Annotated in this window: 47 protein-coding genes (2 of these 47 only partly in view); 30 read left to right on the forward strand and 17 right to left on the reverse strand. The window is 55.1% G+C overall.

Annotation, left to right across the window (positions count from 1 at the left end):
• From cmk to LC417_RS07715, 10 genes are all read left to right on the forward strand, one after another.
• Positions 1-194: the end of a (d)CMP kinase gene (cmk, locus tag LC417_RS07670; RefSeq protein ID WP_010254946.1), read on the forward strand. It extends 493 nt beyond the left edge of the window; the window shows 194 of its 687 coding nt (coding positions 494-687); its start codon lies beyond the left edge, outside the window; its stop codon occupies positions 192-194.
• Between the two features lie 108 nt (positions 195-302).
• The gene (gene rpsA / locus LC417_RS07675; RefSeq protein WP_003849352.1) at positions 303-1976 is read left to right on the forward strand and encodes a 30S ribosomal protein S1; all 1674 of its coding nucleotides are present in this window, start codon (positions 303-305) and stop codon (positions 1974-1976) included.
• Between the two features lie 82 nt (positions 1977-2058).
• Positions 2059-2343, forward strand: a complete 285-nt coding sequence (gene ihfB / locus LC417_RS07680; RefSeq protein WP_003849360.1) for an integration host factor subunit beta — start codon at positions 2059-2061, stop codon at positions 2341-2343.
• A gap of 204 nt (positions 2344-2547) precedes the next feature.
• A complete protein-coding gene (locus LC417_RS07685) occupies positions 2548-4803 on the forward strand; it encodes a DNA internalization-related competence protein ComEC/Rec2 (RefSeq protein ID WP_223565673.1) in 2256 nt (751 codons plus the stop codon).
• 34 nt (positions 4804-4837) lie between these two features.
• Entirely contained in the window at positions 4838-6586 is a 1749-nt protein-coding gene (gene msbA / locus LC417_RS07690; RefSeq protein WP_010669759.1) for a lipid A ABC transporter ATP-binding protein/permease MsbA, read from the forward strand.
• The gene (gene lpxK, locus LC417_RS07695; RefSeq protein ID WP_223565674.1) at positions 6583-7569 is read left to right on the forward strand and encodes a tetraacyldisaccharide 4'-kinase; all 987 of its coding nucleotides are present in this window, start codon (positions 6583-6585) and stop codon (positions 7567-7569) included. Before msbA ends, lpxK begins: the two co-directional genes overlap by 4 nt.
• 39 nt (positions 7570-7608) lie before the next feature.
• Positions 7609-8823, forward strand: a complete 1215-nt coding sequence (locus tag LC417_RS07700; RefSeq protein WP_191917171.1) for a winged helix-turn-helix domain-containing protein — start codon at positions 7609-7611, stop codon at positions 8821-8823.
• Between the two features lie 105 nt (positions 8824-8928).
• A complete protein-coding gene (locus LC417_RS07705) occupies positions 8929-9111 on the forward strand; it encodes a Trm112 family protein (RefSeq protein WP_003849374.1) in 183 nt (60 codons plus the stop codon).
• On the forward strand, positions 9108-9857 hold the full coding sequence (gene kdsB, locus LC417_RS07710; protein WP_010254955.1) for a 3-deoxy-manno-octulosonate cytidylyltransferase: 750 nt from the start codon (positions 9108-9110) through the stop codon (positions 9855-9857). Before LC417_RS07705 ends, kdsB begins: the two co-directional genes overlap by 4 nt.
• A 111-nt stretch (positions 9858-9968) precedes the next feature.
• Positions 9969-10862, forward strand: a complete 894-nt coding sequence (locus LC417_RS07715) for a fructosamine kinase family protein (RefSeq protein WP_033771276.1) — start codon at positions 9969-9971, stop codon at positions 10860-10862.
• Here LC417_RS07715 and elyC read toward each other — a convergent pair.
• Entirely contained in the window at positions 10842-11627 is a 786-nt protein-coding gene (elyC, locus tag LC417_RS07720) for an envelope biogenesis factor ElyC (RefSeq protein WP_223565675.1), read from the reverse strand. The genes LC417_RS07715 and elyC overlap by 21 nt on opposite strands.
• 125 nt (positions 11628-11752) lie before the next feature.
• On the opposite strand from elyC, the gene cmoM reads away from it, so the two are divergent.
• The 7 genes from cmoM (at position 11753) to LC417_RS07755 (ending at position 22409) form a co-directional block, all read left to right on the forward strand.
• Positions 11753-12538 (forward strand): tRNA uridine 5-oxyacetic acid(34) methyltransferase CmoM, encoded by a 786-nt coding sequence (cmoM, locus tag LC417_RS07725; protein WP_031594104.1) that lies wholly within the window; start codon positions 11753-11755, stop codon positions 12536-12538.
• On the forward strand, positions 12535-13857 hold the full coding sequence (gene mukF, locus LC417_RS07730) for a chromosome partition protein MukF (RefSeq protein ID WP_010254963.1): 1323 nt from the start codon (positions 12535-12537) through the stop codon (positions 13855-13857). The genes cmoM and mukF overlap by 4 nt, the downstream gene beginning before the upstream one ends.
• On the forward strand, positions 13838-14563 hold the full coding sequence (gene mukE, locus LC417_RS07735; RefSeq protein WP_010669765.1) for a chromosome partition protein MukE: 726 nt from the start codon (positions 13838-13840) through the stop codon (positions 14561-14563). The genes mukF and mukE overlap by 20 nt, the downstream gene beginning before the upstream one ends.
• Positions 14560-19047: a chromosome partition protein MukB gene (mukB, locus tag LC417_RS07740; RefSeq protein WP_223565676.1), complete on the forward strand. Its 4488-nt coding sequence runs from the start codon at positions 14560-14562 to the stop codon at positions 19045-19047. Before mukE ends, mukB begins: the two co-directional genes overlap by 4 nt.
• Before the next feature lie 147 nt (positions 19048-19194).
• Complete coding sequence (ldtD, locus tag LC417_RS07745) at positions 19195-21006, forward strand: L,D-transpeptidase (RefSeq protein WP_157351809.1); 1812 nt, start codon at positions 19195-19197, stop codon at positions 21004-21006.
• Positions 21007-21191: 185 nt separating this feature from the next.
• Positions 21192-21740 (forward strand): YcbK family protein, encoded by a 549-nt coding sequence (locus LC417_RS07750; protein WP_010254972.1) that lies wholly within the window; start codon positions 21192-21194, stop codon positions 21738-21740.
• A 39-nt stretch (positions 21741-21779) separates the two neighbouring features.
• A complete protein-coding gene (locus LC417_RS07755; protein ID WP_010254975.1) occupies positions 21780-22409 on the forward strand; it encodes an MBL fold metallo-hydrolase in 630 nt (209 codons plus the stop codon).
• A 42-nt stretch (positions 22410-22451) separates the two neighbouring features.
• Here LC417_RS07755 and LC417_RS07760 read toward each other — a convergent pair whose 3' ends face one another.
• The 4 genes from LC417_RS07760 to pncB form a co-directional block, all read right to left on the reverse strand.
• Positions 22452-23642 (reverse strand): amino acid aminotransferase, encoded by a 1191-nt coding sequence (locus LC417_RS07760; RefSeq protein WP_223565677.1) that lies wholly within the window; start codon positions 23640-23642, stop codon positions 22452-22454.
• Positions 23643-23875: 233 nt separating this feature from the next.
• Positions 23876-24997, reverse strand: a complete 1122-nt coding sequence (ompF, locus tag LC417_RS07765; protein ID WP_033785539.1) for a porin OmpF — start codon at positions 24995-24997, stop codon at positions 23876-23878.
• Positions 24998-25298: 301 nt separating this feature from the next.
• On the reverse strand, positions 25299-26699 hold the full coding sequence (asnS, locus tag LC417_RS07770; RefSeq protein ID WP_033766846.1) for an asparagine--tRNA ligase: 1401 nt from the start codon (positions 26697-26699) through the stop codon (positions 25299-25301).
• 157 nt (positions 26700-26856) lie between these two features.
• Complete coding sequence (gene pncB, locus LC417_RS07775; protein WP_010254983.1) at positions 26857-28062, reverse strand: nicotinate phosphoribosyltransferase; 1206 nt, start codon at positions 28060-28062, stop codon at positions 26857-26859.
• 243 nt (positions 28063-28305) lie between these two features.
• Here pncB and pepN point away from each other — a divergent pair, with 243 nt between their 5' ends.
• A complete protein-coding gene (gene pepN, locus LC417_RS07780; protein ID WP_182500398.1) occupies positions 28306-30921 on the forward strand; it encodes an aminopeptidase N in 2616 nt (871 codons plus the stop codon).
• A 37-nt stretch (positions 30922-30958) separates the two neighbouring features.
• On the opposite strand, the gene ssuB is transcribed toward pepN, so the two are convergent.
• From ssuB to ssuE, 5 genes are read right to left on the reverse strand one after another with little or no spacing between them, the layout of a single operon-like run.
• Complete coding sequence (gene ssuB, locus LC417_RS07785; RefSeq protein WP_010254985.1) at positions 30959-31747, reverse strand: aliphatic sulfonates ABC transporter ATP-binding protein; 789 nt, start codon at positions 31745-31747, stop codon at positions 30959-30961.
• Complete coding sequence (gene ssuC / locus LC417_RS07790; protein ID WP_010254987.1) at positions 31744-32535, reverse strand: aliphatic sulfonate ABC transporter permease SsuC; 792 nt, start codon at positions 32533-32535, stop codon at positions 31744-31746. The genes ssuB and ssuC overlap by 4 nt, the downstream gene beginning before the upstream one ends.
• A 10-nt stretch (positions 32536-32545) precedes the next feature.
• Complete coding sequence (ssuD, locus tag LC417_RS07795; RefSeq protein ID WP_109653155.1) at positions 32546-33694, reverse strand: FMNH2-dependent alkanesulfonate monooxygenase; 1149 nt, start codon at positions 33692-33694, stop codon at positions 32546-32548.
• Positions 33695-33703: 9 nt separating this feature from the next.
• A complete protein-coding gene (locus LC417_RS07800) occupies positions 33704-34657 on the reverse strand; it encodes a sulfonate ABC transporter substrate-binding protein (RefSeq protein WP_050679506.1) in 954 nt (317 codons plus the stop codon).
• Between the two features lie 11 nt (positions 34658-34668).
• Complete coding sequence (gene ssuE, locus LC417_RS07805; protein WP_010669775.1) at positions 34669-35220, reverse strand: NADPH-dependent FMN reductase; 552 nt, start codon at positions 35218-35220, stop codon at positions 34669-34671.
• 750 nt (positions 35221-35970) lie between these two features.
• Here ssuE and LC417_RS07810 point away from each other — a divergent pair.
• The 4 genes from LC417_RS07810 to LC417_RS07825 all read left to right on the forward strand — a co-directional run bounded on the left by LC417_RS07810 (position 35971) and on the right by LC417_RS07825 (position 40177).
• Positions 35971-36951, forward strand: a complete 981-nt coding sequence (locus tag LC417_RS07810) for a glycosyltransferase family A protein (protein WP_223565678.1) — start codon at positions 35971-35973, stop codon at positions 36949-36951.
• Positions 36952-37034: 83 nt separating this feature from the next.
• Entirely contained in the window at positions 37035-38336 is a 1302-nt protein-coding gene (locus LC417_RS07815; RefSeq protein WP_223565679.1) for a flippase, read from the forward strand.
• Positions 38337-38470: 134 nt separating this feature from the next.
• A complete protein-coding gene (pyrD, locus tag LC417_RS07820) occupies positions 38471-39481 on the forward strand; it encodes a quinone-dependent dihydroorotate dehydrogenase (protein ID WP_010255000.1) in 1011 nt (336 codons plus the stop codon).
• A 153-nt stretch (positions 39482-39634) separates the two neighbouring features.
• Positions 39635-40177, forward strand: coding sequence for a cell division protein ZapC (locus LC417_RS07825; protein WP_010255003.1), 543 nt, complete (start codon positions 39635-39637; stop codon positions 40175-40177).
• Here LC417_RS07825 and LC417_RS07830 read toward each other — a convergent pair whose 3' ends face one another.
• On the reverse strand, positions 40178-41287 hold the full coding sequence (locus LC417_RS07830) for a YcbX family protein (protein WP_223565680.1): 1110 nt from the start codon (positions 41285-41287) through the stop codon (positions 40178-40180).
• A 110-nt stretch (positions 41288-41397) separates the two neighbouring features.
• On the opposite strand from LC417_RS07830, the gene rlmKL reads away from it, so the two are divergent.
• From rlmKL to rmf, 6 genes are all read left to right on the forward strand, one after another.
• Entirely contained in the window at positions 41398-43512 is a 2115-nt protein-coding gene (rlmKL, locus tag LC417_RS07835) for a bifunctional 23S rRNA (guanine(2069)-N(7))-methyltransferase RlmK/23S rRNA (guanine(2445)-N(2))-methyltransferase RlmL (protein WP_033785545.1), read from the forward strand.
• A 6-nt stretch (positions 43513-43518) separates the two neighbouring features.
• Positions 43519-45435, forward strand: coding sequence for an ABC transporter ATP-binding protein (locus LC417_RS07840; RefSeq protein ID WP_031592840.1), 1917 nt, complete (start codon positions 43519-43521; stop codon positions 45433-45435).
• A gap of 14 nt (positions 45436-45449) precedes the next feature.
• Positions 45450-46718, forward strand: a complete 1269-nt coding sequence (gene pqiA, locus LC417_RS07845; protein ID WP_223565681.1) for a membrane integrity-associated transporter subunit PqiA — start codon at positions 45450-45452, stop codon at positions 46716-46718.
• Positions 46705-48348: an intermembrane transport protein PqiB gene (gene pqiB / locus LC417_RS07850; protein WP_223565682.1), complete on the forward strand. Its 1644-nt coding sequence runs from the start codon at positions 46705-46707 to the stop codon at positions 48346-48348. Before pqiA ends, pqiB begins: the two co-directional genes overlap by 14 nt.
• Entirely contained in the window at positions 48345-48914 is a 570-nt protein-coding gene (gene pqiC / locus LC417_RS07855) for a membrane integrity-associated transporter subunit PqiC (protein WP_022625928.1), read from the forward strand. Before pqiB ends, pqiC begins: the two co-directional genes overlap by 4 nt.
• A gap of 279 nt (positions 48915-49193) precedes the next feature.
• Entirely contained in the window at positions 49194-49361 is a 168-nt protein-coding gene (rmf, locus tag LC417_RS07860; protein WP_008925875.1) for a ribosome modulation factor, read from the forward strand.
• Between the two features lie 68 nt (positions 49362-49429).
• Here the strand turns inward: rmf and fabA are convergent, their stop codons facing one another.
• Together fabA and LC417_RS07870 are read right to left on the reverse strand one after the other, a co-directional pair.
• Positions 49430-49948, reverse strand: a complete 519-nt coding sequence (gene fabA / locus LC417_RS07865; protein ID WP_009091047.1) for a bifunctional 3-hydroxydecanoyl-ACP dehydratase/trans-2-decenoyl-ACP isomerase — start codon at positions 49946-49948, stop codon at positions 49430-49432.
• A 68-nt stretch (positions 49949-50016) separates the two neighbouring features.
• Positions 50017-51885 (reverse strand): Lon protease family protein, encoded by a 1869-nt coding sequence (locus LC417_RS07870; RefSeq protein ID WP_223565683.1) that lies wholly within the window; start codon positions 51883-51885, stop codon positions 50017-50019.
• Between the two features lie 53 nt (positions 51886-51938).
• On the opposite strand from LC417_RS07870, the gene matP reads away from it, so the two are divergent.
• The gene (matP, locus tag LC417_RS07875; protein ID WP_138919647.1) at positions 51939-52406 is read left to right on the forward strand and encodes a macrodomain Ter protein MatP; all 468 of its coding nucleotides are present in this window, start codon (positions 51939-51941) and stop codon (positions 52404-52406) included.
• Positions 52407-52501: 95 nt separating this feature from the next.
• Here the strand turns inward: matP and ompA are convergent, their stop codons facing one another.
• Both ompA and sulA read right to left on the reverse strand, forming a co-directional pair.
• The gene (gene ompA / locus LC417_RS07880) at positions 52502-53572 is read right to left on the reverse strand and encodes a porin OmpA (protein ID WP_010255028.1); all 1071 of its coding nucleotides are present in this window, start codon (positions 53570-53572) and stop codon (positions 52502-52504) included.
• A 350-nt stretch (positions 53573-53922) separates the two neighbouring features.
• On the reverse strand, positions 53923-54414 hold the full coding sequence (gene sulA, locus LC417_RS07885; RefSeq protein WP_031592832.1) for an SOS-induced cell division inhibitor SulA: 492 nt from the start codon (positions 54412-54414) through the stop codon (positions 53923-53925).
• Positions 54415-54624: 210 nt separating this feature from the next.
• On the opposite strand from sulA, the gene LC417_RS07890 reads away from it, so the two are divergent.
• Entirely contained in the window at positions 54625-55254 is a 630-nt protein-coding gene (locus LC417_RS07890) for a TfoX/Sxy family DNA transformation protein (protein WP_223565684.1), read from the forward strand.
• On the opposite strand, the gene yccS is transcribed toward LC417_RS07890, so the two are convergent.
• Together yccS and LC417_RS07900 are read right to left on the reverse strand one after the other, a co-directional pair.
• Positions 55251-57410, reverse strand: coding sequence for a YccS family putative transporter (yccS, locus tag LC417_RS07895; protein ID WP_223565685.1), 2160 nt, complete (start codon positions 57408-57410; stop codon positions 55251-55253). The genes LC417_RS07890 and yccS overlap by 4 nt on opposite strands.
• Positions 57394-57671 carry the 3' portion of a YccF domain-containing protein gene (locus LC417_RS07900; RefSeq protein ID WP_010255036.1) on the reverse strand. 163 nt of this gene lie beyond the right edge of the window, so 278 of the gene's 441 nt are visible here — the last part of the coding sequence; its start codon lies off the right edge, out of view — the gene reads right to left on this strand; its stop codon occupies positions 57394-57396. Before LC417_RS07900 ends, yccS begins: the two co-directional genes overlap by 17 nt.

Consider the following 57671-nt stretch of genomic DNA (forward strand, 5'->3'; position numbering starts at 1 on the left):
ATGGCTTTAATGTTAACTTTGACCGCCTTTTAGCCGAGATAAAAGAACGCGACGACCGCGATCGTAATCGCGCAATTGCGCCTTTAGTAGCCGCTGGCGATGCACTGGTTCTGGACTCTACCGAGATGTCTATCGACCAGGTCATTGAAAAAGCGCTACAATATGCCCGCGAGAAGCTGGGTATTACGGCTTAACTGAATCTACCACCCTGTACCATGGATCCGGTGCCGGGCATGTGAAACAACCCCATCCGACATGAAGTCAGATGGACGTTAAATTGAAGAATCCTGAAGATTATCAATATGACTGAATCTTTTGCTCAACTATTTGAAGAATCCTTAAAAACAATCGAAACCCGCCCGGGTTCTATCGTTCGTGGCATCGTCGTTTCTATCGACAAAGATGTCGTTCTGGTTGATGCGGGTCTGAAATCTGAATCTGCAATTCCTGCAGAGCAGTTCAAGAACGCAGCCGGCGAACTGGAAATCCAGGTAGGCGACGAAGTTGATGTTGCTCTGGATGCAGTGGAAGACGGCTTCGGTGAAACCCTGCTGTCCCGTGAGAAAGCTAAGCGCCATGAAGCATGGATCACGCTGGAGAAAGCTTACGAAGACGCTGAAACTGTTACCGGTGTTATCAACGGCAAAGTTAAAGGCGGCTTCACAGTTGAGCTCAACGGTATCCGTGCGTTCCTGCCAGGTTCACTGGTAGATGTGCGTCCGGTGCGCGATACGCTGCACCTGGAAGGCAAAGAGCTTGAATTCAAAGTGATCAAGCTGGATCAGAAACGCAACAACGTCGTGGTTTCACGTCGTGCGGTTATCGAATCCGAAAACAGCGCAGAGCGCGATCAGCTGCTGGAAAACCTGCAGGAAGGCATGGAAGTCAAAGGTATCGTTAAGAACCTGACTGACTACGGTGCATTCGTTGATCTGGGCGGCGTTGACGGCCTGCTGCACATCACTGACATGGCATGGAAACGCGTTAAGCATCCAAGCGAAATCGTCAACGTGGGCGACGAAATCACCGTTAAGGTGCTGAAGTTCGACCGCGAGCGTACCCGTGTTTCTCTGGGTCTGAAGCAGCTGGGCGAAGATCCATGGGTTGCTATCGCTAAACGCTATCCGGAAGGCACCCGCCTGACCGGTCGTGTTACCAACCTGACTGATTACGGCTGCTTCGTGGAAATCGAAGAAGGCGTTGAAGGTCTGGTACACGTGTCTGAAATGGACTGGACCAACAAAAACATCCATCCGTCTAAAGTTGTTAACGTAGGCGACGTGGTTGAAGTTATGGTTCTGGACATTGACGAAGAGCGTCGTCGTATCTCCCTGGGTCTGAAGCAGTGTAAATCTAACCCATGGCAGCTGTTCGCTGAGACGCACAACAAAGGCGATCGTGTTGAAGGTAAAATCAAGTCAATCACTGACTTCGGTATCTTCATCGGCCTGGATGGCGGCATCGACGGTCTGGTTCACCTGTCTGACATCTCCTGGAACGCGACTGGCGAAGAAGCCGTTCGTGAGTACAAAAAAGGCGACGAAATCGCTGCCGTTGTACTGCAGGTTGATGCAGAGCGCGAGCGTATCTCTCTGGGCGTTAAACAGCTGGCAGAAGATCCGTTCAACAACTACATCACTTTGAACAAGAAAGGTGCCATCGTCACCGGTAAAGTGACTGCAGTTGATGCTAAAGGTGCTACAGTTGAATTAGCAGACGGCGTTGAGGGTTACCTGCGCGCTTCTGAAGCTTCACTGGACCGCATTGAAGATGCAACTCTGGTTCTGAACGTTGGCGACGACGTTGAAGCTAAGTTCACCGGCGTTGATCGTAAAAACCGTGTCGTAAGCCTGTCTGTCCGTGCGAAAGACCAGGCTGATGAGAAAGAAGCTATCAATACTGTTAACACCAAACAGGAAGAAGGCAATTTCTCTAGCGCTATGGCTGAAGCGTTCAAAGCGGCTAAAGGCGAGTAATCGGCCTGAAGCACCGGGTGGGCAACCACCCGGTTTCGGTAAAAGCTGTCATACATTCCCATAGGGATAAACCGGAGGTTACATGACCAAGTCAGAACTGATCGAAAGACTGGCGGGACAGCATACTCATATACCGGCGAAAGTCGTTGAGGATGCAGTAAAAGAGATGCTTGAGCACATGGCCACTACGCTGGCACAGGGCGAACGCATCGAAATCCGGGGATTCGGCAGCTTTTCTTTGCACTATCGCGCTCCGCGTACTGGACGTAACCCGAAAACGGGTGACAAAGTGGATCTGGAAGGCAAATACGTTCCCCACTTTAAGCCAGGCAAAGAGCTGCGCGATCGCGCAAATATCTACGGCTAAGCCGATACCGAACCAGATAAACGACATCTCCGGATGTCGTTTTTTTTTGCCTGCGATTCAGGCTCAGATCTGACATCCGGATTGCTGTCATCAACACTGCAACACCGCACTCTCTTTGTGAGACCGCTCCAGCCTGCCTGATCATCCGCTGTTACTTTTACCTCCTTTGCCCAGAATAATCGAACTGAATCAATGGATACGATTATGCTGACATGGACCGTTCTGGCGCGACTGGCGATCGTTGCAACGTTACCGCTAATGCTGATGGCCCGGCTGCCTTCCGGTGAGGTGATGGGGGGCTTCCTCCTCACAGGACTGGCTCTGCTGCATTGCCCTTACCAACCCGTCCGTCTGGCCGGTATTACTCTGCTGTTGCTGGCATGGGCCTGTAACGACGCCCGTCTGATGGTGCGGGATATCGAAAAGTTCTCGGCGCGTCCTGCCACCTACACCCTTCAGATCAGTGAACTGCGGAAAGAGCGGAAGCAAATCCGGGTTCGTGTGCTGAAAGAGGAGGGCAGGATGATTTTTCCGCCTCGCTTTGCCTGGATCTGGTTTGATGCTGATCCGCAGATCTACTGTCCAGGACAACGCTGGACGATGCAACTGCGTCTGCGACCGGTACATGCCCGCCTTAATGAGGGTGATTTCGATGCGCAGCGTTTTGCACTGGCTAATAATACGCCGCTTCAGGGACGAATTCTTAAGCAGACTGCGGTAAGCGATCGCTGTGATAGCCGCTGGCGATTTATTTTATGGCATCGTGACAGGACCCGTGCAATGCCTGCACGTGCAACGCTGGAGGCACTGGCTTTTGGCATTCGGGATGAGATGAGCCAGCAGACGCGTCAGCTACTGCGGGATACCGGTACCGCGCATCTGATGGCGATATCGGGCATGCATATCGCCCTGGCCGCCAGCACCGGCTGGATGATTGCGCGTGGGGTGCAATTTATCTTGCCAGCCCGTTATATCAGCTATGTTTTTCCTCTCATCGTGAGCTGGCTGTTTGCTGCAATCTATACCTGGCTTTCCGGTGCACAGCCTCCCGCCGAGCGTTCACTGCTTGCCCTGACGCTATGGGCAATAACACGGTTTGCGGGAGTTCAGCTGAATAGCTGGCAGGTCTGGACGTTCTGTATTGCGTTGCTGCTGGTAACCGACCCGCTGACCGTGCTCTCTGACAGCTTCTGGCTCTCGGTACTGGCTGTGGGCATGCTGCTGGTCTGGTATCACTGGTTCCCGCTGCCTGCGGCGTTCCGTCAGCAACGGCGCTGGATTCCGGTACAGCTGCTGCATTTACAGGTGGGCATGATGATTTTAATGGTGCCGTTGCAGGTGGCGATTTTCAACGGCATCAGCCTGACTGCGCTGGCGGCGAATGTTGTCGCGATTCCGGTCGTCTCGTTTATTACCATGCCTCTGGTGACGCTCGCCCTGCTGCTGCCGGTGGCGAATTTATCTGGCTTCTTCTGGGGAGCGGCCGATCTCTCTTTACGTGCACTGTTTCATTGCCTGACGTTGCTGCCACCAGGCTGGTGGCCGCTGAGTGGCACAACCTGGTTTACGGTTATGGTATGGGGCGGCCTGATTCTCTGGCGTGCGCAGCTCTTCTTCTCTCTGCCACTAAGCAGCTGCGCCTTAGCGCTGGCGATGATACTGAGTCGCCAGCCAAATCAGGAGCAGGGCTGGCGCATCGATATGCTGGATATCGGGCACGGTCTGAGTCTGGTGATCAGCCAGGGCGACGAGGCGGTGATGTATGACACCGGCCCGCGCTGGCAGAACGATAATGCGGGGAGTCGGGTGATCATTCCGTGGCTGGAGCGCCGGCAGCTACGGTTAAAACAGGTCATCCTGAGTCATAAACATCTGGATCATACTGGCGGGCTGGCGGCGATTACTCAACGCTGGCCAGCGGTTGAAGTCAGAAGTGCGCTGGCTGATGAGGCACACTTACCCTGCGTACGGGGCACGCAGTGGCGCTGGCGGCAGCTCCACTTTCGGGTGGTCTGGCCGCTGACGGCCCCCCTGCCGGGCGGAAATAATGACTCCTGTGTGGTGATCGTCGATGATGGCCAGGTTCGTCTGATGTTAACCGGTGACATTGAAGCGAAAGCGGAACGCCAGCTGGTGGCGCTGGAGAAGCAGGGGCTGAAGGTCGATATTCTGCAGGTCCCGCACCACGGCAGCCGGACGTCGTCGACCTCATTGCTGCTGCGTAAAGCCGCAGGCCACACCGCTATCGCCTCGCTGGCACGCTACAATGCATGGCGTATGCCCGCGAAAAATGTGCTGGAAAACTATCGAACGGCCGGTTTTCACTGGCTGGATACGGGCCAGTCAGGACAAATCAGTATCAGAATAAATCAGGGCAGAGCGCAGGTTTCTACCCTGCGGGAACAATTAATGCCCCGTTGGTATCATCAGTGGTTTGGCGTCAAACGCGAATCCAGGTAGAATGGCCGGCTATTTCCAACAGCGTGAATAAATAATGCATCAAGATAAAGATCTCTCTACGTGGCAGACGTTTCGCCGACTCTGGCCGATGATCGCGCCTAATAAAGCGGGATTAATTGCGGCCTCAGTCGCCCTGATTATTAATGCTGCGGGCGACGCCTTAATGCTCTCACTGTTGAAACCGTTACTGGATGATGGTTTTGGTAAAGCTGACAGATCGGTGATGCTGTGGCTGCCGTTAGTGGTTATTGGCCTGATGCTGGTACGCGGAGTCACCAGTTATATCTCCAGCTACTGCATCTCCTGGGTCTCTGGCAACGTCGTGATGAACATCCGCCGTCGTCTGTTCAGCCATATGATGGGCATGCCGGTTTCGTTTTTCGACCAGCAGTCAACCGGCACCCTGTTGTCACGCATTACATACGATTCTGAGCAGGTCGCCTCCTCTTCTTCGGGCGCGCTGGTCACCGTAGTGCGTGAAGGGGCTTCCATTATTGGCCTGTTTATCATGATGTTCTACTACAGCTGGCAGCTGTCGCTGATCCTGATTGTACTGGCACCTATCGTCTCCTTTGCTATCCGCACCGTCTCTAAGCGCTTCCGCACCATCAGCAAAAGTATGCAGAACACTATGGGGCAGGTGACAACCAGCGCCGAACAGATGCTGAAAGGGCACAAAGAAGTGCTGATTTTTGGCGGACAGGACATTGAATCGGAGCGCTTTTCCCGCGTCAGTAACCGGATGCGTCAGCAGGGAATGAAACTGGTTTCAGCCTCCTCCATTTCCGATCCGATTATTCAGCTGATCGCGTCGCTGGCACTGGCTTTTGTGCTCTATGCCGCCAGCTTCCCCAGCGTCATGGATACCCTGACAGCCGGTACCATCACCGTGGTCTTCTCCTCGATGATTGCCCTGATGCGCCCGCTTAAGTCTCTGACCAACGTCAACGCCCAGTTCCAGCGTGGGATGGCGGCCTGTCAGACACTGTTCTCTATTCTGGATAGTGAGCAGGAAGTAGATAACGGTACGCGCGAAATCACCCGTGCTAAAGGGGATATTGAATTCCGTGATGTCACCTTTACCTACCCAGGCCGTGAAATTCCGGCACTGCGTAATATCAATCTGTCGCTGCCAGCAGGAAAAACGGTGGCGCTGGTGGGCCGTTCCGGTTCCGGTAAGTCTACGATGGCGAGCCTGCTGACCCGCTTTTATGATATCCAGCAGGGCGAAATCCTGCTGGACGGTCATGATCTGCGTGAGTACAGCCTGCGCTCATTGCGTAATCAGGTGGCGCTGGTGTCACAGAATGTGCACCTCTTCAACGACACGATTGCCAATAACATCGCGTATGCCCGCAGTGAGCAATACAGTCGTGAAGAGATCGAGCAGGCGGCCACCATGGCGCATGCCATGGACTTTATCAATAAAATGGATAAGGGCCTGGATACGATGATTGGCGAGAATGGCGTGCTGTTATCTGGCGGTCAGCGTCAGCGTATTGCCATTGCCCGTGCGTTATTACGTGATTGCCCGATCCTGATCCTCGATGAAGCCACCTCGGCGCTGGATACCGAGTCTGAACGCGCGATTCAGTCTGCACTGGATGAGTTGCAGAAGAACCGTACCTCGCTGGTGATTGCGCACCGACTCTCTACCATCGAGAAAGCGGATGAAATCGTGGTAATTGAAGATGGCCAGATTGTTGAACGCGGTACGCATCAGGTGCTGTTAGCAGAACGCGGTGCCTATGCACAGCTGCACAAGATGCAATTCGGCCAATGATTGAACGTATCTGGAGTGGTCGCTCACCGCTATGGCTGCTGCTATGGCCATTCAGCCTGCTGTATGGTGCGATCACGGCCCTGATACGCTTCAGTTACAGGCGCGGCTGGCGTAAAAGCTGGCGTGCGCCCCTGCCGGTCGTGGTGGTGGGTAACCTGACTGCCGGCGGGAATGGAAAGACGCCGGTGGTCATCTGGCTGGTCGAGGTATTACAGCAGCGCGGCCTGCGCGCTGGCGTGGTCTCCCGAGGATATGGCGGCAAGACGGACCACTATCCCTTGCTGGTCACGGCGCAGACCCCCACCGAACAGGCCGGGGATGAGCCGGTATTGATCGCCCAGCGCACCGGGGCGCCGGTCGCGGTCGCCCCTCAACGGCGACGGGCGATTGAGGCGTTACTGAAACAGGGTTCGCTGGATGTGATCATCACGGATGATGGCCTGCAGCATTACGCCCTGCAGCGCGATCGCGAGATCGTGGTGGTTGATGGGGTCCGTCGTTTTGGTAATGGCTGGTGGTTGCCTGCCGGTCCGATGCGTGAACGTGCCGATCGTCTGCAGCAGGTCGATGCCGTGATCATTAACGGCGGCGAAGCACAGCCCGACGAGATTGCCATGCAACTTCAGCCCGGGCTGGCCACCAATCTGCTGACCGGTGAAACCTGCCCGCCGGAGCAACTGGGTGCGGTAGTCGCCATGGCCGGTATTGGTCATCCCCCGCGTTTTTTCACCACGCTGAAACAGCAGGGTATAACGCCGGTCGCAGAGATCGCCTTTGCCGATCATCATGCCTACAGCAAAGATGAACTGACCCGATTACTCCAGGCGGGTCAGCAACTGCTGATGACCGAAAAAGACGCGGTGAAATGCCGTCACTTTGCCCAGCCTGACTGGTGGTATTTGCCGGTCGATGCCCATTTAACTGGTAATGCCGTGACGCCGTTACTGGATGACATTGAACAACTCTGCCGCCATATTTCCTGATACCCGCCCCCGTTCAGGTGAAGCCTGATAAGGAAGAGGATGAACAGTACGCATTCACTTTCGTTACAGCAAGCACGCCACCTTCATCTCGCCGCGCAGGGCCTGCTGCGAACTCCGGCAAAACGTGCTGTTTATCAGGATCTGATTGACTGCATTTCCCGCATGTCGCTGCTGCAAATCGATACCATTCATGTGGTGGCCCGTAGTCCGTATCTGGTGCTGTTCAGTCGCCTGGGGAACTATCCTCAGGCATGGCTGGAACAGGCTCTGGCACAGGGCGAACTCTTTGAGTACTGGGCGCACGAAGCCTGCTTTATTCCCCGTGCCGATTACCGACTTCTTCGTCATCGCATGCTGTCGCCGGAACGTCTGGGCTGGAAATACAATGCGCAATGGGTCGCTGAGCACCAGCAGGCTATTGCCGAATTACTGCAGCAGATCAGAGACAACGGCCCGGTACGCGCCGCCGATTTTACCCATGCCGATAACCCGAAGTCAGGCTGGTGGGCATGGAAACCGCACAAACGTCATCTGGAAAATCTGTTCAGTGCCGGTGAGCTGATGGTCACCGAACGCCGTAATTTTCAGCGCGTCTACGATCTGCGCAGCCGCGTGATGCCCGACTGGCAGGATGCGATACATGGCATCAGTGAAGCGGAGGCGACCCGTCAGATGCTGATGAACAGCGCCCGCAGCTTAGGGATTTTCCGCGCGGCCTGGCTGGCGGATTACTATCGTCTGAAGCGGGCACCCGTGAACGACTTTATCGCTGACGCCCAGGCTGCGGGCGATCTGGTCGCCGTCAATACAGAGGGACTGGGTGAGATGTGGCTGCATCGTGACTACGTGCCGTTGCTGGAGACACCGCTGCAGGCGACGCACAGCGCGCTGCTGTCGCCGTTTGATCCGGTGGTCTGGGATCGCAAGCGTGCGCGGGAACTGTTCAATTTTGACTACCGTATTGAGTGCTATACGCCGGAGGAAAAACGCAAATTTGGCTATTTTGTTTTGCCCATCCTCCATCGCGGCCAGATAAAAGGGCGGCTGGATGCCCGCATGCTGCGTCAGGCAAAACAGCTGGAGATTAAAAACATCTGGCTGGAGGAGAAGACCCGCGTTACGGCGCGATTTTTGCTGGATATCCGGCGTGCTATCGAACGCTTCGCGACGTGGCAGGGTGCTGAAAGCGTCGCTATCCTGCAGGCACCCGATGCGCTTAACGATCAGTGGCCAGCCCTGTGGACGCTGGATTAATCAATTTTGCGGCAGCCGCTGCGGGATGGCGTTTTACCCCATCCCGCACGCGCCGCGCTATGGTATGCTTGAATCCTTAAGCATTCGGTCCCTGATGGAGGACATATGGATCATCGTTTACTCGAAATCGTTGCCTGCCCGGTTTGCAATGGCAAACTCTACTTCAACAATGCTCAACAGGAGCTGATCTGCAAACCTGATGGCCTGGCCTTCCCGGTCCGGGACGGCATTCCGGTGCTGCTGGAAACAGAAGCCCGCACGCTGTCAGTTGAAGAGATTCATCCATGAGTTTCACCGCTATCATTCCTGCGCGTTATGCGTCAACCCGCTTACCCGGTAAGCCGCTGCTCGATATCCACGGTAAACCGATGGTCGTGCATGTAATGGAGCGGGCCCGTGAATCGGGTGCCAGCCGGGTCATTGTTGCCACCGATCATCCCGACGTGGCGCAGGCAGTGGAAGCGGCAGGCGGCGAAGTCTGCATGACGCGCGCCGATCACCAGTCTGGCACTGAGCGACTGGCGGAAGTGATCGAAAAATATCAGTTTGCCGATGATGAAATCATCGTAAACGTGCAGGGCGATGAGCCGATGATTCCGGCCGAGATTGTGCGTCAGGTGGCGACCAATCTGGCGGGGTCGGCGGCCGGGATGGCGACGCTGGCGGTGCCGATCACCGATGTGGAAGAAGCTTTTAATCCGAATGCGGTGAAAGTCGTCATGGATGTGAATGGCTACGCGCTCTATTTTTCACGGGCGACCATACCCTGGGATCGTGAACGGTACGCCGCATCGCGCGAGCAGATCGGTGATACGCTGCTGCGCCACATTGGCATCTACGCTTACCGTGCTGGTTTTATACGCCGCTATGTCGCCTGGGCGCCTTGTCCTCTGGAACAGATTGAGCTGCTCGAGCAACTGCGTGTTTTATGGTACGGCGAAAAAATTCATGTCGCCGTCGCGAAAACCATTCCCAGTGTGGGTGTGGATACGCCAGACGATTTGCAACGCGTTCGTGATGCCATGCAGGCCTGACAAATGGGGAGCCTGTCTCCCCGTTTCAGCGCAACGTTCTTGATCCGCCGCTAAACTTATCTCCAACACTTCCTTCAGGATATTGTGATACTCATCTGAGGAGGATGCCGCATGGAACAGCTTAAATCGGAACTCACGCTGGCGCTGGGTGAAACCATCAGCCGCCTCGAAATGATCAGTGAACATCCACCCACCCGGCTTTATGCGTTATACGATCGGGACGGGCGCCCCATGCCGGTGGTGGCGAAATATTTTCGTCATCAGGGCCGGGCGGCGATGGAAGCCAGAAAGCTGGCGCTGCTGGGCCAGGCCGGACTGATCGCCGTGCCAGCGGTCTATGGTCTGGTGATGAGCCAGCAGCCGCCGGTGCATGAAATGCTCCTGCTGGCGCGACTGAATGGCGTAACGGCGGAAGCGCCTGCGCGGGATGCTCAGCGCTGGCAACAGTTTTGCGAACAGGTGGTCGAGGGAGTGCTGGCCTGGCACCGGCTCGACAGCCATGGCCTGGTCGGTACGGTGGACAGCACGCAGCAGAACAGCTGGCCCGCCTGGTATGCACAACGGGTTGAGGTGCTATGGGCGACCCTGAGCTATCTGCGTCCTCCAGCCTTTACGCTGGAAGATCGTCAGATTCTGTTTCGCTGCCGGGCACGACTGGCGCATCTGTTTCGCGGCTTCGACGATCCCTGCGTGATGGTTCACGGCAACGTTCAGCTGCAGAGCATGCTGAAAGATAGCCGCAGTGACCAGTTAATCGCGATGACACAGCCGGGCACCATCCTCTGGGCACCCCGTGAATACGATCTTATCCATCTGGATACCTCGCCTGCAGAAACGGCGCTGCTGCACAGCTACCTGCAACGGGCGCCGGTTTCAGAGGGTTTTGTCTGGCGTCGGTGGGTTTATCAACTATGGGACTGCATTGAGCATCTGGTACAGACCGGCACGTTTAATCGTCCGCGTTTTGACCATGCACGCGCGCAATTACTTCCCTGGCTCGGCTGAGTCCGACTCCTCGCCTTTCAGCCGTTGCAATAGTGTGCCAAGCGTTTCGTAGACCGCACGTTCGCTGTGACTCAGCCAGATCGATGAGGGTATCGCCCGCTCCCATCCATTCAGCGGTGACGTAATCGCCAGCTGATTCGCGGGAGCGGCCATTGGCTTCAACCCGATCGCGTGGAAAAAGCGTATTGCGCGCGGCATATGATTCGCGGATGTGACCAGCAGAAACGGGCGATCGCCCACCACGGTTTTGACCGCCTGCGCTTCATCCGCGGTGTCGCGGGGCTGGTCGAGAATCTGAACATGTTCGCGGGGAACGCCCAGACTTTCCGCCACCTGTGCCGCTACCCAGGCGCTACTCTTTGGATTGGTGCCGCCCGCTGCGCCGGTAAAAATCAGGGTCGACTCAGGATTCCGCTGCCACTGACGAACGCCTTCTGCCACACGCGGCAGACTGTTATTCAGCAGGTTTGAGCTGGGCGCCCACGCCGCGTTAAAGGTATAGCCTCCGCCCAGCACCACAATGTAGTCCACCTTCTCTGATCCGTTCCAGGTCGGATAGCGGCTATCCAGCGGCAAAAGCAGACGATCGGCCAGCGGTTGCAGGCTCAGCAGCAGCAGTAATAGCCAGCTGATGGAGATCACGGTTTTGCCGCTTTTCTGCCAGCCAGTAAACCAAAGCAGTAAAATGCCAAGCGCCATCAGCAAAAGCAGAAACGGCAGGGGTAAAAGCAGCCCGCCGATAACTTTTTTAAGGGTAAATAACATCAAAAAAGAGTCCTGTTGTCCGAAAATAGAGCACCCGGAAGGGAAGATGGGGATGAAAGGTTCATTCTTCTGGTGCCTGTGACAAAATAGCACAAGTCTCACCGCAGCATACCGGAGCGCATGCCATGCAGGATCGTAACTTTGACGATCTCGCGGATAAATTTTCGCAAAATATTTACGGCACCACTAAAGGGAAGATACGCCAGGCCATCCTCTGGGATGAGCTGGAGAAGATAGTGCCCGGTCTGTCACCGCACCCGCTGTCGGTGCTGGATGCTGGCGGCGGTGTCGGCCAGGTCTCCAGCGGGCTTGCTGCGCAGGGCCATCAGGTTCTGCTGTGCGACCTTTCCAGCGAGATGCTGCGCCGGGCCGCGGAAAATGCAGCGGCACAGGGTGTGAGCCACAACATGCAATTCAGACAAATTAGCGCTCAGCAGGTGGGCGAACATTTGGATAAGCCGGTGGATCTGGTATTGTTCCACGCTGTGCTTGAGTGGGTCGCTGAACCGGAGAAGGTGCTGAAAGCGCTGTTCGATCTGCTGCGTCCGGGGGGCGTCATGTCGCTGATGTTTTACAATCTGCACGGCCTGACATTGCGCACCTTAACGCTGGGTAACTTCGGCTATCTGCGCACCAACCTGACCAAACGCAAAAAGCGAACGCTGTCGCCTGACTATCCGCGCGACCCCGAGCAGGTCTATCGCTGGCTGGAGGCGTGTGGCTTTGTGATTGAGCAGCGTGCCGGGATCCGGGTGTTCAGTGACTACATGAAGCCGCCGAAGGGCGAGCCAAAAAGCGACGACGAAATTATTGAGATGGAGCGGCGTTACTGCCGTCAGGAACCCTTTTTGAGCTTAGGGCGCTACATCCACGTGACCGCGCGTAAACCCGGGCAGAAGGACGAATTATGAGTGAATTTTCCCAGACGGTACCTGAACTGGTCTCCTGGGCGCGCAAAAATGACTTTTCCCTTGCGCTGCCAGTGGAACGTCTGGCCTTTTTGCTGGCTATCGCCACCCTCAACGGTGAGCGGATGGATGGCGAAATGAGCGAAGGCGATCTGATTGATGCTTTCCGTCACGTCAGCAAAGCTTTCGAACAAACCCATGAAACCGTATTGGTTCGTGCCAACAACGCCATCAACGACATGGTGCGACAGCGCCTGCTCAACCGTTTTACCAGCGAAATCACGGAAGGCAATGCCATCTATCGCCTGACGCCGCTGGCGATCGGCATCACCGACTATTACATCCGCCAGCGTGAGTTCTCGACTCTGCGCCTGTCGATGCAGCTGTCGATTGTGGCCAATGAGCTTAAGCGGGCAGCCGATGCCGCGCAGGAAAACGGTGATGAGTTTCACTGGCACCGCAATGTTTTCGCACCGCTGAAATATTCCGTGGCGGAGATCTTCGACAGCATCGATATGACCCAGCGTCTGATGGATGAACAGCAGCAGGCGGTTAAAAATGATATCGCCGAACTGCTGAACAAAGACTGGCGCGCGGCCATCTCCAGCTGTGAAATGCTGCTTTCTGAAACCTCAGGAACGCTGCGTGAACTGCAGGATACGCTGGAAGCCGCGGGCGACAAACTTCAGGAAAATCTGCTGCGCATTCAGGATGCCACGCTGGACAGTCCCGATCTGGGCTTCGTCGATAAGCTGGTGTTTGATCTGCAAAGCAAACTCGACCGTATTACCAGCTGGGGCCAGCAGGCGATTGACCTCTGGATCGGCTATGACCGCCACGTCCATAAATTTATTCGTACCGCCATCGACATGGATAAAAACCGCGTCTTTGCGCAGCGCCTGCGGGTATCGGTGCAGAATTACTTCGACGCGCCCTGGGCGCTGACCTATGCCAACGCCGACCGCCTGTATGACATGCGTGATGAGGCGCTGACGCTGCGTAACGACGAAGTGATGGGCGAACTGCCGCCGGAGATGGAGTACGAGGAGATCAACGAAATCCGCGAACAGCTGGCAGCGATGATTGAAGAAGCGCTGCAGGTCTACAAATCGCAACAAAAACCGCTCAACCTCGCGTCAGTGATGCGCGACTACCTGGCCCAGTATCCCCGAGCCCGCCATTTCGATCTGGCGCGTATTGTGGTGGATCAGGCGGTGCGCCTTGGCGTAGCGGAAGCTGATTTAGCCGGTTTGCCTGTGGAATGGCAAGCCATCAATGATTACGGAGCCAAGGTGCAGGCACATGTCATCGACAAATATTGAACAAGTGATGCCGGTTAAGCTGGCACAGGCACTGGCCAACCCGATTTTTCCCGCGCTGGACAGCCAGTTACGCGCCGGACGCCATATCGGTATCGAAGAGCTGGATAATCACGCTTTTCTGATGGACTACCAGTCGTTTCTCGAAGAGTTTTACAGCCGCTATAACGTTGAGTTAATCCGTGCGCCGGAAGGCTTTTTCTATCTGCGTCCGCGTTCAACCACGCTGATTCCGCGTTCCGTGCTCTCTGAGCTGGACATGATGGTCGGGAAGATTCTCTGCTATCTCTATCTCAGCCCGGAACGACTGGCCAATGAAGGTATCTTCACCCAGCAGGAGCTGTACGACGAACTGCTCTCTCTGGCCGATGAGAACCGCCTGCTGAAGCTGGTCAACCAGCGTTCAACCGGTTCGGATCTGGATCGCACCAAACTGCAGGAGAAAGTGCGCGCCTCTCTGAGCCGCCTGCGTCGCCTTGGCATGGTGTGGTTTTTCGGCAACGACAGCAGCAAGTTCCGCATCACGGAATCGGTGTTCCGCTTTGGTGCCGACGTGCGCGGCGGTGATGACGCCCGTGAAGCGCAGCTTCGTCTGATTCGTGATGGCGAAGCCATGCTACTGGAAAACGCGACAGCACCGGTCGACACCGATGACGGTGAAGGGCAGGAAGGCGACGCGAGTGAGAACGCAGAGGAAGAACAGGCATGATTGAGCGCGGAAAGTTTCGTTCGCTTACGCTGATCAACTGGAACGGCTTTTTTGCCCGCACCTTTGATCTCGATGAATTAGTGACCACGCTGTCAGGCGGTAACGGTGCGGGTAAGTCCACCACGATGGCGGCATTTGTTACCGCGCTGATCCCCGATTTAACGCTGCTGCACTTCCGTAACACCACCGAAGCGGGCGCGACATCAGGATCCCGTGACAAGGGTCTGCACGGTAAACTGCGGGCTGGCGTCTGCTACTCCATGCTGGATGTGGTGAACTCACGCCATCAGCGTGTCGTGGTCGGTGTCCGTCTGCAACAGGTCGCCGGACGCGATAAAAAGGTCGATATCAAGCCATTCAGTATCCATGGCCTGCCCACCGACACCAACCCAACCGATATGCTGACGGAAGTGCTCAACAGCCGTCAGGCTCGCGTATTGCCGCTGAACGAAGTCAAAGAGCGGGTTGAGGCGCAGGAAGGGGTACAGTTCCGCGCCTATAACTCAGTCACCGATTATCACGCCATGCTGTTTGATCTTGGCGTGGTGCCGCGTCGTCTGCGCTCTGCCAGCGATCGCAGCAAGTTTTATCGTCTGATTGAAGCCTCGCTGTATGGCGGTATCTCCAGCGCCATCACCCGCTCTCTGCGTGATTACCTGTTGCCAGAAAACAGTGGCGTGCGCAAAGCGTTCCAGGATATGGAAGCCGCGCTGCGCGAGAACCGCATGACGCTGGAGGCGATCCGCGTTACCCAGTCTGACCGCGATCTCTTCAAGCATCTGATCTCCGAGGCGACCAGCTACGTTTCGGCTGACTATATGCGCCACGCCAACGAGCGTCGGGGACACCTCGACAGCGCGTTACAGCTGCGCAACGAGCTGTTCAGCAGCCGCAAGCAGCTCGCCACCGAGCAGTATCGTCATGTTGAGATGGCGCGCGAACTGGCCGAGCACAGTGGTGCAGAAAACGATCTTGAAGTCGATTATCAGGCCGCCAGCGATCACCTGAACCTGGTACAGACGGCGATGCGTCAGCAGGAGAAGATTGAGCGCTACGATGCGGATATCGAAGATCTGACGCTGCGGCTGGAAGAGCAGACCGAAGTGGTCGCAGAAGCGCGTGAAATTCAGGAAGAGAATGAAGCGCGTGCCGAAGCGGCTGAACTGGAAGTGGATGAGCTGAAAAGTCAGCTGGCCGATTTCCAGCAGGCGCTCGACGTGCAGCAAACCCGCGCCATCCAGTATCAGCAGGCATTGCAGGCACTGGAACGCGCCCGCACGCTCTGCCAGTTGCCCGATCTGAGCATTGACAATGCGGCTGAATGGCAGGAAAGCTTCCAGGCCAAAGAGGAAGAGGCGACAGAACGGTTGCTGCGCCTGGAGCAGAAGCTGAGCGTAGCGGAAGCAGCGCACAGTCAGTTTGAACAGGCGCTGGCGCTGGTGACCAGCATTGCCGGTGACGTGACCCGTCAGGACGCCTGGCAAACCGGCCGCGAACTGCTGCGTGATGCCAGCAACCAGCGTCATCACGCCGAACAGCTCTCTTCGCTGCGTCTGCGTCTCAATGAGCTGGAACAGCGTCTGCGCGAACAGCATGAGGCGGAGCGCCTGCTGGCGGAATTCTGCAAGCGTCAGGGGCAGCATTATGAAGCGGATGCGCTGGCAGGCCTGCAGCAGGAGCTTGAAGCACAGATTGAACAGCTGAATAGCAGCGTCTCCGACGCCGGTGAGCAGCGCATGATGATGCGCCAGGAGCTGGAGCAGCTGCGCGAACGCATCACCAGCCTGACCGCCCGTGCGCCACACTGGCTGGCGGCGCAGGAGATCCTGACTCAGCTTAGCGAGCAGACCGGCCAGGCGCTGAACAGCAGCCAGGACGTGACCGAATATATGCAGCAGCTGCTGGAGCGTGAGCGTGAAACCACCGTCGAGCGCGACGAAGTGGCGGCGCGTAAACGCGATATCGAGCAGCAGATTGAGCGGCTCAGCCAGCCGGGCGGTGCCGAAGATGCGCGCCTGACCCAGCTGGCAGAACGGTTTGGCGGCGTGTTGCTGTCAGAGATTTACGATGATGTGACGCTGGATGATGCGCCGTACTTCTCGGCGCTCTACGGTCCGTCGCGTCATGCGATTGTGGTGCCGGATCTCTCCCGCGTTCGTGAGTTGCTGGATGGTCTGGAAGAGTGTCCGGAAGATCTCTACCTGATCGAGGGTGATCCGCAGTCGTTCGATGACAGCGTCTTCAGCGTCGATGAACTACAGAATGCGGTGGTGGTGAAGGTGGCAGAGCGTCAGTGGCGCTACTCCCGCTTCCCGAAAATACCGCTGTTTGGCCGCGCGGCGCGTGAGAATCAGCTGGAGCTGCTGCACCTTGAGCGTGATAAGCTGGCCGAACGCTACGCCACGCTGTCGTTCGACGTGCAGAAAACGCAGCGTCTGCATCAGTCATTCAGCCGCTTTATCGGCAGTCATCTGGCCGTCGCCTTTGACGCCGATCCGGAAGCGCAGATCCGTCAGCTCGGCGCACGCCGCGGTGAGCTGGAGCGCGCGCTGAATCAGCATGAGAGCAACAATCAGCAGCAGCGTCAGCAGTATGAGCTGGCCAAAGAGGGCGTATCACAGTTAAACCGGCTGCTGCCACGCGTCAATCTGCTGCTGGATGAGACGCTGGGCGATCGCTGCGAAGAGATCCGCGAGCAGGTCGATGCGGCACAGGAAGCGGCGCGCTTCCTGCATCAGCATGGCGCTAAGCTGGCGAAACTGGAACCGATCATCGCCGTGCTGCAGAGCGATCCTGAACAGCATGAGCAGTTACAGGCGGATTATCAGCAGGCGCAGCAGCAGCAGCGCAACGCCCGTCAGCAGGCCTTTGCCCTGACAGAGGTGGTGCAGCGTCGCGCTCACTTCAGCTACGACGACTCGGCCAGCATGCTCAATGGCAACAACGATCTCAGCGATAAGCTGCGTCAGCGTCTGGAGCAGGCTGAGGGCGAACGCAGCCGCAGTCGTGATCGCCTGCGTGAACATCAGGCGCAGCTGACGCAATACTCCCAGGTGCTGGCCTCGCTGAAAAGCGCCTATGATGCCAAGCGCGACATGCTGAAAGAGCTGCAGCAGGAGATGCAGGACATTGGCGTCCAGGCTGACAGCAGCGCGGAAGAACGCGCGCGCGTTCGCCGTGACGAGCTCTACACGGCACTGAGTCATAACCGCGCCCGCCGCAATCAGCTGGAGAAACAGCTTACCTTCTGCGAAGCGGAGATGGATAACCTGCAGAAGCGACTGCGTCAGCTGGAGCGTCAGTATCATCAGGTGCGTGAGCAGGTGGTCAGCGCCAAAGCGGGCTGGTGTACCGTACTGCGTCTGGTGAAAGAGAATGGCGTTGAGCGTCGTCTGCATCGCCGTGAACTGGCCTACCTGAGCGGCGATGAGCTGCGCTCTATGTCGGATAAAGCGCTGGGTGCGCTGCGTCTGGCGGTGGCGGACAACGAACATCTGCGCGACGTGCTGCGACTGTCGGAAGATCCAAAACGTCCGGAACGTAAAATTCAGTTCTTTATTGCGGTTTATCAGCATCTGCGCGAGCGTATTCGTCAGGATATTATTCGGACTGACGATCCGGTCGAAGCAATTGAGCAGATGGAAATCGAACTGAACCGTCTGACGGAAGAGCTGACGGCGCGTGAGCAGATGCTGGCAATCAGTTCGCGCAGTGCGGCCAACATCATCCGTAAAACGATCCAGCGTGAACAGAACCGTATCCGCCAGCTCAACCAGGGCCTGCAGACCGTCAGCTTTGGTCAGGTACGCAGCGTGCGGCTCAACGTGAACGTGCGTGAAACCCACGCCATGCTGCTGGATACGCTGTCGGAAGAGCACGAGCAGCATCAGGATCTCTTTAACAGCAATCGCCTGACCTTCTCGGAGGCGCTGGCGAAGCTCTACCAGCGTCTTAATCCGCATATCGACATGGGGCAGCGTACGCCGCAGACCATCGGTGAGGAGCTGCTGGACTACCGCAACTATCTGGAGATGGAAGTGGAAGTTAACCGTGGTTCCGATGGCTGGCTGCGCGCAGAGAGCGGGGCGCTCTCAACCGGTGAAGCGATCGGTACCGGGATGTCCATTCTGGTGATGGTGGTGCAGAGCTGGGAAGAAGAGTCCCGTCGTCTGCGCGGCAAAGATATTTCGCCATGCCGACTGCTGTTCCTTGATGAAGCGGCCCGTCTGGATGCCCGCTCCATCGCCACGCTGTTTGAACTCTGTGAGCGACTGGAGATGCAGCTGGTGATTGCAGCACCGGAGAATATCAGTCCGGAAAAAGGCACGACCTACAAACTGGTGCGTAAGGTGTTTAATAACACCGAGCATGTGCATGTGGTCGGTCTGCGTGGTTTTGCTGCCGATCCTTCGCCGGTGCGGGCGGGAAGCGACGCAGATGCGCTGCCTGATTTAACCGCTGAAAATTCGCAGGCGGAAACGTAGTCAAAAACTGAACCATTCGTTAATCTGGTTACGGCATTTGTCGCATGAGGCAAATGCCGTTTTTGTTTGTATACTCACATGATGAGTCACGGCGCGGTCGCAGTGGATACAGGGAACACTGCGAAGTTGAAAAACAAGGGGGCAGGGATGTTGCTGGTAAAAAAATTAAATCATCATCGCGTTCTATCATTGTTAGCGCTGGCGCTAACCGTTGTTCCATTTACGCTACCGCAGGCCGCTGTTATCGCCGCTTTGCCCGGGACAACGCAGGCGGTCACCTCCGTCTCCGAAAGTCAGCAACGCATCCGGCAGGCGTTTTCCAGCGCCGATCAGCCGTTTTATCTGGCACCGCTGGCGACGCTCTATGCATCCCGCCATATGCAACCGCTCTGGCAGGATCCCCAGGCGATACAAAAATTTCAGCAGCAGCTGGCTGAAGTGGCACTTTCTGGTGTTCAGCCACAGTTCACGCGCTGGATTGAGCGTCTGACAAACCCGGCGATCACCGGCTTTGCCCGGGATGTCGCGCTGTCCGATGCGATGCTGGGCTATCTGCAATTTGTTTCGAATGTGCCGACGCAGGGTGAAACCTGGCTTTACAGCAATGTTCCCTACCGGCTGACACAGCCGTCGGTGGCGGTCGTGAATCAGTGGCAGAATGCGGTCAATGCAGGTTCAGGCAACACGTTTATTGCGTCACTGCAGCCGCAGCACCCGCAGTATCAGCCGATGCACGCCGCGCTGAAAACCCTGCTAGGTGATAAGCAGCCCTGGCCGCAACTGAAGAGCAGTGAAACGCTGCGTCCGGGACAGGTCAGTGACGATGTGCCGGCGCTGCGTGAAATCCTGCAGCGCAGCGGCATGTTAACGGCGCAGGTTAATGCACCTGCACCGGATGACGATGCGGTGCCGGTGGCCGCCTCACCAGTGACCCACAGCGACCAGCCGGTTGCGGTCAGCCCTTCCGCCGCGCCAGTCACCGATCTGTCCGCGCCTTCACTGCATTCGCCGGGTAACGTTCAGAGTCAGACGCTGGAAGGGAATACCGCCAATGTCTATGACGAGACGCTGGTGGCAGGTGTGAAGCGTTTCCAGCAGTGGCAGGGACTGGATGGCGACGGTGCTATCGGTGCCAGAACGCGGCAGTGGCTTAACGTCTCTCCGCAGATGCGTGCTTCGTTGCTGGCGCTGAACATTCAGCGACTGCGCCTGCTGCCGGACGATATGCACAACGGCATTATGGTGAACATCGCCAACTACTCGCTGATTTATTACAACAACGGCAACAAGATCCTCTCATCACGCGTCATCGTCGGGCGTCCCGATCGCAAAACGCCGTTGATGCGCAGCGCACTCAATAATGTGGTGCTGAACCCGCCATGGAATGTGCCGACCACGCTGGTGCGTAAAGATATCATTCCTAAAGTGAAGCAGGATCCGACCTATCTCTATAAGCATGGCTATACCCTGCTGTCGGGCTGGAGCGCTGACGCTGAAGTGATCGATCCCAGCATGATCGACTGGCGCATGGTCACCGCTTCATCGTTCCCCTATCGGTTGATTCAGGCACCGGGTGTGGCGAATGCGCTGGGCCGCTATAAATTTAATATGCCCAGCTCAGATGCGATCTATCTGCATGACACGCCGAACCACAACCTGTTCCAGCGGGATATCCGCGCGCTCAGCTCAGGCTGCGTCCGGGTAAATAAAGCGTCCGAACTGGCGGGCTTATTACTGCAGGACGCGGGCTGGAACGATGCCCGCATCTCCAGTACGTTAAAAGAGGGTGACACCCGCTACGTGCCCATTCGGCATCGTATTCCGGTCAATCTCTATTATCTGACGGCGTGGGTCGCTGATGATGGCAAACCACAGTTCCGCACAGATATTTACAATTATGATGACACCGCGCGTTCGGGCAGCCAGGCTTTGAGTCGGGCTGAGCAATTGCTGCTCTAGTGATTGATTTTAAATCGTTAGCGGCGGGCCGGTTATTCAGAAAAATGTTATCAAATGGCGATTCCTGCAGGGATCGCTACGCAAACAGGTTGCAGATGGGTTGACGCTCTACTGAGAGAAAGTTATGGTTCGGGCTGTGCGCTTTTTGCACATTTCTATGGCTTCACTCTCAGGTAAATCGTTACATGTCTACTATTGATTCTTTTCGTCGCAAACTACTGCTGTGCGGTAGCGCCGCCGCCGGTCTGGCATTATTACCCGCTTCTGCAAGGGCCTCGCTTTCTACCTCTCGCCCGCGTGTATTGATGCTTAATAATCTTCATACCGGTGAAACCCTTAAAACTGAGTTTTTTAATGGTAAGAGTTACGACAAGGATGAGTTGTCACGATTAAATCACTTTTTCCGTGACTATCGCGCCAATAAAGTGAAAAGCATCGATCCGCACCTGTTTGATCAAATCTTCCGGCTGCAGGCGCTGCTGGGAATGCGTAAACCGATACAGCTGGTTTCGGGCTACCGTTCACTGGCAACCAACAACATGTTACGTGAGAGCGGTCCTGGGGTGGCAAAGCACAGCTATCACACCAAAGGCCAGGCAATGGATTTCCATATCGAAGGGGTTTCTCTGGCCAATGTACGCAAAGCGGCGTTATCTCTGCGTGCGGGTGGTGTAGGATATTATCCCCGCAGTAACTTTGTACATATTGATACCGGGCCGATCAGGCACTGGTAATGACACCGGCAACGCTGCGTGAGCCGGTCATGGAGCGTTATGAATTACCACATTATTCCTGTTACCGCGTTTGCCCAGAATTGTTCAGTTATCTGGTGCGAGTCCACTCGTGAAGCCGCGCTGGTTGATCCAGGCGGCGATGCCGATCTGATCAAAGAGACGCTGGAACAACGCCAGCTTAAACCTTCCCGGATTCTGCTGACTCATGGACACCTTGATCACGTCGGGGCCGCCGTCGAGCTGGCTGCCTTCTGGCAGATTCCGATTGTCGGACCGCAAAAGCGTGATGCATTCTGGCTGGAAGCGCTGCCTACCCAGAGCCGGATGTTCGGACTTGATGAGTGCGCGCCTTTTACCCCCGATCGCTGGCTGGAAGAGGGGGAGAGCGTACAGGTAGGGCTGACCACGCTGGAAGTCCTGCACTGTCCGGGCCATTCGCCTGGCCACGTGGTGTTCTTCGATCGTCCAGGAAGGTTACTGATTTCAGGTGACGTGATTTTTAATGGTGGTGTGGGACGCACAGACTTCCCGCAGGGCGATCATCAACAGTTAATCGATGCTATCCGCACGAAACTGCTGCCGCTGGGCGATGATGTCACTTTTCTGCCCGGTCACGGCCCGATTTCTACGCTGGGGCATGAACGCATCAGCAATCCTTTCCTGCAATAAAAAATGGGCCAGCAGGCCCATTTTTCAATTCGGTCATCCTGCTTACAGCACGGCGACAATGGCTTCGCACAGCGCCGACATATTGTCTGGCGTCATGCCCGCCACATTCACACGCCCTGAGTTCACCGCGTAAACGCCAAACTCTTCACGCAGGCGAATGACCTGGTCTTTGGTTAAGCCACTGAACGAGAACATGCCGTTCTGCTTAATAATAAAGCTGAAGTCGCGCTGAGCGCCTTTCTCCGCCAGCGTGTTTACGAAGAGCTGGCGCATGCGCTGAATGCGCTGACGCATGTCCGACAGCTCCTGCTCCCAGATGGTACGCAGGGTATCGTTGCCCAGAATGGTGGCGACGATGGCGGCGCCATGTGCCGGCGGATTGGAGTAGTTCGCGCGAATGGTGTACTTCACCTGACTGAACGCGGTATCAGCCACGCTCGCATCGGCGGCAACCAGCGTGATGGCACCGACACGCTCGTTATACAGGCCGAAATTCTTGGAGTAAGAGCTGGCGACGATCAGTTCCTGATGCGAGGCGGCAAAAATACGCAGGCCTTCTGCATCTTCCTCCAGACCACGGGAAAAACCCTGGTAAGCGAAGTCGAACAACGGCAGCCAGCCGTTGGCCTGTGACAGCTGCGCCAGCTGTTGCCACTGCTCGGCGGTGGGGTCGATACCGGTCGGGTTATGGCAGCAGCCGTGGAACAGCACCACGTCGCCTGGCTGAACCTGTTTCAGTGACGCCACCATGCCATCGAAATCCAGCGTATGGTTTGCCGGGTCGTAATAGTGGTATTCACAGACCTCAAGACCGGCAGCGTTAAACACGTTGTTGTGATTCGGCCAGCTTGGATTGCTGATCCAGACCCGCTTCACCGATGTTTGCGTGGCGAGGAAATCGGCTGCAACGCGTAGCGCGCCTGTACCACCCGGTGTCTGAGCCGTGCGAGCGCGGCCAGTGGTGATTAGCGGGCTCTGGTTGCCAAACAGCAGGGCCTGTGTGCAGCGGGCAAAATCAGCCAGGCCATCAATGCTGAGATAGTTTTTGGTGGTTTCATTTTCCAGCAGATATTGCTCAGCTTTTTTAACACTGGTCAGCACCGGGGTCTTGCCGGTTTCGTCTTTATAGACGCCGATACCCAGATTGATTTTTTCCGGGCGGTCGTCAGCACGAAACAGATCGGCCAGCCCAAGAATAGGATCGGCGGGTGCAGCAGAGATCGATTCAAACATGTGTCAGGTCCATTAGCGTGAACTTTAGCGAAAAGAGCTCTCAGGTTAGCGTCCGGCCAGACAAATGCCAACCGTTTGCGAGACAAATTCATACATTTTGCAGTGTGGATTGCGCGACGGGGAAAGGTAATGATTAAAGCGGGGTAACGGCGCGAGGAAAAACGCACCTGTTTGGAATAGCAGCCATAAAAAAACGGGGCCGTAGCCCCGTTTTTCAACATGTTTAAGCAGGATTAGAACTGGTAAACCAGGCCAACACCAACAATATCGTCTGTGTTCTGACCCAGTGGGTTATTGTCATCCAGCTGGTTGATTTTGTAATCAACATAGGTAGACATGTTTTTGTTGAAGTAGTAAGTTGCGCCAACGTCAATGTATTTGTACAGGTCAGCATCGCCGATACCTTCGATATCTTTGCCTTTCTGCTGTACGTATGCGATAGATGGACGCAGGCCGAAATCAAACTGGTACTGTGCAACTAACTCAATAGTCTGGGTTTTGTTAATGGTTGCATTAGCATCGGCGGTTGTGTTAGGTGCGGTGCCTGGAATAGTGGCGGTAAAGTATGAAGAGTTACGACCTTCACCATACATCGCTGCCAGGTAAACGTTGTTTGCATCGTATTTCAGCGCAGTTGCCCAGTTCTCAGCACGTTTGCCCTGTCCAATTACATTACCATTAACATCAGTAACACCTGCAGCCTGTGTATCAGTACGGTCGCTGCTGCTGTAGGCACCAACGATGCCTACACCGATTGGTGAGGTATAGCTGGTTGATGCACCCCATCCGTCGCCGTTAGCACGAGTAATGTCGGTACGGTCGTTTTTGCCCTGATACTGAACTGCGAAGTCCCAGCCATCAACCAGGCCGAAGAAGTTGGTGTTGCGGTAGGTCAGCAGGCCGGTGCTGCGACCGTTCAGGAAGTTATCTGAGCTGCCCCAGTCGCCACCAAATACTGGCAGCATATCGGTCCAGCCGATTGCATCGTAAACCAGACCGTAGTTACGGCCGTAGTCGATTGAACCTGCATCGCCGAATTTCAGACCCGCAAAGCCCAGACGGGTTTTGGTGCCGTCCCGTGCGTCATCACCTTCAGATTTGTTCGCCTGAATGTTGTATTCCCACTGGCCGTAACCGGTCAGCTGGTCATTAATCTGGGTTTCGCCTTTGAAGCCGAAGCGCACATAAGTCTGATCGCCATCATCACCAGCGCTATCAGAGAATTGGTGACGCGCATCCACTTTACCGTACAGGTCCAGTTTGTTGCCGTCTTTGTTATAGATTTCTGCAGCGTTTGCTGCGCCAGCTACTAACAGAGCAGGGATAACCACTGCAAGAATATTGCGCTTCATCATTATTCATTACCCTCATTGGAGTTATTTGTACACCTGCCACTGCCGTCAGGAAACCTTTACGGGAACCCTGAACGAAGTTTGGTGTCTTCCTGTGTCTGCACGCATCTTTCCATCCCACCCGCCGTAATTCTAGCGCTTAAATGCTACTAAACTCGTAATCTTGTTTCAGTAAGAAAATATGTATTACAAAATGTAAAAAACACGGAACTTTGTGAGAGAACTCAAAATTTACAAAAATAAAAAAAGGCCGGCAGTGCCGACCTCGTTATATATATGAATTTCTTATATTTAATGCCGAATATCAGAAACTCGCGTTGCGTGGGGTGCGCGGGAAGGGGATTACGTCCCTGACATTTTGTACGCCGGTGACATAGGCGATTAAACGTTCAAAGCCTAATCCAAAGCCAGAATGTGGCACGGTACCGTAGCGACGCAGGTCACGATACCACCAGTAGTCTTCTTTATTCAGACCCATCTCTTCCAGACGCGCATCCAGGACATCCAGACGTTCTTCACGCTGTGAACCGCCAATGATCTCACCAATGCCTGGCGCCAGAACATCCATCGCCGCCACGGTTTTGCCATCGTCATTCAGGCGCATATAGAACGCTTTAATGTCTTTCGGATAGTTTTTCACCACCACCGGCGCTTTAAAATGTTTCTCGGCCAGGTAACGCTCATGCTCAGAGGAGAGGTCAATACCCCATGAAACCGGGTTTTCGAAGGTCTGACCGCAGTTCATCAGGATCTCAACCGCATCGGTGTAATCCACCTGCGCGAAATCGGTGGTGATGAAACGCTGCAGACGCTCAACCGCCTCTTTATCTACCCGCTCAGCAAAGAAGGCCATGTCATCGGCACGCTCTTCCAGCACCGCGTTGAAGACATACTTCAGCATTGATTCGGCCAGTGCAGCGGCATCATCCAGTGAGGCAAAGGCGATTTCCGGCTCCAGCATCCAGAATTCCGCCAGGTGGCGGCTGGTGTTGGAGTTCTCTGCGCGGAACGTCGGACCGAAGGTGTAGATCTTCGACAGGGCGCTGGCATAGGTTTCGCCATTCAGCTGACCGGAAACGGTCAGGAACGCCTCTTTACCAAAGAAATCTTCGCTGAAGTCAACTTTGCCCTGATCGTTACGCGGCAGGTTTTCCATATCCAGCGTAGAGACACGGAACATTTCGCCGGCACCTTCGGTATCGGAGGCGGTAATCAGCGGCGTCGAGACCCAGAAATAGCCATTTTCATGGAAGAAGCGATGCAGCGCCTGCGCCAGGGTGTGGCGAACACGGGCGACCGCGCCAATCAGGTTGGTGCGCGGACGCAGGTGAGCCACTTCGCGCAGATACTCGATACTGTGGCGTTTCGCCGCCATCGGATAGCTGTCGGGATCTTCCACCCAGCCCACGACTTCAAGGTGGGTCGCCTGAATCTCAAACGCCTGGCCCTGACCCGGCGAGGCCACCACTTTACCGGTGACGATAACGGAACAGCCCGTGGTCAGACGCAGCACTTCATCCTGATAATTATTCAGAGAATTATTGACGACAGCCTGAACGGGATTAAAGCAGGAGCCGTCATAGACAGCGATGAAGGAAAGACCGGCTTTGGAATCTCTTCGGGTACGCACCCAACCACGTACGGTGACTTCACTGTCAACCGCGACGCGACCGTGCAGTACGTCCGCTACAGGCACTACGCTCATAAATATCTCTCTATATAGAAGAAGTGAGTAAAAAAGTTGCCCCATCCGGGGTTTTGCTATGTTACTTGCGAGTCTTCAGGAAACAAGCAAAATTCAGGGGGAAAGCAGATTTATTACAGCAGAGGCGGGGCGTATCAACGCCCCGATAAGAAGAGGATTAACTCGCTTTTTTCACCAGCGGCAGATCAAAAGCTTTACGCAGGGCTCTGACAAAGGCTTTATCCTGGCAGATAGTTTTGCCCGGGCTGTCTGAGAGTTTCGCCACCGGCTTGCCATTGCACTGCACCAGTTTGATAACGATGTTCAGTGGCGTCACGCCCGGAATATCGCAGGTGAGGCGGGTACCGATGCCGAACACGACGTTAGTCCGCTGGCCAAAGTGGCGGTAAAGCGCCAGCGCTTTGTCGAGATTCAGGTTGTCAGAAAAGACCAGGTGTTTGCTTTGCGGATCGATACCCAGCTTCTGGTAGTGGGCGAGCGCTTTCTCGCCCCATTCGACCGGATCGCCGGAGTCGTGGCGCAGTCCCTGGTAGCGGCGGGCAAACACCGGACCGAAATCGCGCAGAAAGGCGTCCATGGCAATGCAATCGGTCAGGGCGATGCCCAGCTTATCGTCATACTCATCCAGCCACGCCTGCAGCGCCGCGCGCTGGCTGTTGGCCAGTACCGGACTGATCTGCTGGAAGGCCTGGAACCACTCGTGCGCCTGTGTTCCCACCGGCGTCAGTGACAGACGGCGCGCCAGATCATAATTACTGGTGCCAATCAGCCACGGAAAATCCTGTTTCAGCGTTGAGACGATCGACTGCTGCACATCCTGCGAATAGCGACGACGGGTGCCAAAATCCATCAGGCGGAAGCGTGACATATCAAGGTCAGCCACCTGGGCTTTAAAGTCGCCGAGTTTCTGATGTAAGTGGTCAAGTGCCTGCTGAGTAGTGACCTGTGGCGTGCGATGACGATGCACAATCTCACTGATCAGCGCCAGCAGCGGCACCTCCCACATGATCACTTCTCGCCACGGCCCCTGAATACGGAGTTCCAGCTTGCCATGATGATTGCGCACCTCAACCTGATCCGGGTTATAGCGGAACTGGCGTAACCAGCTGAGGTAATCCTGCCGGAAGAAGGGAAGGTGAGACAACCAGGTCGCTTCATCATCAGTCAGCGCCAGGTGTTGCATTGCGGTTATCGCGTCACGAATTTCGTCAGCGTAGAGACCCAGCAGTTCGTCGCCGCGGCAGCGAAACTCCGCCGCCACCGTTATGTCATGATAGCGGTGGAAAACGGCCTGTTGCATATGGAGCTTATAGGCGTCCGTATCCAGCAGCGAGGTCAGTATCGGGGAAGCATGTCCTGTCATGGCGCGTTTCAGCATCCTGTTCGGTGGCGCAGAGCCCGGTGTTGTACACAGTCATAAAGACGCAAAAGTATAATTCACTATCTGAAGCCGATCACAGCATATTTCAGACGGGCGGGTCGAGGCCAATCTGTGCCATTGTTAACAAAGTGTAGCCATTTCACCCTTTAGGTGCATTGTGCGTGGCAAGCTTGTAGTAACAAGCTTAGACTTTGCCGGTAAACTTATAACAACGCGAGACGCAATATGACGCAACAGCCCCAAATCAAGTATCGCCACGACTACCGTGCGCCTGAGTACACCATCACCGATATCGATTTAACTTTTGAACTGGATGCGTCCACCACCCGCGTAACGGCCATCAGCCAGGTTAAACGACTGGGCGACAGCCAGGCTGAGCTGCGACTGGACGGCGAAGCGTTAACGCTGATTGCACTGGAGGTCGACGGGCAAGCCTGGACGGCCTTCCGTGAAGAAGAGGGCGCACTGGTCATCAGCCAGCTGCCGGAAAGCTTCACCCTGAAAATTATTAACGATATTCATCCGGATCAGAACACCGCGCTGGAAGGGCTGTATAAATCGGGCGAGGCGCTCTGCACCCAATGTGAGGCTGAAGGCTTTCGTCATATTACCTGGTATCTCGATCGCCCCGACGTGCTGGCGCGCTTTACCACCACCATTTATGCCGATGGTGAGCGCTATCCATTCCTGCTCTCCAACGGTAACCGCATTGACAGCGGCCGGGATGAGCAGGGTCGCAGCTGGGTGAAGTGGCAGGATCCGTTCCCGAAACCCTGCTACCTGTTTGCGCTGGTGGCGGGCGATTTCGACGTGCTGCGCGACAGCTTCACTACCCGTTCAGGACGTGATGTGGCGCTGGAGATCTTCGTCGATCGCGGTAACCTCGACCGTGCCGACTGGGCGATGACCTCGCTGAAAAACAGCATGAAGTGGGATGAAGAGCGTTTCGGTCTGGAGTATGACCTCGACATCTTTATGATCGTGGCGGTGGACTTCTTCAACATGGGCGCCATGGAGAACAAAGGCCTTAACGTCTTCAATGCCAAATATGTGCTGGCTAAAGCGGAAACAGCGACGGACAAAGATTACCTGGGCATTGAAGCGGTTATCGGTCACGAATATTTCCATAACTGGACCGGTAACCGTGTGACCTGCCGCGACTGGTTCCAGCTCAGCCTGAAAGAGGGACTGACGGTGTTCCGCGATCAGGAGTTCAGCTCTGATCTGGGTTCACGCGCGGTGAATCGCATTGATAACGTGCGTATCGTACGCGGTGCGCAGTTCGCCGAAGATGCCAGCCCGATGGCACACCCGATCCGTCCGGATCAGGTCATCGAGATGAACAACTTCTATACCCTGACGGTGTATGAAAAAGGGTCAGAAGTGATCCGTATGATGCACACCCTGCTGGGTGAAGAGAACTTCCAGAAGGGCATGAAGCTCTATTTTGATCGCCACGACGGCAGCGCCGCCACCTGTGATGATTTTGTTCAGGCGATGGAAGATGCCTCGAATGTTGACCTGTCGCAGTTCCGCCGCTGGTACAGCCAGTCCGGTACGCCAGTGCTGACGGTGCGCGACGATTACAACCCGGAGCTGGAGCAGTATACGCTGCACGTCACGCAGCACACGCCTGCGACTGCCGATCAGAAAGAGAAGCTGCCGCTGCATATCCCGCTGGATATTGAACTCTATGATGGCGAAGGCAAGGTGATCCCGCTGCAGAATAGTGGTCATCCGGTACATCATGTGCTGAATGTCACCGAGGAGTTCCAGACCTTTATTTTCGATAATGTCTACTTCCAGCCAGTGCCGTCGCTGCTGCGCGAATTCTCTGCCCCGGTGAAGCTTGATTACAAATGGAGTGATGCTCAGCTCACCTTCCTGATGCGTCATGCACGCAACGACTTCTCCCGCTGGGATGCGGCTCAGAGCCTGCTGGCGACCTATATCCGTCTGAATGTCGCCCGCTATCAGCAGGGCCAGCATCTGTCACTGCCGCTGCATGTGGCCGATGCCTTCCGTGCGGTGCTGCTGGATACCGACTGCGACCCGGCACTGACCGCGCTGATTCTGACGCTGCCGTCGGAAAATGAGATTGCCGAGCTGTTTGATACTATCGATCCGCAGGCGATTGCGCTGGTGCGTGACGCGCTGCAACGCACGCTGGCACGCGAACTGGCCGATGAGTTTTTTGCGATCTACAACGCCAATCAGCAGCCTGAATACCGCGTGGAGCATGACGCGATTGGTCAGCGCAGCCTGAAAAATATCTGCCTGACCTATCTCGCCTTCAGTGATGCGCAGCTGGCGGATAAACTGGTGCAGACCCAGTATCACCAGGCGACCAACATGACCGATGCGCTGGCGGCGCTTTCTGCTGCAGTTGCGGCACAGTTACCGTGCCGTGATGCGCTGCTGGCAGCTTACGATGAGCGCTGGCATCAGGATGGTCTGGTGATGGATAAATGGTTTGTGCTGCAGGCGACCAGTCCGGCCGCTAACGTGATGCGCAACGTGCGCCAGCTTCTGAATCATCGCTCCTTCACCATGAGTAATCCGAACCGTGTTCGCTCGCTGGTGGGTGCCTTTGCCTCGGCTAACCCGGCCGCCTTCCATGCTAAAGATGGCAGCGGGTACAAGTTCCTGGTGGAGATGCTTACCGACCTCAACACCCGCAATCCGCAGGTTGCGGCGCGGATGGTGGAGCCGCTGATTCGCCTGAAACGTTATGACGAAGGCCGTCAGGCGATGATGCGCCAGGCACTGGAGCAGCTGCTGGAGCTGGATAAACTCTCTGGCGACCTCTACGAAAAAATTACCCGGGCACTGAACGCCTGATCATTAAAAAGGGGAGCGTCTGAGACACTCCCCTTTTTCAGCGCTGCTGCGCGTAACGAACCGGCTGCGGTCGCTCCGTACGCTGCATGACCCGATCCAGTACCTCCGCTTCCAGCTCGGCCAGCCGCGCCGATCCGCGACGGCGGGGACGGGGCAGATCCACCAGCAGATCCAGCCCGATCTGACCCTCTTCGATTAACAGCACGCGATCTGCCATCACCACCGCTTCACTGACATCATGCGTAACCAGCAGCACGGTAAAGTGATGCTGCTGCCACAGTGACTCAATCAATCCCTGCATTTCAATGCGTGTCAGGGCATCCAGCGCCCCCAGCGGTTCATCCAGCAGCAGTAAACCGGGCCGGTGGATCAGCGCCCTGGCCAGTGCGACGCGCTGTTTCTGGCCGCCGGAGAGGGCGGCTGGCCACTCATCAGCCCGATCGGCGAGGCCTACCGCCGCCAGCGCATCCAGCGCCGCGCTGCGCCATTCGCGTCCGCGCAGACCCAGTCCGACGTTATCGATCACTTTTTTCCACGGCAGCAGTCGCGCATCCTGAAACATCAGGCGGGTATCTTCACGAGCCGACTGCAGCGGCGCATTGCCTGCCAGCAGTTCACCGCTGGAGCTCTGTTCGAGACCGGCCAGCAGGCGCAGCAGCGTGCTTTTGCCACAGCCGCTGCGACCCACCACCGCCACAAACTGACCGGAGGGAATATGCAGGTCAATCTTATTCAGAATGGTGCGGCTGCCATACTGTTTGCTGACGCCGTTAACGCCAACCGGGGTGCCGGTGTTGAGGCGCGCCGGTGAGAGAGTCTGGCTCATGCGTTCTCCTCCTTCAGTTGATAAGCGGGATGCCAGCGCAGCCAGACACGTTCAAGCAACAACGCGGCGACATCCGCCAGTTTGCCGAGCAGGGCGTAAAGAATAATGGCGACCACCACCACATCGGTCTGCAGGAATTCACGCGCGTTCATGGCCAGATAGCCGATACCCGCGTTGGCAGAGATGGTCTCTGCGACAATAAGCGTCAGCCACATCAGGCCCAGCGCGAAACGCACGCCGACCATGATATTGGGCAGCGCGCCTGGCAGGATCACCTGGATAAACAGGCTCCAGCCGGAAAGGCCATAGCTGCGCGCCATCTCAACCAGCCCGCGATCGATGTTGCGGATGCCGTGATAGGTATTCAGGTAGATCGGGAACAGCGTACCCAGCGCCACCAGAAAGATTTTGGCGGACTCATCGATACCGAACCAGAGGATCACCAGCGGGATCAGCGCCAGATGCGGCACATTGCGCAGCATCTGTACCGAGGTATCCAGCAGTCGTTCACCGGTTCTGGAGGTGCCGGTAATCAGCCCGAGCAGCAGGCCGATAGAGCCGCCGATACTGAAGCCGATCAGCGCCCGCCAGCTACTGATCGCCAGGTGCTGCCAGAGTTCACCACTGGCGGTCAGCTGCCAGAAGGTGGTCACAATTTTCTCCGGTGCGGGCAGAATACGGGTCGATAACCAGCCGGTTTGCGAGGCAATCTGCCACACCACCACCAGCAGCGTCGGCAGCAGCCAGGGCACCAGCGTATCAGCAAGGCGTTTTCGGGTTCTGGTCATCATGCTCTCCTCAGCCCCGGGCGACTTTTTTCTCAGGGGTAAAATCGTTGGCTACCGCTTCACCGTGTGCCTGAACCACGCGCGGCTGGGGCACCAGTGGAACCTGCAGATCAAGATGCGGGAACAGCAGTTCGCCGACGCGATAAGCCTCTTCCAGGTGCGGATAACCCGACAGGATGAAGGTCTCAATACCCAGCGCTTCATACTCTTTGATGCGTGCGGCTACGGTCGGACCATCGCCGACCAGCGCGGTCCCGGCTCCGCTGCGCACCAGGCCGACGCCTGCCCACAGGTTAGGGCTGATTTCGAGCTTGTCGCGGCGACCGCCATGCAGTGCGGCCATCCGACGCTGCCCCACAGAATCTGCCCGCTGGAATGCCGCCTGCGCTTTGGCGATGGTGGCGTCATCCACATTGGCAATCAGTTTGTCTGCGGCCTGCCAGGCCTCTTCATTGGTTTCACGCACGATCACATGCAGACGGATGCCGAACCGGACGGTGCGTCCCTGGGCTGCCGCTTTCGCGCGCACCTGCTCAATCTTCTCTTTAACCTGCGCAGGGGGTTCGCCCCAGGTGAGGTAAACATCGACCTGTTCGGCCGCCAGCTCCTGGGCGGGTTCAGAAGAGCCGCCAAACCACAGCGGGGGACGAGGCTGCTGCACCGGTTTAAACATCAGACGCGCACCGCGAACCTTCACGTGCTTGCCTTCATAATCGACGGTTTCGCCTTCCAGCACCCGACGCCAGACGCGGGTAAACTCGGCGGATTCCGCGTAACGCTCGCGGTGATCGAGAAACACGCCGTCGCCCGCCAGCTCTTCCGGATCGCCGCCGGTCACCAGATTAAACAGCGCACGTCCGTTAGAAAGACGGTCCAGCGTGGCGGCCTGACGCGCTGCCTGGGTTGGTGAAATCACCCCAGGACGCAGTGCGACCAGGAATCGCAGGCGCTGCGTCACCGGAATCAGCGAGGCGGCAACCAGCCAGGCATCTTCACAGGAGCGGCCGGTCGGGATCAGTACGCCACCAAAACCGAGGCGGTCAGCGGCCTGCGCCACCTGTTGCAGATAGGCGTGATCAACCGGTCGCGCCCCTTCGGCGGTACCAAGATAGTGGCCGTCGCCATGCGTCGGCAGGAACCAGAAAATGGATACGCTCATTGTTGCTCCTTATTGCGTCACGGTATGCGGATGCCAGATGCGATCCTGAATCGTCACTTTTACTGGCAAGAGATGATTGGCATAGAACAGGTCAGCAGTGCGCTGCTGAGCTGCGGCAGTTTCGGCACTGACCGGCGAAATGCGGGTGGGTGGCCGATGGCTGAGGTAGCTGGCGATAACCGGTTCGGGCAAGCCCATCGCCTGCGCCAGTAACGTGGTGCTCTGCTGACGCTGGCTGATTGTCAGCGCGTCAGCAGAACTGAAGGTGTCGAGCACCTGCTGAATAAACGCGCCATGGGCTTCGGCGTAACTGCGGGTCGCTAAATAGAAGGAGCCGGTCAGGTTAAGGGAGCTGCCATCAATCAGCAGGCGCGAATTTCCCTGCAGCAGCACCGATGAATAGTAGGGGTCCCAGATTGCCCAGGCATCAACGTCACCCTGCTGGAAGGCGGCGCGCGCATCGGCGGGAGTGAGATAAACCGGCGTGATGTCTTTAAAGGTCAGACCCGCCTGCTGTAAGGCGCGCAGCAGTAAGTTGTGAGAGCTGGAGCCTTTCTGGAAAGCCACTTTCTTGCCTTTCAGATCCGCAACCTGTTTCAGCGGGCTGCTTTTTGGCACCAGAATCACTTCCGCTTTGGGTTTTGGCGGCTCCGCGCCAACATAGAGCAGATCCGCGCCCGCGGCCTGGGCAAACAGCGGCGGAAGGTCACCGGTGCTGCCCAGGTCGATACTGTTGATATTCAGCGCTTCCAGCATTTGCGGACCTGCAGGGAACTCGATCCACTTAATCCGGGTATGGGGAAATCGTTTTTCCAGTAACTGATGTGACTTCGCCAGCACCATGCTGACCGAACCTTTCTGATAGCCGATGCGAATCTCAGACGGATCGGATTCGGCGGCCTGTACCTGGAGGCCAGCCAGTAAAAGTCCGGCCACCAGCCACTTTCCTAATCTCTGTTTCATCGATCTCTTCCTTATACCGCTTGCGCAACGGGATGGTGGTGACGGGTCAGCGCCAGCCAGAAGGCGGAGACGGCTTCATCCAGGCGCTGTGACAGTGAATCCTGCAGTTCGGGCTGACGGTCGTAATGGCTGATCTGGCTGTCTTCGGCATAAACACCATGCAGGATCTCCTGCGCCTTTAAGGCGTTGAGCACCGGCTTGAGGGCATAGTCCAGCGCCAGCATATGACCGGCGCTGCCGCCGCTGGCCAGCGGTAATACGACTTTGTGTTCCAGTGCGCGCTCAGGCAGCAGATCGAGCAGAGTCTTCAGCGCACCCGAAAACGACGCTTTATAGATAGGTGTCGCAATAATCAGGCCATCAGCCGAAGCCAGATCGTCACGCAGGGCGAGAAGCGCAGGCGCATCAAAACGCGCATTGATCAGATCGTCAGGCTGAAAGTTGTGAATATTCCAGGGGATGACTTCAATGCCACGCGCCTCCAGCTTGTGCTGACACAGCGTCAGCAGTGAGGTTGAGCGGGAGGGGAATCGTGGGCTGCCTGCCAGCGTAATAACTCGCATCATCACTCCTTATAACTAAAAGTTATTGATTATCAAATGTTGAGAACTTATGTCTTCATACTGTCAGAGCAGGAGAGTGGGCTTAAATGATTTATCCGGCAAAGTAAGGGTGAAATCTGCAAATAGAAGCGGTAGTGGCAGGTGTCAGCATCGCCGCTTCCGATAATTCTTAAATTATGTGTCGGCAGCAGAACAATTCATTAAGAGGGATAATACGAGATCGTCAAAATGAGACGGTTCAGCAGAAAAAATAGCTTTCGTCTGATTGCTTAATCATTTTCCCTGAGAGTGGCGCGGCAATAAAGCGAAACGGCTGACAAAAGAGCGCTGCGAAGCAGCACAGAATCAGCTTATCTGCGGCAAGCATCTTTCAGGGATTAGGATTAGTTGCAGAAAGAAGACTGTAATAAAAATGAAGGAATGCTGAACTTATTCATCGTTTCAGATGTTCGCTTACAGATTCCTGAATCTGGTTACGTCTGCTTCACAGGGCTATTTTAAATCGATCATCAACGGTTTTAACATTAACGCAGGCTATAGATGCACTTTCGTTAACAGTGATTCTCACGTGAAACGTTAAGATAATTTTTACGACTGGTCTTTTTTCGCCTTACCGGTTTAAGATAATCAGGCTAAATGAAAGCCATCATAATATTAGCGCATTACTCTTTTCGACGTTTCGCCTCTGGTCATGCCCTGCATCTGGCGGGTGAATCGTATTGTCTTTTTTCTAACAGCAGAGAATTGCCTATGTCTGACACTTTATTATCAGTGATTATTCCAACTTACAATGTTGAAAAATATATTGTGGAGTGCGTCGATTCATTATTACGTCAGGTTAAAGCGCCCAATGAAATACTCATTGTGAATGATGGCTCCACCGATGGAACATTAGCCTTACTTGAACAGAATTATGCGCATCTTTCTCAGGTGAAAATAATTACCACTGAAAATGGCGGTGCCGGTCATGCACGGGATGTGGGTATTGAGCAGGCGCAGGGCCAGTTTCTCTTTTTCTGTGACCCGGATGACGTCGTAGCGGATGGGCTGGTAGATGAACTGGCCATGGTGGCGGAAAAGCACCCTGAAACCAACCTGTTCTGTTTTAACTCCTGCGTCTACCGCGATGGTCAGACAGAGATCACATCGCCAAAAGTCAGACACGAACACTTCGGCCAGCAGAAATCGCAGGAAGTCTTATTGGGCCTGCTGCGTAACGGCAGCTATACCTCTGCGGCCTGGAGCTATGTCATCAGCAAACGCGTTATTGAGCAGCATAAATTACGCTTTGTTAAGCGCGTTCATGAAGATCACAATTTTACGCTCTCCTGCTTTATGAAAAGTCAGCAGGCATGGGTCAGTCATCAGGTCTATTATAAACAGCGTATTCGCAACGGCTCACTGACTAACAGTACCAAAAGCAATGAGTTTTTCTATCAGCGCTATGACGCTTTTATGCATGCTTATAATACGTTAACAAGTTCGCTCCCTAAATCAGCCTGGCGTAGTTCGCTGGAAAAATCTTATTTACTTCACTCGTTCCGTCTGATGATCTATTTGTCTCTCTATAATAAAACGCCGGTGCCGGAATATGTCTGTAATGCCATTCGCTTTATGGGTCGTAACGTAAAATCAGAAAATCTTAAAGAGTGGTTGTTGTTTAATCGCCCGGAGCTCTTTATTGCGCTGCAGCATTACAAGGTTAAAAAAGAGCTCAAGCGCGCAGCCTGATTCTGAAAAATGTGAAGCGATATTGTTTATGCCTTAGCGAAATGAGAAGGTGAGACATGCAATGTGTATAAGGTTGTTGCGACATGGCAAAAGTACTCGATAAAAGTCTGGTTATTAATATTTTCTCGCTGCTGGCTTACCGTGGCGCGTCGTTTCTGTTTCCGCTGGCCACGCTGCCCTATCTTGCCCGCGTTCTGGGCGTAGAGCAGATGGGTACGCTGGCGCTGGCGATCGCCTGCGTGATTTATTGCAGCACCATCTCCGACTGGGGATTCAATGTCTTTACCACCAAAGATATTGCTCACCATCGTGATGACAAAGAACGCGTCAGCCAGCTCTTCTGGTCAACGTTTAACGCCAAGCTGATGCTGCTGGTGGTCACCAGCGGCACGCTGCTGACCGCGACCTGGTTCAATCCCTCCTGGCACCCTCTGTTCTTCATCATTCTGGCGAACTGCACCACGCTGGTGGGCTCGCTGTTTTCATTCGGCTGGCTGATGCAGGGCTTTGAGAAGCTGGGTAAGACGGCGATGATCGCCACCTTCGGTAACTTCTGTGCGATTCCGCTGACCTTTTTACTGGTGAAATCTCCGCAGGATACCTGGCTGGCTGCCCTGATCCCTGGCGCGGTCTCCATTATCAGCGCGGCGATTACGCTGAAGTTTGTGCTGGAGATGAAAGTCATAGGCCGCTACCGCTTTGAACCGCGCGAAATCAAACAGCGCATCACCGACAGCATGGATGTGTTTATCGCCATCGCCGGTGCTAACCTTTTCAACAGCGTCAACGTGGTGATTCTCGCCACCTTTGCTTCTACTTATATGGTCGGGATCTACAACGGCGCCGATCGCCTGCGTAAAGCGGCCAACTCGGTACCGGAGCAGATTGGCAGCGCCTTCTTCCCGCGCGTCAGCCACCTGTTTGGCCGGGATAAACGCGCCGCGATTGCCGCGACACGCAAAAGCCTGCTGCTGTCGTTTTCCCTGAGTCTGTCGATTGTGATCTTCACCTGGTTTTTTGCTGACCTGGTGGTCTCAATATTGCTGGGTAAAGACTTTATCCCGTCGGCGGATGTGCTGCGCGTCTTTGTGCTCTGCTTCCTGTTTGGCAACATTGCCTACCCGGCTGGATTGCAGATTCTGATCCCACATGGTCTGGCCCGCCAGCGTATGTGGGTGATGATGGCCGCTGGTGTGGTTAACGTGCCGCTCTGCTGTTTCCTGGCGTGGAAGTTTGGCGCAATCGGTGCCGCATGGTCGATGGTCGGGGCTGAAGCGTTCGTCTGTCTCGGTATTTTTGGCATCATGCAACGCCACGGCATCCTGCGGGAATATCTGTTTCCCTCTGAGGTGAAAAATCAACCCGTAAACGATTCCGCCGCGTAAGATCAAAGCATTTTCAGATAGTTTTATGCATTCCCGCTGTTCGATTTACTTTTGCGCCAGAGCACTTTACCATTCTGGCGCACATTTTCCCGTGCACCGACTTCCACGATCGCTTCCGTCCTTCAGGAGAGTGCATGTTTTATCCTATCGTCCGACCGGCGCTGTTTAAACTTGATCCCGAACGCGCACACGAACTCACTTTTCAGCAACTGCGTTTTATGAACGGCACCCCACTGGAGATGTTTTATCGCCAGAATCTGCCGTCGCGTCCGGTCACCTGTATGGGACTGACCTTTAAGAATGCCCTGGGCCTGGCGGCGGGTCTGGATAAGAACGCAGAGTGCATTGATGCGTTTGCGGCGATGGGCTTTGGTTTTGTTGAAGTCGGCACCGTCACGCCGCGCGCCCAGGCGGGGAACGATAAGCCACGCATGTTTCGTCTGGTGGAAGCGGGCGGAATTATCAATCGGATGGGGTTTAATAATCTGGGTGTTGATCACCTGGTTGAAAACGTGAAGAAAGCGCGCTTTAACGGCGTGCTGGGGATCAATATCGGTAAAAATAAAGATACGCCGGTCGAGCAGGGCAAAGATGATTATCTCATCTGCATGGAAAAGGTTTATGCCCACGCCGGTTATATCGCCATTAATATTTCCTCACCTAACACCCCAGGTTTACGTTCGCTGCAATATGGCGAGGCGCTGGATGATCTGCTTTCTTCCATTAAACAGAAACAAAAAGAGCTGGAACAGCGTCATCTGAAATATGTTCCGCTGGCCGTAAAAATTGCGCCCGATCTCTCTGAAGAAGAGTTAATTCAGGTCGCGGACAGTTTAATTCGTCATCAGATTGATGGCGTGATTGCCAGCAATACCACGCTCGATCGTTCGCTGGTGAGCGGTCTTAAGCATGCTGAGGAAGCGGGTGGGTTAAGTGGACGGCCAGTGCAGTCGCGCAGCACGGCGGTGATACAGCGCCTCTCTCAGGAACTGCAGGGACGGTTGCCGATTATTGGGGTAGGCGGGATCGATTCTCTGACGGCAGCGCGTGAAAAAATCGCCGCCGGGGCAACACTGGTTCAGATTTATTCAGGCTTTATTTATCAGGGGCCAGGCTTAATTAAAGATATCGTCACCCATCTCTAAGACAATTCTCACAATCATTGGCCGGGGGGTTTATTTATCCCCTCGGCTCGTTTATATTTTGTCCTGTTGCACGCTTTTTCAGCTTTTCCTTATGTTTCTTTTTTCGCTGAATTCTGCGTGATTTTTGGCGCAGCGGTAAATACAGGGCACACGATGAAAATTAAACCCGATGATAACTGGCGTTGGTATTTTGACAACAGCCACGACCGAATGATGCTCGACCTGGCAGACGGTATGCTTTTTCGTTCCCGTTATTCCCGCAAGATGCTCACGCCGGATGCCTTCACTGAATCGGGTTTTTGTGTCGATGACGCCGCCCTTTATTACACCTTTGAAGAGACCTGCCGTCAGTGCAAACTCAGTGGCAGCCATCGCGCCGAACTGGTGTTAAATGCGCTGGTCGCTGCACGCTTCCTCAAGCCACTGATGCCGAAAAGCTGGCATTTCGCCTCTTATGCTCCGGCAATGCAGCCCCGTCCCGGTGAAATGGTACAGGTTACGCTGGCAGAAGAGGGAACGCAGGCACGACTGCTGGTGGTTGAGAGTGGCGATAATGCGGCGCTCTGCCTGCTGGCGCAGCCGGGATTGACGCTGGCCGGAAAAAACATGGTGCTCGGCGATGCCATCAAGGTGATGAACGATCGCCTGCAGCCCCTGTATCAGGATGTCGCGCCGCGCTACGCCCGCGCAGTCTGACTACCTTAGTTCTACATCGCCAGCCGGAATACAGCTGCAGCTCAACAGCGTGCCGTCCTGACGCAGGGCGCTCTGTTTCAGCGCCTTAACCTCACCCGCGACCAGACTCAGCTTGCAACTGCCGCACAGTCCCGCCCGACAGGAGTAGGGGATCCGGAAGCCCTGCATCTCCAGCTGATCCAGTAATACCTGCTGATTATCCCCGGTGAACGTCTGACCCTGAAACGTGATAGCCACGGCATCTGGCGCCTGCTGCTTTGGTTTCAGTGTTTCGACCACTTCACCGGCACCATAGCTGCGCGGTGCATGACGTTTCAGGACAATCATCTCATCACCGGCGCGCACCACCCCACTGTTGCGCGCCACTAAGTTCAGACCGAAATCAATATCCCCGCTGCCATCCAGGGCGGTGCGGAACGTCTGCAGCGTGGCCAGTGGATGACCGGCAGGATGCTTAACGCCGGTCTCGGTGCTGACAGTGGTGAGCACGCAGCGACTGCATGGCTTAGGCACCTCGAATATCACGTCGCCAATCTGAATCTCCGCCCAGCTGTCTTCATCCCATGCGGCAGCGCCGCTGACGACCAGATTCGGACGAAACTGTTCGGCACGGACGCTGGCCGGGCAGCGCTGTTGCAGATCATGCAGCGACGCGTTGTTGATCAGCAAAAACGGAAAGCCGTCGGCAAAGCTCAGCGGAATATGATTAAACGCTTTAACCCGGCGGCTGGGTTGCGGCCCGACCCAGCGCAACTGAACCTCACGCGGGAAGAACGGGCTCAGCCATTGGTTAATCGCACGCGGCGCTATGCGCGCGGTGAAATGATTTCCCCAGACTTCGGTGGGGTGATCCTGCTCATCGAAATCGCTGAAGCGGATCAGGGAGTGACTGCCATCCGGGGCCGTCAGCAGCAGGCCATCCGGTAAAATCGCGGGCGTGAAGCGCACCATCTCCGGGTGCTGACGCGCGGTAATAAAGGTGCCATCAGGTTCGGTCACCATAAACAGACGATCAAATGCCAGTCCGCTGTCAGTGACCAGCGCGTGTGACAGCGCTAATCCCCGCATCGACTTCACAGGATGAATAAATAAGCGGGAAAGCGTGATCATGGTGTTCTCCTTGAACCCGACGCGCAGCACAAAAGAAGCTAACTTTATGACATAGGTCTCCGATTCGCTATAATGCGCGACAATTTTCTCAAGAGTTAAAAAGTGACGATATGAATTCTCTGTTTGCCAGCACGGCGCGTGGGCTCGAAGAGCTGTTAAAAAGTGAGCTGGACGCGCTGGGCGCGCAGGATTTGCAAGTGGTGCAGGGAGGCGTTCACTACGAAGCCGACGATCGCACTATGTACCAAAGCCTGATGTGGAGTCGTTTAGCATCACGCATCCTGTTGCCGCTGGGAGAGTTTGGCGTCTACAGCGATCTGGATCTCTATCTGGGCGTGCAGAGCGTGGACTGGCCGACGATGTTCGGCAGCGACAAAACCTTTGTTGTGCATTTCAGCGGCACCAACGATTCGATCCGTAACAGCCAGTTCGGCGCGCTGAAAGTGAAAGATGCCATCGTGGACAGCTTTACCCGTCAGAACCTCGAACGACCCAACGTCGATCGTGAGCAGGCAGATATCCGTGTCAACGTCTGGCTGAATGATGATCGCGCCAGCATTGCGCTGGATCTCAGCGGCAGCTCGCTGCATCAGCGTGGTTATCGCCAGCAGACCGGTCAGGCGCCGTTAAAAGAGACCCTGGCGGCGGCCATCGTGCTGCGTTCTGGCTGGGAGCCGACGACACCGCTGATCGATCCGATGTGTGGTTCCGGTACGCTGCTGATTGAAGCCGCACTGATTGCCTGCGATCGTGCGCCAGGCCTGCTGCGCAAGCACTGGGGCTTCACCGCCTGGAGCCAGTTTAACGCTGCGTTGTGGCAGGACGTTAAAACCGAGGCGCAGAATCGTGCCCGCACTGGTACGGCTGCCACTCAGGCGCGCTTCTTTGGCTACGACAATAATGGTCGGGTGCTGGAGTGGGCGCAGGCGAATGCCCGCCGCGCTGGCGTCTTTGAACTTTTCACCTTCGGCCAGCAGGATCTGCTGAAGCTGACTAATCCGGTCGATCCGGCGGTTCACGGTACGGTGCTGAGTAATCCTCCTTACGGTGAACGTCTGGAGAGCGAACCAGCCCTGATTGCGCTGCACAGCCAGCTCGGACGTCTGATGAAGCAGCATTTTGGCGGCTGGAACCTGTCGCTGTTCAGCGCCTCGCCAGAACTGCTGAGCTGCCTGCAGTTGCGTGCCGATCGCCAGTTTAAAGCGAAGAACGGTCCGCTGGATTGCGTGCAGAAAAACTATAAGCTGGCGGTTAACAGTCATGAAAGCGCCGGACAGATTGCGGAAGATTACGCTAACCGCCTGCGTAAAAACGTGAAGAAACTGGAGAAGTGGGCGCGTCAGGAAGGCATTGAATGCTACCGTATTTATGATGCCGATCTGCCAGACTACAACGTTGCTGTCGATCGCTATGGCGACTGGGTGATTATCCAGGAGTATGCGCCACCGAAAACCATCGATCCTGATAAAGCGCGTCAGCGTCTGTTCGATGTCATCAGCGCAACGCTGAGCGTGCTGCAACTGCCTGCTGACCGTCTGATTATGAAAACGCGTGAACGCCAGAAAGGCAAAGCGCAGTATCAGAAGCTCAGCGAGAAGGGCGACTATTTCGAAGTTAAAGAGTTTAATGCGCGTTTCTGGGTGAATCTGACCGACTATCTCGATACCGGCCTGTTCCTCGATCACCGCATTGCCCGTAAAATGCTGGGCCAGATGAGTCAGGGCAAAGATTTCCTGAACCTGTTTGCCTATACCGGTACTGCCAGTGTGCATGCCGGTCTGGGTGGCGCGCGTTCAACCACCACGGTAGATATGTCGCGTACCTATCTGGAGTGGGCGGAGCGCAACCTGCGTCTTAACGGACTGACCGGGCGTCAGCATCGTCTGATGCAGGCGGACTGTCTGAGCTGGCTGAATGAGAGTGACGAGAACTTTGACCTGATCTTTATCGATCCGCCAACGTTCTCCAACTCAAAACGTATGGAAGAGAGCTTCGACGTTCAGCGCGATCATATGATGCTGATGCGTAACCTGAAGCGCCTGCTGCGTCGCGGCGGCACCATCATGTTCTCCAATAACAAACGCGGTTTCAAAATGGACATGGATGGCCTGAAATCACTGGGCCTGCAGGCGCAGGATATTACCCAGAAAACGCAGTCGCAGGACTTCGCGCGTAACCGTCAAATTCACAACTGCTGGCTGATCACTCACGCCGGTAAGGAATAAGCTTACATGTCATTAATCAGTATCCACGGCGCTTATCTCTCCTTCAGCGATGCGCCGCTGTTAGACAACACCGAACTGCACATCGAAGAGAACGAACGCGTCTGTCTGGTGGGCCGTAACGGTGCAGGTAAATCCACGCTGATGAAAATCATCAATGGCGAACAGCCACTGGATGATGGCCGCATTATTTATGAAACCGATCTGGTCGTGGCGCGTCTGCAACAGGATCCGCCGCGCAATATTACCGGTTCGGTGTATGACTTCGTGGCCGAGGGCGTTGAAGAGCAGGCTGAGCATCTGAAAGCCTATCACGCCATTTCCCATGTGGTGATGGAAGATCCCAGCGATAAAAACCTCAATGAGATGGCGCGTCTGCAGAGCATTCTCGACCACCAGAATCTGTGGCAGCTGGAGAGCCGCATCCATGACGTGCTGGAGCAGATTGGTCTGCAGCCCGATACCGAGCTGTCGTCGCTCTCGGGCGGCTGGCTGCGTAAAGCGGCGCTGGGTCGTGCGCTGGTGAGTAACCCGCGCGTCCTGATGCTGGATGAGCCAACCAACCACCTCGATATCGAAACCATCGACTGGCTGGAAACGTTCCTGAAGAACTTCACCGGCAGCATCATCTTTATTTCCCATGACCGTTCGTTTATCCGCAACATGGCGACGCGCATTGTCGATCTGGACCGTGGCAAGCTGGTCTCCTGGCCAGGCAACTACGATCTCTATCTGGAAGGCAAAGAGGAAGCGTTGCGCGTTGAAGAGATGCAGAACGCGGAATTTGACCGTAAGCTGGCGCAGGAAGAGGTGTGGATCCGTCAGGGCATCAAAGCCCGTCGTACCCGTAATGAAGGTCGTGTGCGTGCGCTGAAAGCGCTGCGTCGTGAACATTCAGAACGTCGTGAAGTGATGGGCAAAGCCAACATGCAGGTGGGCGAAGCGTCCCGTTCCGGCAAGATTGTGTTTGAGCTGGAAAATGTCGACTACGCGGTCGATGGCAAAGTGCTGGTTAAGGACTTCTCAACCCAGGTACAGCGTGGCGACAAAATTGCGCTGATCGGACCGAACGGCTGCGGGAAAACTACCTTACTGCGCCTGATGCTGCAGCAGCTGAAAGCTGACCATGGTCGTGTGCATTCCGGTACCAAGCTGGAAGTAGCCTACTTTGACCAGCATCGCGCTGAACTGGATCCGGATCGCACCGTGATGGACAACCTGGCCGAAGGCAAGCAGGAAGTACTGGTCAACGGCAAACCGCGCCACGTACTGGGCTATCTGCAGGACTTCCTGTTCCATCCAAAACGTGCCATGACGCCGGTGCGCGCCCTTTCGGGCGGTGAACGAAACCGTCTGCTGCTGGCGCGCCTGTTCCTGCGTCCCAGCAACCTGATGATTCTGGATGAACCGACTAACGACCTTGACGTCGAAACCCTGGAACTGCTGGAAGAGCTGATTGATGGCTATCAGGGTACCGTCTTACTGGTGAGCCACGATCGTCAGTTCGTCGATAATACCGTTACCGAGTGCTGGATTTTTGAAGGCAATGGTGAGATTGGTACCTTTGTTGGCGGTTATCACGATGCTCAGCAGCAGCGCGCCGCCTACCGGCAGCACAAGGCGGCAGCACCGGCGAAAGCGACGGGTAACGCCTCTAAGCCTGCAGCAGAGAAGGGTGATGCGAAGCGTAGCGTGAATAAACTCAGCTACAATCTGGCGCGTGAGCTGGAACAGCTGCCGCAAAAACTGGAGCAGCTGGAAGCGCGTATCGGAGAACTGCAGGCGAAGATGAGTCATCCCGACTTCTTCAGCCAGGCACACGATCAGACGCAACCGGTGCTGGATAATCTGGCTCAGACTGAGCAGGAGCTGGAAACCGCTTTTGCGCGCTGGGAAGAGCTAGAGTCACTGAAAAACGGCGCGTAGGGCAGGGCTAACGGATGTGTTCAGCAGTGAAAAGTAACGCGTGGATGCTCTGTCCACAATGCGATTTAATGATTAAGCTGCCGGACATTCCCGTTGGCAGCCGTGCGTCATGCCCGCGCTGCCACACCTCCCTGACGGCCAACTGGCACGAACCGCGTAAACGGCCAACGGGCTATGCGCTGGCAGCGCTGTTTATGCTGCTGCTGGCGAATCTGTTTCCTTTTGTCTCAATGAAGGTGGCCGGGCTGACCAGCCAGATCACCCTGGCGCAGATCCCTCAGGTGATGGTGACGGAAGATTACAGCAGTCTGGCGACGCTGTTCCTTCTCTTTGTGCAGGCGGTTCCGGCCTTCTGCATGATCACCATTATCCTGCTGGTCAATCCGGTCCCGTTGCCGACGCGCCTCAAAATCGGTCTGGCACGTATCCTGTTTCAGCTGCGAAACTGGGGCATGGCAGAAATCTTTATGGCGGGCGTGCTGGTCAGTTTCGTCAAGCTGATGGCCTATGGCGAGATCGGCCTGGAGACCAGCTTCTGGCCGTGGGTTCTGTTCTGTCTGCTGCAGTTGCGGGCCTTTCAGTGCGTTGATCGACGTGGCTTGTGGGACAGTCTGTCACCCCGGCCTGCGCTGCCCCATCCGCCCGAAGTGGGCATCAGTGGTTTAGAGCAGGGTCTGCGCTCCTGTCCCTGCTGTACGGCCATTCTGCCGGAAGCAGAGCATAAGTGTCCCCGCTGCGGCGTCACGGCCGAGGCACGGCGTAAGCACAGCCTGCAGTGGACGCTGGCGCTGTTGTTCACCTCAATACTGCTTTATATCCCGGCCAACCTGTTGCCGATTATGGTGACGGAAACCCTCGGCACTGCCTATCCTTCCAATATCATGGCGGGGGTGATTGTGCTGTGGGGTGATGGCTCCTATCCGGTGGCGCTGGTGATCTTTATCGCCAGTATCATGGTGCCTACGCTGAAAATGCTGGCGATTGGCTGGCTTTGCTGGGATGCCAGCGGACGCGGACAGCGTGACAGCCACAGGATGCACAAAATTTATGAAGTGGTCGAATTTGTTGGCCGCTGGTCAATGATCGACGTGTTTGTTATTGCCGTGCTCTCTGCGCTGGTGCGCATGGGGCAATTAATGAATGTTTATCCCGCGTGGGGGGCAGTATTGTTTGCAATGGTGGTGATTATCACCATGATTGCTGCCATGACCTTTGACCCGCGATTAACCTGGGATCGTGTACGCGAAAACAATATGAAGGAGTCGCGCCTTGACGGAAACTAATCACGGCCATGCAAAGGTGGAACAGATTAAGCGCTGGTCGCCGGTCTGGATTGTCCCCATCGTTACGCTGTTAATCGGCGGATGGATCCTCTTTTATCACTTCAGCCATCAGGGGCCGGAAGTCACCCTCATCACCGAAAACGCCGAAGGCATTGTTGCGGGTAAAACCACGATTAAAAGCCGCAGTGTGGATGTCGGTGTGGTGGAAAGCGCGGTGTTAAGCGACGATCTTCACCATGTGGAAATCAAAGCGCGCCTGAATTCAGGCATGGAAAAACTGCTGCACAGCGACAGCGTTTTCTGGGTGGTGAAACCGCAGGTGGGTCGCGAAGGGATCAGCGGTCTCGGTACTCTGTTATCCGGTGCCTATATCGAATTACAGCCGGGCACTAAAAGCCAGGCACCCGAGCAGTTTAAGCTGCTGGATGCGCCGCCGTTAGCGCCACCGGATGCCAAAGGGATTCGCATCGTGCTGGACAGCAAGAAAGCGGGTCAGCTCAATCCGGGGGATCCGGTCCTGTTCCGCGGCTATCGCGTCGGTACGGTCGAGACCAGTATTTTCGATACCGAAAAACGCATGATGACCTATCAGCTGTTCGTCGCTGCGCCTTACGATCGCCTGATTACAACCAATGTGCGCTTCTGGAAGGACAGCGGCATCGCCGTGGATATGTCCGCTTCAGGAATGCGGGTGGAAATGGGATCGCTGACCACACTGTTCAGCGGCGGCGTCAGTTTTGACGTGCCGGATGGCTGGGAGCTGGGTCAGCCTGCGCAGAATAAGTCTGATTATCATCTGTTTGACGATCAGCGCAGCATTCAGGACTCGCTCTATACCAACCATATTGATTACCTGATGTTCTTCACCGACTCCATCCGTGGTCTGCAGGCGGGTGCGCCGGTTGAATTCCGCGGCATTCGCCTGGGTACCGTCTCAGAAGCGCCATTGATGAAAGCCGGTCTGGACCAGGCGCTGAACAATGATTACCGCGTGCCGGTGCTGATTCGCATTGAGCCGGATCGCTTTATCAGCCGACTGGGTGAGAACTTCGATCTGCAACAGCATCTGCAGGATGGTAAAAAACGTGGCCTGCGTGCGACGCTGAAAACCGGCAGTCTGTTGTCGGGTGCGCTCTATGTCGATCTCGACTTCTATGACAATGCACCGCCTTACAAAGGTCCGCAGAAAGTCTCTGGCTATGAAGTTATCCCAACGGTCAGCGGTGGCCTGAGCCAGATTCAGCAGAAGCTGATGGCGGCGCTGGATAAGATCAACAGTCTGCCACTGAACGGTATGGTCAATGAAGCGACAGGCACGCTGAAAGAGAGCCAGAAAACGATGCGTGATCTGCAGCGCACCATCGACAACATCAACAAAGTCACCGCCAGTCCGGCTATGAAAACCCTGCCGGAAGACCTGCAGCAGACATTGCGCGAGCTGAACCGCAGCATGAAAGGCCTGCAGCCAGGCTCACCAGCCTACAGCAAGCTGGTGGGGGATATGCAGCGCCTGGATAAGGTTCTGCGTGAACTCCAGCCGGTGTTAAGAACGCTTAACACCAAGAGCAATGCGCTGGTATTTGAGGCAAAACCGGGACAGGATCCCCAGCCGAAGAGGGCGAAACAGTGAATAAAGGATTGATACTTTGTGCCGCGCTGGTGTTGAGTGCGTGCAGTAGCAGCGTTGACAATACCTGGTATCAGCTGCCCTCCGGGGCGGCTTCCATGCAGGTCAGCAGCAGCCAGCTGAATGAAGCGCAACCGATGTTATGGGTGCAGCAGGTGACGGTGCCGGACTATCTGGCAGGCAACGGACTGGTTTATCAGACCAGCGATGTCAAATACGTTATCGCCGCGAATAATCTCTGGGCCAGCCCGCTCGATCAGCAGTTGCAGCAGACATTGATCACTAACCTGAGCAAGGCGCTGCCAGGCCGGCTGGTCGCAGGTTCACCTTTAGGCGCGCAGCACGATACGCTGAATGTGACCGTGACAGGCTTTCAGGGACGCTATGATGGCAAAGCAGTCGTCAGTGGCGAATGGACGCTGGAACATCAGGGCCGGCTGACCAAACAGGCGTTTAACCTGGTACTGCCGCAGACCGAAGATGGCTACGATGCGATGGTCAGAACGCTGGCGGCGGGCTGGCAACAGACAGCACAGAAGATTGCCAATAGCGTGGTTGCGTTAAATTAAGATTGATGTGAATAAATAAGCTAAGCCCCTGACCGATTGTCGTGCTTTTTCGACAGAGGTCAGGGGCTTTTTTATTAGCTTAATCAGAAAGATAGTGTTGTTGCATGCATCACAGAACGTCATTATTTTTACCGATTAAGGTCACATTTATGACACTGGCATGAAGATTGGGCATTGATCTTTGGGTGCGCAGGAGGTAGAACATAAGTGTGGTTGAACATTAATTCACCACTTTTCTTTCCACCAGATTCCACAGACCTTACATGAGGGACACGGAGTATGAAGAGACAGAAACGAGACCGCCTCGAACGCGCCCATTCACGTGGTTATCAGGCAGGTATTACTGGACGCTCAAAAGAGATGTGTCCGTATCAGTTGATTGACGCTAAGTCTCACTGGTTGGGAGGTTGGCGACAAGCCATGGAGGACAGGTCGGTAGCTGCATAACCGGATGTCACTGAAAAGGGAATATAACCTCCGCCATGCGCGGAGGTTTTTGTTTCGGGGGGAAACGCTTAGAAAGCGGCGGTATCTTTAAACAGGCCGACTTTAAGATCGCTGGCGGTATAGATCAGATTACCGTCAACCAGCACTTCACCATCTGCCACGCCCATAACCAGTTTGCGGTTAATAACGCGTTTGAAGTGAATGCGGTAAGTCACTTTCTTCGCATCTGGCAGGACCTGACCGGTGAATTTCACTTCACCCACGCCCAGCGCACGACCTTTACCTTCGCCGCCCAGCCAGCCCAGATAGAAACCAACCAGCTGCCACATGGCATCAAGGCCCAGACAACCCGGCATCACCGGATCGCCAATAAAGTGACAGCCGAAGAACCAGAGATCAGGATTGATATCCAGCTCCGCTTCAACAAAGCCTTTGTCATATTTGCCGCCGTCTTCGGTCATTTTGACCACGCGGTCCATCATCAGCATGTTGCCGGATGGAAGCGGCGGACCATTTTCGCCAAACAGTTCACCACGACCTGACAGAATCAGATCTTCTTTGGTATAGGATTCGCGTTTATCTACCATGTTTTCAATAAGCCTTGTTTTAGTGAATCACGAATATTAGCGAACAGTTGTACGCTGAGCAAATCGGATTAACGGTGGTTGAACCAGTTAAGCCAGCGCAGCGCCCAGGGACGTTGCGGACCGTCCGGCTGGTTGAACAGGCTAATGCGTTCCTGGATGGTATTCAGCAGGCAATCGCCCAAGCGATCCTCGGTACTCCAGATTTTACCGGTCAGCAGCGGTAGCGCTTCATCGGCACGGTCAATTGCCCAGATATGGAAATGACCCTGTTCAACCGCACTGACAACCGCCTGGCTGAGGCTGAGATGACGGACATTGCTGGCGGGAATAATCACACCCTGCTGACCTGTCAGTTCTCGCTGATGGCAGATATCAAAGAAGCCTTCGATTTTCTCGTTCAGTCCGCCCACCGGTTGTACGTTGCCAAACTGATCAACCGAGCCGGTCACCGCAATTTGCTGATTGATGGGCTGATTAGCCAGCGCGCTGATTAAGGCACAGAGTTCAGCCAGTGAAGCACTGTCACCATCCACCTCGGAGTAAGATTGCTCAAAGACCATTGAGGCCGAGAAGGGCAGTTGCTGATCGAGTTCCAGTTCGGCAATCAGGTAAGCCTGCATAATCATCATGCCTTTGGCATGAATATTACCGCCCAGCTCCGCTTTACGCTCGATATCCATGAATTCACCATCGCCGGGATGTACCACGCAGGTAATACGCGAGGGATCGCCCCAGGCACGGGGATGGCCAGGATATTCAACGACCGACAGGCCATTAATCTGACCAACCACTTCGCCTTCGGTTTCAATCAGAATCTGTCGCAGCAGGATCTCGTCACGCATCCGCTCATTGAGATAATTCTCGCGCCACAAACGCGCTTCCAGCGCATCACGCAGCGCTTCAGCGTTCAATTCATCGCCCATCAGGGCCGATTCGCGCATCTGGCGTTGTAGCCAGCGGGGGCAGAGTGGCAGCGTCTCTTGATCGCCGCTGTAGCGGACGCCTTCTTTAATCAGTTCTGGCCAGAAGTCCGCTTCCGGCTGGGGCAGACCCGCCTGTTGCGCCAGTTCGATGTTCCAGCGACACCAGGCAAGCATGTCATCTTCATCCAGAATCTGAATATTCTCTTCAAATTCAGTATAGATGGCCATTTCGTGAGCTTCGGGATCCAGCTCCTGAAATTCTGCCAGCGCTTCCCGATCGCCACACAGGACCAGTTTCAGATTGAGGGGCAAGGGAGGAATCGAGACTGGCAGCGGCCGGCGTTCATCCTGAGATGTCCACTCAACATAACCCTGCTCAATACACTTTTTCAGGCGTAACCAGAGAATCGGTTGCGTCATCAGGCTACGCAGTGAAAGCAGCAGCGTGCCGCCATTAGCACGATGGATCAGGCCCGGTTCCAGCTGGATGCGATCTTTATACTGGCGCACGCAGCCAAACAACTGCTCCATCTCAATCCATTCAGCAAAGTGAATACCACCCTGACTGGTGAACGGGCGTTGAGGATCGGAGGGGGGCTGGAGCGTGACGTTGTCGGCCATGATATGGTAATCACCGCCGAATAGAGTGGTACTGTCGGCCATGACCCGCTCTGCGGCCTGGGCAATGAATGTCAGATAATCGCGATTCTCCTGGCTACGAACCAGCAGTAACGGGAACCCCTGCGTCTGATGGTGTAAGTGCGCCAGTGCATTCAGCAACCGGGGCTGTACCGTTGCCAGAGCATCAGTTTCTTCATCAGCAATTCGGGAGAAAACGGATTGGTATTGCGCGCTATCTGGCTGTAAGGTCTGCCACGTAAGTTGAGTGCTGGTCAAAATAATCGCATTTGTCTGTTTTAAGAAAAGCGAGATTATACAGGATTCACCCTTGTTAAGCACTGCAGACTTCCTGTTGAAGATGTGATGGTGACAGCATGTTTTTCGTTGCTGCATCCGGGAAAAAAGCTGTTATTCTTAGTTCGTTACGTGATCACGATGAGATTCCGATGAAATACCAGCAACTCGAAAATCTTGAATGTGGATGGAAGTGGAAATACCTGGTGAAAAAACATCGGGAAGGTGAACTGATCACGCGTCACCTTGAATTAAGCGCGGCGCAGGCAGCAGTGGATAAGCTGCTGGCAATGGAAAATAATCCGGTTACAGTGAATGAATGGATCGCAGAACATATTCACGCTGATCTGGATAACCGACTGAAGCAAACCATCCGTGCCCGACGGAAACGCCATTTCAACGCTGAGCATCAGCATACGCGAAAAAAATCGATAGACTTGGAGTATCTGGTCTGGCAGCGACTGGCAGGTCTGGCACAGCGGCGCGGCTGCACGCTCTCTGAAACGATTGTTCAGCTGATAGAAGATGCAGAACGTAAAGAGAAATATGCCACTCAGATGTCGAGCCTGAAGCAGGATTTGCAGGCGATTCTGGGTAACTCCGGTTCAGAGAGCGAATAATCGGGCAGGGCAATCAAAGCCTTTATCCTTCAGTCCGGTTTTATTACCGGCATAAAAAAACCCCGCCTTAGCGGGGTTTTTTATTACGTGTAAACTTAAGCCTGTGGCTGAGTTACAACGTCTTTGATACCTTTAACGTCGATTTCTACACGACGGTCCGGCGCCAGGCAGTCGATCAGGGCATTACGGCCTTTCACGCTGTCACAGGTGTTGCCGGTAACTGGGTTAGATTCACCCATGCCACGTGCAGAGATCTTGTTAGAAGGAATACCTTTAGATACCAGGTAATCTACGACTGACTGAGCACGTTTCTCAGACAGTTTCTGGTTGTACTGCTCTGAACCGATGCGATCGGTGAAGCCCAGTACGACAACGGAACCATCTTTAGGATCCATTGAGCTCAGCTGGCTGTACAGCTGATCCAGAGCCTGCTGGCCTTCTGGCTTCAGAGTAGATTTGTTGAAGGTGAACAGAACGTCAGACTTCAGAGTGAAACGCTTGGTTTCAACAACTGGAGCTGGTGCTGGAGCCGGAGCTGGCGCCGGAGCAGCGACGTCATCCTGACCGAAGCGGTATGAAACGCCTACGCTCAGCATGCCGTTGTCTGGACGAGTACCAACGGTCTGTGCATCACCGATGTTGTTAACCCACTGGTAATCCAGACGGGTAGCCCAGTTTTTGGTCAGCGCATATTCAACACCAACAGCAGCCAGCGGAGATACGCCGGTGTCGTGGTCGCTGATGCGGCCAGTAGTTGGGTTAGTCTGCGTTGAGTCTGCACGCCATACCATGCCGCCCAGACGAGTATACACGTCCAGATCGTCATAGATTGGGTAGCTCAGTTTAGCAGCCAGCTGAACGCCCTGTGCTTTGAATGCGCCGTTAGTCACGTTGCCTTTGTTAGGCATGCGACCCAGCCAGTCATAGCCCAGCTCGAAGCCCAGGTATGGATTTGCCTGGTAACCAACGAATGCACCTGCACCCAGCTGGCTTTCATGAGTTGGACCGTCATTGTTTTCGTAACCGTTACCGTAGTAACCAGTGTCGTGATACTGAGACCAGCCCAGTTTAGCACCGGTGTACCAGGTGTCATCTTTCGGAGCGGCCTGCGCTACGGTAGCGAAGCCAGCCAGTGCCACTGCAATTGCGATAGCTGTCTTTTTCATTTTGCGCCTCGTTATCATCCAAATAGGCAATGAGCAAAAAGGTTGCTCTTGGTTTAAATCCTTCGCCGGGTCAAAACGCTCGCTTATGACTCTACCGCAAAAAACGGAGGTTATTGAGCACCCTGGCGAGCTAAAGTCTACAACGAGATTGGAAACTTACAAGTATGATGTGAGGCGCTTATGTAAAAAAACAGCGATTTATACACAATTTCTAACAATTAGGCTGGTCTTATTGCCGCGGCAAAAAGCCCTAAAAACTTGCTAAACCATTGTCAACGCTCGAACTAACAGAATCAGTGGTTTAGCTGCGACAGATAAGAAAAATAGCTTGGGAAACTTCTGATTTTTACTTAATGAAACAAATCCGACTGAATTTTTATCGCAGTTTGCGGTCTGAGAGGCGCTTCTGATGTCCCGCTTGCACGCAAAATCAATCCTAACGCTTCACCCTCTGCCGCCGCATTTTCAAGTTGACGTCGTTCATCTTCGTCAAGATCGTAAGGAATCCATGCCAGAACGACACTGTAATTTCCTGTACGCAATGCTTTAACCATCGCTTCAACCGCATTCAGACGTTCAGAATCGGCGATATGCATACTTTTATCCAGTGGTAATCCTGATTCCTGCAGCCAGGTGCGATTCAGTTTATATGCCGGTGTTAACCACAACTGCCAGCGTGATTGCTGACTCAGCTGCTGTAATAAAGGCAACAGCAACATCTGCATCATACCGGGCTGTTCGCTGTAGCGTAACTCAGTAATTCCACCGCCCTGAGAGGCCGGAACGGAAGAGGACGCATAATGATGAGCATAGCGTGAATTATCAGGATGTTGTGTTCGCATAAGTTAATCACCAGCAGTGGACTGTATGAATATACAGTACTGTCATCCTGGATAAAGATCAACCCAAATTTCTGAAAACGCCTCGCAAAATCGCGACAAGATTAGTTGAAACGCTATTTATTCATTGAACCCGTTGACGCTTTTTTTTATCTTCTAATTACCTGATACCCAAGGTAATTTACGATATATTTCTTACATGGAGGTGGTGCAATGAAAAAGGTGAATCCGGTTGTAGAGCGCTCCAGAGCGCGCCTGGCCCCATTAGGAACAATAGAGTCGCGCACCCAGTTCGGAGGCTATGCCCTGGCTGTAGAAAGTGTGGTTTTTGCCTTAATTAATAAAGACGAACTCTATCTGCGTGCCAGTGAACATTTGCGGGAATACCTTACAGATCGTCCGCTGCAACCCCTGATTTTTCGCAAGCGGGGCAAGCTGGTGAGTCTCAATTACTTTCGGGTCGATGAGGCGTTGTGGCGCGACCCTGACCATCTGCTGGCGCTCTCTGCTGCCTCTTTAGAAACGGCGCAGCTGGAGTTGCAGGACCGACAATCCTCACCGCGGTTAAAAGATCTGCCAAATCTCAGCGTACGTATGGAGATGATGCTGTACGAGGCGGGCGTCATGAGCGTCAATCATCTCTACCAGATGGGGGCTAAACAGTGCTGGCTGAAGCTTAAAGCGATCAACCAGCACGTTGGGTTCCAGACATTACTTGCGCTGCAGGGGGCGATCACGGGCCACCATGCCGCTGCGCTGCCGCAGGCGACACGGGCGGAGCTGAATGCGTGGTTCCAGCGCACGCTTTTATCAAACCCCAATCTCAGAAACGGCGAAGGCTAATCAGTGATTAGCGTGCGGCGCAGGCGAGCCACATCGGGCATTAATGCCACCAGCAGACCGAGTTGCTGGAGCACCAGCGGCGCACGCGTATCCGCATCTGCGGCCAGCTGGCTGATTCGCTGAGCCAGTTGATGGCGCATCGTTTCTACGTGCTCATCGCTGACAACTTCCGTCTGCAGCACATCCTCCACATAGCAAACCGTATCATCCAGCAATGTCAGCAGTTCGGGTGCGGTAATTTTATCGCGGTGAGCGCCCAGCGCAGAAATGTAACTCAGAAATGAATGGTTGGAGCAAAGCAGCTGAAAAGCCGAATCGCGCAGCTTCTGGCTGGTGCGACTTTCACTGCTCATGTTTGAGACCACTGACGCCAGTTCAGCATCCGCGTTATGCGCATCACGCCGTGCAATGCGATAGGCGAGACGGTTATCTTTGCCCTGATGATATTGCTCCATGATCGCGTCCAGATAGCGGCAATTCGCTTTCAGCGTTCGTTCTGCCACGGCAGGTAACTGACGAAAGCGCCAGTCAGGCCAGATAAACGCGACAGCCAGCCAGGCCAGCCCACAGCCCAGTAGGGTATCCACTACCCGCGGCAGGGCAACTTCAAACCCTTCACCCAGCAGGTTAAAGCAGAGCAGCACCAGCAGAGTGATAAACAGCGTGGCCTGTGCATACTGCACCTGCCTGAAAGCGAAGAACAGGACGCCCGTAATCACTATCAGGATTAACTGACCTTCAATCGAAGGCACCAGCCATAAAACGGGCAGACCAATCGCAATCCCCGCCAGCGTTCCGCCGATGCGCAAGGCCAGTCGTCGCTGCGTTGCATTGTAGTTGGGCTGGCAGACAAACAGGCTGGTCAGCAAAATCCAGTATCCCCGCTCCAGCCCGGTTACCTGAATAAAACCATATCCAATACAGAGCACCATAGACATGCGAACCGCATGCCGGAACAGCGCCGATGCGGGAGAGAGGTGGCGGCTGAAGCGCAGCCGGATATCACTCCAGCCACTCAATCCTTCGCGTGACAGCAGATTGTCACTGTGCTGAGGATCTTCACCGGCCAGCGTCTGTTCTGACTCGATCGAAGCAAGCTGTGCGTCGATGGCGCGCAGGTTGCGCAGCAGCCAGAAAAGAGCACGGGTATGCGTAGCGTCGGGATCATGCTGCTCCAGACGTTCTATCGCTTTCTGTAATCGTTCAAATGCACGCTCAAAACGGCTGTCATGCACCCACCTTTGACGCATCAGAATGCAATGTGCCAGCTGGCGACAGGCCTGAGCCTGCATATTCAGCAGGCGCTGAAAGCGAAACAGAATTTCGTTGTAGCGCCAGTCGCCGCGCAGCAGATGATATTGCAAATGGGAAGAGCTGGCCCGTTCATGAATATCCTGCGCCACAAAGTAGTAGTGCAGACTACGGCGGGTGCCGCGCGACCCGCGATCGCCGCGCAGACGACTCTGCAGTGTGGTCTTGGTCAGATTAAGTTGCGCCACTAACTGGCTGTTGACCATCGCCGCATCAATAAACGCGGCATCATCCTGATCGCCCGCGTCGGGATCGAAAAGATTCGCTTTGGCATCAAGGTAACGCGCCAGTTGTGAAAAACTTCCGGCCAGTTGCTCCTGCACCGGCCGGACCGGAAACATCAGATGGCCCAGTAATGTCAGCAGGTTGTACCACAGCGCGCCGACCAGCAGCAGCATCGGCTGCATATACCACTGGCTGAACAGTCCGATGCCGAGCATGGTATAGACCGCAATCAGCAGAGCACCAAAGGCGATAGTCGCATAGCGCTGGCCAAGGGCGCCCAGCAGAATAAAGCCCCAGGTCGAGATTGCCAGCCCGATAATAAAGGCGAACGGATAAGGAAACAGTAACTCGACTGAAACCGAGGCGATGCAGAAGCAGAGCAGGGTAATCAGCAGATTCTTCAGGCGACCGGCCAGGCGATCATCAAGATCGGCCAGCGCAGCCGCGACCACTCCCAGGGTCAGAGGGATCGTCCACTCAATCTGATGCAGCCACCAGGGAATGGCGGCGCAGCCACTCAGTGCAAACAGTATCCGCAGCAGATAGCGCCACGTACTGTTAAACAGATATTTGCGCCAGCCTGGCACGGCATCCGACATCATATTAGTAGCGGCGGACATTGGCTTCGCGCGCGGCACGCGCCTCTTCCACCGACACCACCCGACGGCCAACCGGCCAGAGCGCGATAGCGGCGATCTTAAAGTTCGCAATCCCTACCGGAATACCGATGATACTGATGCACTGCACAATCCCCACGGAGATGTGCGAAAGGCAGAGCCACCAGCCGAAGAAAATCAGCCAGAAGATATTCAGAAAGGTGCCGCCGGTATTCAGAATATGACTCTTACTTTCCGGACGCAGCACATCAACATGCACCGCCT

The organism is Pantoea sp. OVA07A (genome assembly GCF_019969975.1).
GTDB lineage: Bacteria > Pseudomonadota > Gammaproteobacteria > Enterobacterales > Enterobacteriaceae > Pantoea > Pantoea agglomerans.

Bases quoted from the DNA above. Each gene is read 5' to 3' on its own strand.
- rpsA (WP_003849352.1), top strand. From the start codon at position 303: ATGACTGAATCTTTTGCTCAACTATTTGAAGAATCCTTAAAAACAATC.
- ihfB (WP_003849360.1), top strand. From the start codon at position 2,059: ATGACCAAGTCAGAACTGATCGAAAGACTGGCGGGACAGCATACTCAT.
- LC417_RS07685 (WP_223565673.1), top strand. From the start codon at position 2,548: ATGCTGACATGGACCGTTCTGGCGCGACTGGCGATCGTTGCAACGTTA.
- msbA (WP_010669759.1), top strand. From the start codon at position 4,838: ATGCATCAAGATAAAGATCTCTCTACGTGGCAGACGTTTCGCCGACTC.
- lpxK (WP_223565674.1), top strand. From the start codon at position 6,583: ATGATTGAACGTATCTGGAGTGGTCGCTCACCGCTATGGCTGCTGCTA.
- LC417_RS07700 (WP_191917171.1), top strand. From the start codon at position 7,609: ATGAACAGTACGCATTCACTTTCGTTACAGCAAGCACGCCACCTTCAT.
- LC417_RS07705 (WP_003849374.1), top strand. From the start codon at position 8,929: ATGGATCATCGTTTACTCGAAATCGTTGCCTGCCCGGTTTGCAATGGC.
- kdsB (WP_010254955.1), top strand. From the start codon at position 9,108: ATGAGTTTCACCGCTATCATTCCTGCGCGTTATGCGTCAACCCGCTTA.
- LC417_RS07715 (WP_033771276.1), top strand. From the start codon at position 9,969: ATGGAACAGCTTAAATCGGAACTCACGCTGGCGCTGGGTGAAACCATC.
- elyC (WP_223565675.1), bottom strand. From the start codon at position 11,627: ATGTTATTTACCCTTAAAAAAGTTATCGGCGGGCTGCTTTTACCCCTG.
- cmoM (WP_031594104.1), top strand. From the start codon at position 11,753: ATGCAGGATCGTAACTTTGACGATCTCGCGGATAAATTTTCGCAAAAT.
- mukF (WP_010254963.1), top strand. From the start codon at position 12,535: ATGAGTGAATTTTCCCAGACGGTACCTGAACTGGTCTCCTGGGCGCGC.
- mukE (WP_010669765.1), top strand. From the start codon at position 13,838: ATGTCATCGACAAATATTGAACAAGTGATGCCGGTTAAGCTGGCACAG.
- mukB (WP_223565676.1), top strand. From the start codon at position 14,560: ATGATTGAGCGCGGAAAGTTTCGTTCGCTTACGCTGATCAACTGGAAC.
- ldtD (WP_157351809.1), top strand. From the start codon at position 19,195: ATGTTGCTGGTAAAAAAATTAAATCATCATCGCGTTCTATCATTGTTA.
- LC417_RS07750 (WP_010254972.1), top strand. From the start codon at position 21,192: ATGTCTACTATTGATTCTTTTCGTCGCAAACTACTGCTGTGCGGTAGC.
- LC417_RS07755 (WP_010254975.1), top strand. From the start codon at position 21,780: ATGAATTACCACATTATTCCTGTTACCGCGTTTGCCCAGAATTGTTCA.
- LC417_RS07760 (WP_223565677.1), bottom strand. From the start codon at position 23,642: ATGTTTGAATCGATCTCTGCTGCACCCGCCGATCCTATTCTTGGGCTG.
- ompF (WP_033785539.1), bottom strand. From the start codon at position 24,997: ATGATGAAGCGCAATATTCTTGCAGTGGTTATCCCTGCTCTGTTAGTA.
- asnS (WP_033766846.1), bottom strand. From the start codon at position 26,699: ATGAGCGTAGTGCCTGTAGCGGACGTACTGCACGGTCGCGTCGCGGTT.
- pncB (WP_010254983.1), bottom strand. From the start codon at position 28,062: ATGACAGGACATGCTTCCCCGATACTGACCTCGCTGCTGGATACGGAC.
- pepN (WP_182500398.1), top strand. From the start codon at position 28,306: ATGACGCAACAGCCCCAAATCAAGTATCGCCACGACTACCGTGCGCCT.
- ssuB (WP_010254985.1), bottom strand. From the start codon at position 31,747: ATGAGCCAGACTCTCTCACCGGCGCGCCTCAACACCGGCACCCCGGTT.
- ssuC (WP_010254987.1), bottom strand. From the start codon at position 32,535: ATGACCAGAACCCGAAAACGCCTTGCTGATACGCTGGTGCCCTGGCTG.
- ssuD (WP_109653155.1), bottom strand. From the start codon at position 33,694: ATGAGCGTATCCATTTTCTGGTTCCTGCCGACGCATGGCGACGGCCAC.
- LC417_RS07800 (WP_050679506.1), bottom strand. From the start codon at position 34,657: ATGAAACAGAGATTAGGAAAGTGGCTGGTGGCCGGACTTTTACTGGCT.
- ssuE (WP_010669775.1), bottom strand. From the start codon at position 35,220: ATGCGAGTTATTACGCTGGCAGGCAGCCCACGATTCCCCTCCCGCTCA.
- LC417_RS07810 (WP_223565678.1), top strand. From the start codon at position 35,971: ATGTCTGACACTTTATTATCAGTGATTATTCCAACTTACAATGTTGAA.
- LC417_RS07815 (WP_223565679.1), top strand. From the start codon at position 37,035: ATGGCAAAAGTACTCGATAAAAGTCTGGTTATTAATATTTTCTCGCTG.
- pyrD (WP_010255000.1), top strand. From the start codon at position 38,471: ATGTTTTATCCTATCGTCCGACCGGCGCTGTTTAAACTTGATCCCGAA.
- LC417_RS07825 (WP_010255003.1), top strand. From the start codon at position 39,635: ATGAAAATTAAACCCGATGATAACTGGCGTTGGTATTTTGACAACAGC.
- LC417_RS07830 (WP_223565680.1), bottom strand. From the start codon at position 41,287: ATGATCACGCTTTCCCGCTTATTTATTCATCCTGTGAAGTCGATGCGG.
- rlmKL (WP_033785545.1), top strand. From the start codon at position 41,398: ATGAATTCTCTGTTTGCCAGCACGGCGCGTGGGCTCGAAGAGCTGTTA.
- LC417_RS07840 (WP_031592840.1), top strand. From the start codon at position 43,519: ATGTCATTAATCAGTATCCACGGCGCTTATCTCTCCTTCAGCGATGCG.
- pqiA (WP_223565681.1), top strand. From the start codon at position 45,450: ATGTGTTCAGCAGTGAAAAGTAACGCGTGGATGCTCTGTCCACAATGC.
- rmf (WP_008925875.1), top strand. From the start codon at position 49,194: ATGAAGAGACAGAAACGAGACCGCCTCGAACGCGCCCATTCACGTGGT.
- fabA (WP_009091047.1), bottom strand. From the start codon at position 49,948: ATGGTAGATAAACGCGAATCCTATACCAAAGAAGATCTGATTCTGTCA.
- LC417_RS07870 (WP_223565683.1), bottom strand. From the start codon at position 51,885: ATGCAGCAACGAAAAACATGCTGTCACCATCACATCTTCAACAGGAAG.
- matP (WP_138919647.1), top strand. From the start codon at position 51,939: ATGAAATACCAGCAACTCGAAAATCTTGAATGTGGATGGAAGTGGAAA.
- ompA (WP_010255028.1), bottom strand. From the start codon at position 53,572: ATGAAAAAGACAGCTATCGCAATTGCAGTGGCACTGGCTGGCTTCGCT.
- sulA (WP_031592832.1), bottom strand. From the start codon at position 54,414: ATGCGAACACAACATCCTGATAATTCACGCTATGCTCATCATTATGCG.
- LC417_RS07890 (WP_223565684.1), top strand. From the start codon at position 54,625: ATGAAAAAGGTGAATCCGGTTGTAGAGCGCTCCAGAGCGCGCCTGGCC.
- yccS (WP_223565685.1), bottom strand. From the start codon at position 57,410: ATGTCCGCCGCTACTAATATGATGTCGGATGCCGTGCCAGGCTGGCGC.